The organism is Streptomyces sp. BK340 (genome assembly GCF_007827595.1).
In the GTDB taxonomy this organism is placed as follows: Bacteria; Actinomycetota; Actinomycetes; order Streptomycetales; family Streptomycetaceae; genus Streptomyces.
This window is the reverse complement of record NZ_VISR01000007.1, coordinates 169,799-227,469: the sequence shown is the minus strand read 5'-3', so window position 1 is coordinate 227,469 and position 57,671 is coordinate 169,799. Positions and strand designations below refer to the sequence as shown.

At 71.8% G+C, this 57,671-nt stretch carries 40 protein-coding genes (2 of these 40 running past the window's edge); 25 read left to right on the top strand and 15 right to left on the bottom strand.

The window, feature by feature from the left end:
* The 5 genes from FB157_RS16490 to FB157_RS16470 all read left to right on the top strand — a co-directional run.
* Positions 1–299, top strand: the 3' end of a protein-coding gene (locus tag FB157_RS16490; RefSeq protein ID WP_145880323.1) for a PD40 domain-containing protein. The gene continues 721 nt to the left of window position 1, outside the view; 299 of the gene's 1,020 nt are visible here — the last part of the coding sequence; its start codon lies beyond the left edge, outside the window; the stop codon is at positions 297–299.
* 172 nt (positions 300–471) lie between these two features.
* Entirely contained in the window at positions 472–1,626 is a 1,155-nt protein-coding gene (locus FB157_RS16485) for a serpin family protein (RefSeq protein ID WP_145880321.1), read from the top strand.
* Positions 1,627–1,710: 84 nt separating this feature from the next.
* Positions 1,711–2,394 (top strand): hypothetical protein, encoded by a 684-nt coding sequence (locus FB157_RS48430; protein ID WP_261386338.1) that lies wholly within the window; start codon positions 1,711–1,713, stop codon positions 2,392–2,394.
* Complete coding sequence (locus tag FB157_RS16475) at positions 2,388–3,689, top strand: DUF2207 family protein (protein WP_145880447.1); 1,302 nt, start codon at positions 2,388–2,390, stop codon at positions 3,687–3,689. Before FB157_RS48430 ends, FB157_RS16475 begins: the two co-directional genes overlap by 7 nt.
* A gap of 233 nt (positions 3,690–3,922) precedes the next feature.
* Positions 3,923–6,613 (top strand): LuxR family transcriptional regulator, encoded by a 2,691-nt coding sequence (locus FB157_RS16470; protein WP_186581538.1) that lies wholly within the window; start codon positions 3,923–3,925, stop codon positions 6,611–6,613.
* Positions 6,614–6,672: 59 nt separating this feature from the next.
* Here FB157_RS16470 and FB157_RS16465 read toward each other — a convergent pair whose 3' ends face one another.
* The 4 genes from FB157_RS16465 to FB157_RS16455 form a co-directional block, all read right to left on the bottom strand.
* Positions 6,673–7,524, bottom strand: coding sequence for a hypothetical protein (locus tag FB157_RS16465; RefSeq protein ID WP_145880317.1), 852 nt, complete (start codon positions 7,522–7,524; stop codon positions 6,673–6,675).
* Positions 7,525–7,743: 219 nt separating this feature from the next.
* A complete protein-coding gene (locus FB157_RS48425) occupies positions 7,744–8,097 on the bottom strand; it encodes a hypothetical protein (protein ID WP_261386337.1) in 354 nt (117 codons plus the stop codon).
* Positions 8,098–8,216: 119 nt separating this feature from the next.
* Positions 8,217–9,776: a WD40 repeat domain-containing protein gene (locus FB157_RS16460; protein ID WP_261386336.1), complete on the bottom strand. Its 1,560-nt coding sequence runs from the start codon at positions 9,774–9,776 to the stop codon at positions 8,217–8,219.
* A gap of 67 nt (positions 9,777–9,843) precedes the next feature.
* Positions 9,844–11,253: a hypothetical protein gene (locus FB157_RS16455; RefSeq protein ID WP_145880315.1), complete on the bottom strand. Its 1,410-nt coding sequence runs from the start codon at positions 11,251–11,253 to the stop codon at positions 9,844–9,846.
* A 458-nt stretch (positions 11,254–11,711) separates the two neighbouring features.
* On the opposite strand from FB157_RS16455, the gene FB157_RS16450 reads away from it, so the two are divergent.
* The 4 genes from FB157_RS16450 to FB157_RS16435 all read left to right on the top strand — a co-directional run bounded on the left by FB157_RS16450 (position 11,712) and on the right by FB157_RS16435 (position 20,023).
* On the top strand, positions 11,712–14,588 hold the full coding sequence (locus FB157_RS16450) for a helix-turn-helix transcriptional regulator (protein ID WP_315903818.1): 2,877 nt from the start codon (positions 11,712–11,714) through the stop codon (positions 14,586–14,588).
* A 188-nt stretch (positions 14,589–14,776) separates the two neighbouring features.
* Positions 14,777–15,595, top strand: a complete 819-nt coding sequence (locus tag FB157_RS16445; protein WP_145880314.1) for a hypothetical protein — start codon at positions 14,777–14,779, stop codon at positions 15,593–15,595.
* The gene (locus FB157_RS16440; RefSeq protein ID WP_145880311.1) at positions 15,595–17,835 is read left to right on the top strand and encodes a bifunctional serine/threonine-protein kinase/ABC transporter substrate-binding protein; all 2,241 of its coding nucleotides are present in this window, start codon (positions 15,595–15,597) and stop codon (positions 17,833–17,835) included. The genes FB157_RS16445 and FB157_RS16440 overlap by 1 nt, the downstream gene beginning before the upstream one ends.
* Before the next feature lie 10 nt (positions 17,836–17,845).
* On the top strand, positions 17,846–20,023 hold the full coding sequence (locus tag FB157_RS16435; RefSeq protein ID WP_145880309.1) for a bifunctional serine/threonine-protein kinase/ABC transporter substrate-binding protein: 2,178 nt from the start codon (positions 17,846–17,848) through the stop codon (positions 20,021–20,023).
* 41 nt (positions 20,024–20,064) lie between these two features.
* On the opposite strand, the gene FB157_RS16430 is transcribed toward FB157_RS16435, so the two are convergent.
* Together FB157_RS16430 and FB157_RS16425 are read right to left on the bottom strand one after the other, a co-directional pair.
* A complete protein-coding gene (locus FB157_RS16430; RefSeq protein ID WP_145880307.1) occupies positions 20,065–20,565 on the bottom strand; it encodes a hypothetical protein in 501 nt (166 codons plus the stop codon).
* A 529-nt stretch (positions 20,566–21,094) separates the two neighbouring features.
* Complete coding sequence (locus tag FB157_RS16425) at positions 21,095–22,378, bottom strand: PAS domain-containing protein (RefSeq protein WP_145880305.1); 1,284 nt, start codon at positions 22,376–22,378, stop codon at positions 21,095–21,097.
* A 284-nt stretch (positions 22,379–22,662) separates the two neighbouring features.
* Between FB157_RS16425 and FB157_RS16420 the strand changes: the two genes are divergently transcribed.
* The 3 genes from FB157_RS16420 to FB157_RS16410 are packed head-to-tail and all read left to right on the top strand — an operon-like array spanning position 22,663 to position 27,427.
* Complete coding sequence (locus FB157_RS16420) at positions 22,663–24,036, top strand: acetyl-CoA carboxylase biotin carboxylase subunit family protein (protein ID WP_145880303.1); 1,374 nt, start codon at positions 22,663–22,665, stop codon at positions 24,034–24,036.
* Positions 24,033–26,045, top strand: a complete 2,013-nt coding sequence (locus tag FB157_RS16415) for a PEP/pyruvate-binding domain-containing protein (protein WP_145880301.1) — start codon at positions 24,033–24,035, stop codon at positions 26,043–26,045. Before FB157_RS16420 ends, FB157_RS16415 begins: the two co-directional genes overlap by 4 nt.
* Positions 26,046–26,053: 8 nt before the next feature.
* Complete coding sequence (locus FB157_RS16410; RefSeq protein WP_145880299.1) at positions 26,054–27,427, top strand: MFS transporter; 1,374 nt, start codon at positions 26,054–26,056, stop codon at positions 27,425–27,427.
* A gap of 112 nt (positions 27,428–27,539) precedes the next feature.
* Here the strand turns inward: FB157_RS16410 and FB157_RS16405 are convergent, their stop codons facing one another.
* Positions 27,540–29,183 carry a M4 family metallopeptidase gene (locus FB157_RS16405; protein WP_261386335.1) on the bottom strand — a complete coding sequence of 548 codons (1,644 nt, stop codon included), beginning with the start codon at positions 29,181–29,183 and terminating at the stop codon, positions 27,540–27,542.
* 461 nt (positions 29,184–29,644) lie between these two features.
* Between FB157_RS16405 and FB157_RS16400 the strand changes: the two genes are divergently transcribed.
* The 7 genes from FB157_RS16400 to FB157_RS16370 all read left to right on the top strand — a co-directional run bounded on the left by FB157_RS16400 (position 29,645) and on the right by FB157_RS16370 (position 41,618).
* Positions 29,645–29,899 carry a hypothetical protein gene (locus FB157_RS16400; protein ID WP_145880295.1) on the top strand — a complete coding sequence of 85 codons (255 nt, stop codon included), beginning with the start codon at positions 29,645–29,647 and terminating at the stop codon, positions 29,897–29,899.
* Positions 29,900–30,070: 171 nt separating this feature from the next.
* Positions 30,071–31,315: a hypothetical protein gene (locus FB157_RS16395; protein ID WP_145880293.1), complete on the top strand. Its 1,245-nt coding sequence runs from the start codon at positions 30,071–30,073 to the stop codon at positions 31,313–31,315.
* A complete protein-coding gene (locus tag FB157_RS16390) occupies positions 31,305–35,069 on the top strand; it encodes a CHAT domain-containing protein (protein WP_145880291.1) in 3,765 nt (1,254 codons plus the stop codon). The genes FB157_RS16395 and FB157_RS16390 overlap by 11 nt, the downstream gene beginning before the upstream one ends.
* A 16-nt stretch (positions 35,070–35,085) precedes the next feature.
* Complete coding sequence (locus FB157_RS16385) at positions 35,086–35,376, top strand: CATRA system-associated protein (protein WP_145880289.1); 291 nt, start codon at positions 35,086–35,088, stop codon at positions 35,374–35,376.
* The gene (locus FB157_RS16380; protein WP_145880287.1) at positions 35,363–36,847 is read left to right on the top strand and encodes a CATRA conflict system CASPASE/TPR repeat-associated protein; all 1,485 of its coding nucleotides are present in this window, start codon (positions 35,363–35,365) and stop codon (positions 36,845–36,847) included. The genes FB157_RS16385 and FB157_RS16380 overlap by 14 nt, the downstream gene beginning before the upstream one ends.
* Positions 36,848–36,990: 143 nt before the next feature.
* Positions 36,991–39,993, top strand: coding sequence for a CHAT domain-containing protein (locus FB157_RS16375; protein WP_145880285.1), 3,003 nt, complete (start codon positions 36,991–36,993; stop codon positions 39,991–39,993).
* A gap of 245 nt (positions 39,994–40,238) precedes the next feature.
* Entirely contained in the window at positions 40,239–41,618 is a 1,380-nt protein-coding gene (locus tag FB157_RS16370; protein WP_145880283.1) for an MFS transporter, read from the top strand.
* A 46-nt stretch (positions 41,619–41,664) separates the two neighbouring features.
* Here FB157_RS16370 and FB157_RS16365 read toward each other — a convergent pair whose 3' ends face one another.
* From FB157_RS16365 to lnt, 4 genes are all read right to left on the bottom strand, one after another.
* Complete coding sequence (locus FB157_RS16365; RefSeq protein WP_186581536.1) at positions 41,665–43,617, bottom strand: GAF domain-containing protein; 1,953 nt, start codon at positions 43,615–43,617, stop codon at positions 41,665–41,667.
* Positions 43,618–43,693: 76 nt separating this feature from the next.
* Complete coding sequence (locus FB157_RS16360) at positions 43,694–44,494, bottom strand: 3-hydroxybutyrate dehydrogenase (RefSeq protein WP_145880281.1); 801 nt, start codon at positions 44,492–44,494, stop codon at positions 43,694–43,696.
* A gap of 54 nt (positions 44,495–44,548) precedes the next feature.
* A complete protein-coding gene (locus tag FB157_RS16355; RefSeq protein ID WP_145880279.1) occupies positions 44,549–45,028 on the bottom strand; it encodes an NUDIX domain-containing protein in 480 nt (159 codons plus the stop codon).
* 67 nt (positions 45,029–45,095) lie between these two features.
* On the bottom strand, positions 45,096–46,703 hold the full coding sequence (lnt, locus tag FB157_RS16350) for an apolipoprotein N-acyltransferase (RefSeq protein ID WP_145880277.1): 1,608 nt from the start codon (positions 46,701–46,703) through the stop codon (positions 45,096–45,098).
* Positions 46,704–47,002: 299 nt separating this feature from the next.
* Between lnt and FB157_RS16345 the strand changes: the two genes are divergently transcribed.
* On the top strand, positions 47,003–47,956 hold the full coding sequence (locus FB157_RS16345; protein WP_145880275.1) for an O-antigen polymerase: 954 nt from the start codon (positions 47,003–47,005) through the stop codon (positions 47,954–47,956).
* Between the two features lie 124 nt (positions 47,957–48,080).
* On the opposite strand, the gene FB157_RS16340 is transcribed toward FB157_RS16345, so the two are convergent.
* Positions 48,081–48,623: a hypothetical protein gene (locus FB157_RS16340; protein WP_145880273.1), complete on the bottom strand. Its 543-nt coding sequence runs from the start codon at positions 48,621–48,623 to the stop codon at positions 48,081–48,083.
* Between the two features lie 94 nt (positions 48,624–48,717).
* Positions 48,718–49,512 carry a glutamate racemase gene (locus FB157_RS16335; protein ID WP_145880271.1) on the bottom strand — a complete coding sequence of 265 codons (795 nt, stop codon included), beginning with the start codon at positions 49,510–49,512 and terminating at the stop codon, positions 48,718–48,720.
* A 57-nt stretch (positions 49,513–49,569) separates the two neighbouring features.
* Here FB157_RS16335 and FB157_RS16330 point away from each other — a divergent pair, with 57 nt between their 5' ends.
* A complete protein-coding gene (locus FB157_RS16330) occupies positions 49,570–50,745 on the top strand; it encodes a glycosyltransferase (protein WP_145880269.1) in 1,176 nt (391 codons plus the stop codon).
* 7 nt (positions 50,746–50,752) lie between these two features.
* Here FB157_RS16330 and FB157_RS16325 read toward each other — a convergent pair whose 3' ends face one another.
* The gene (locus FB157_RS16325; protein WP_186581542.1) at positions 50,753–52,045 is read right to left on the bottom strand and encodes a TerD family protein; all 1,293 of its coding nucleotides are present in this window, start codon (positions 52,043–52,045) and stop codon (positions 50,753–50,755) included.
* Between the two features lie 296 nt (positions 52,046–52,341).
* Between FB157_RS16325 and FB157_RS16320 the strand changes: the two genes are divergently transcribed.
* From FB157_RS16320 to FB157_RS16305, 4 genes are all read left to right on the top strand, one after another.
* The gene (locus tag FB157_RS16320) at positions 52,342–52,785 is read left to right on the top strand and encodes a DUF6643 family protein (RefSeq protein ID WP_145880265.1); all 444 of its coding nucleotides are present in this window, start codon (positions 52,342–52,344) and stop codon (positions 52,783–52,785) included.
* Between the two features lie 43 nt (positions 52,786–52,828).
* Positions 52,829–53,653: an MOSC domain-containing protein gene (locus FB157_RS16315; RefSeq protein ID WP_145880264.1), complete on the top strand. Its 825-nt coding sequence runs from the start codon at positions 52,829–52,831 to the stop codon at positions 53,651–53,653.
* 168 nt (positions 53,654–53,821) lie between these two features.
* Complete coding sequence (locus FB157_RS16310) at positions 53,822–54,427, top strand: hypothetical protein (RefSeq protein ID WP_145880262.1); 606 nt, start codon at positions 53,822–53,824, stop codon at positions 54,425–54,427.
* Between the two features lie 111 nt (positions 54,428–54,538).
* A complete protein-coding gene (locus tag FB157_RS16305) occupies positions 54,539–56,977 on the top strand; it encodes a right-handed parallel beta-helix repeat-containing protein (RefSeq protein ID WP_145880260.1) in 2,439 nt (812 codons plus the stop codon).
* 4 nt (positions 56,978–56,981) lie between these two features.
* Here FB157_RS16305 and FB157_RS16300 read toward each other — a convergent pair whose 3' ends face one another.
* On the bottom strand, positions 56,982–57,671 hold the final stretch of the coding sequence (locus FB157_RS16300; protein WP_398946778.1) for a hypothetical protein. 1,644 nt of this gene lie beyond the right edge of the window; only the last 690 of its 2,334 coding nucleotides appear in the window; the start codon falls outside the window, past its right edge; the stop codon is at positions 56,982–56,984.

The following is a 57,671-nucleotide window of genomic DNA, read 5'->3' as shown; positions in this document are numbered from 1 at the left end:
TCTCCCCGGACGGCACCCGCATCGCCTTCAAGTCCGCCGTCGGCGGCGACCCGCACCACGGGTGGCGGCTTTCGGTCCTCGACCTGGCCACCCACCGGGTCACTCCGCTCGCCGAGACCCGCAGCGTGGACGACCAGGCCGCGTGGCTCGACGAGCACTCCGTCGCCTACTCGCTCCCCCGGGGACGGGGCCACGCCGACGTCTGGAGTGTGCCCGCCGACGGCACCGGCACCCCTCGCCGGATCATCCCCGACGCGGAGTCGCCCGCCGCGGTCGACCCCGCTTTGCAGAAGCGCTGATCCCGGCGGAGCCGAGGCGTCCGCGGCCGTGCCCCGGTTAGGTACCGGCCTGCGTGATTGCACCGATGCCGAGGCGGCACGGGGTGCGACAGGCTTACCGGTGCTGCACCGAAACGGCCTGTACTGCTCAGGTCGTTCCGCACCGTGCGGGCGGTGCGCGGTGGGAGGCAGAGTGGCTCAAGTCGTACGTGCTCACCATGTCGGCGCGGTCCGGGCGTTCACGGAGCGCTTGCTGGCGTCGGTGATCGATGACGCGCCGGTGCGGGCGGCGAACGGTGATTTCGCCTGCTCGCCCATCGGTCTGTGGCTGGCGCTGTCGGCCGTTGCCGCTGGGGCCCGGTCGGAGACGGCGCAGGAACTGCATGAACTGCTCGGTGCGGCCGGGCCGGCGGCCGCCTCCGCTGCCACCGAGGTGGCCGCCCGGCTGTCGGAGACGGAAGGGCTGGCGGTCGCGACGGGCGTGTGGTCACGGATCCCGGTCTTCCGGGATTTCCGGGACGGGCTGCCGGACATCAGCTTCGGTCACCTGGACCCCGCCGACCCTTCGGCGATCAATGCCTGGGTGCGGAGGGCGACCGGCGGACTCCTCCGTGAGCTGCCGGACTGCCCGGACGAGGACGATCTGCTTCTGCTCGTCAACGCGCTGACGGTGGAAGGCAAGTGGGCATCCGGGTTCAAGCAGCAGAACACCGCCGACCGGACCTTCACCGACGCCCAGGGCGTCGAACACCTCGTCCCGACCATGGCCAAGACGCTGCCGGGGCCCCAGTGCGCCTGGACGGTGGAGGTCCCCTCCGGCAGCGCCGCGGACGAGGTGGATGTGGTGGCACTGCTCTGCGAGGCGGAGCCCGGTCGGCTGCCGCTGCAGGTGAGTCTCGTGCTGGGAGGGCCGGGCCGGGGCCCCGCGGAAGTCCTGCCCGCCGCCTGGGCGCCGCACGAGCACCGACGGCCGGTCGACGCGGACGAGGTGACCATCGCGCTCCCGCGGCTCCACCTGGGTACGCGTCTGGAGGCGGAGCGGCACCTCGCCCAGCTCGGCGCGCCCCTGTCCGTGTCCGCTCGCGCCGACTTCTCCGGCATGTCTCCCGAACCACTCCGTATCGCCGGGGTCACCCAGGAATCGGTACTCAGGATGGACGAGGAGGGTGTGCGAGCGGCGGCCGTGACGCAGGTCCGGAAGAACACCCGGAGCGTCTCGGGCCGCGTACCGCGGACCAGACACATCGCGTTCGACAGGCCGTTCGGCTTCGTACTCTTCGCCGGTGGCAGCGGACTGCCCCTGTTCACCGCATGGCAGGCATCGAGGCCCCGGTCGCCCCATTCCTGACATGGAGCCACGAGTCGTGAAGGGAGTCCGGTCGGCGCGGTGTTCGCGCCCCTCCGGCTCCGGTGCACAAGGGGGCAGGGGTTGGTGAAGCTGCTGAGCGGCGAGTACTGGAGGCGGGCGGTCCGCGCACGGCCGGGCACCGACATGCGGGGCGTGCTGTGGCCCGCCTCCTTTCCGCACGCGCCCAGGGCCCGGGTCACGGCTCACGCGCTCGCCGCGCTCGTGATCGTGACCGCGGTGTGCGGGGCGTACATCGTCTTCTACTGGGCCGACGACCCACAGGTCACGGGCGGGTACCGCGTCGACGCTCTGTCCCGGGGCGCGTGCACGATGGCGATACCGGTGCTGTCGATGTGCGTGGTGCTGTCCCGCGCGGTGCGGGGCCGGTTCGGCCCGCTGTACCGGCTGCTGTCCGCCCTGGCCTGGGTGACAGCGACGATGGCGGTCCCGTTGCTGGTGGTGGGAACCGCCGTGACGAACGACAACGACTACTGCACGGCGTTGCTGCCCGAGCATCCGCCGGCGGGCCATGTGCTGCCCGCGAGTCTGCTGGCCGCGCTTGCCGCGGGTTCGGCCTCCGCGTGGATCGCGTGGGCGATCTCTCACGGACGGATACGGCCGACGGCTCTCTACACGGCCTGGCTCGTCACGGTGGCCGTCGTCGTGGTCGCGACCCTGGCTCCGCAGTTGCACTCGGCCCAGACCTGTGGTCCCGAGTCGGGGGCCGCGGCGATACCCAGTGGCTCTGCCCGGGAGTACTCATGGTGAGCTCGCTGGTCGTGCTCACGCTCTGTCCAGTGCTGTTCGGGGCCTTGGTGTACGCCGTGCGCAGACGCGAGGCCATGGCCCCCGTGCCGGTTCCTCCGCCGCCTCAGGAGTTGGCTGCGGCACTGGTGAACCTGCTGCTGGGGAAGGGCGAGGTCACCCCGAAGGCCATCGAGACGACCGGTCTCGAACTGGTCCACGCCGGCCGGCTACGGCTTGAGCGGAAGGCCGACGGCACGCGAACCGTCCGGCTCGCCGATGAGGCGGACAGCCGGCGACCGCTGCGCGCCTTCGAGGAGCTCCTGCTCGAACGTGTCCGCCACCGCTGCCGGGTCCACGTCGACCGAGTGCCGATGGAGGCGCTCGGGCCGGGGGACGGCGACGAGTACTGGGTGTGGTGGCGGGGCTTTCAGCGCAGCGTCCAGGAAGAGGCCTTGGCCCTCGGGTTGATTCGGCCGACACGTGAGAAGTACCTGACCTGGACCCTGAGGATCGCCGGGGTACTCGCGTGGGTGGGCGTTCTGTACGCCTGCTCAGGATTCGGTCCGGTCGTGTTCGACGTGGTCTTCAAAGCGACCGTCGTGCCCTCGGTAGTGCCGCTGTTGTGGTTCCAGTGGTTCCCGCGCAGGCCCCGCTCGCGTCTTACGGCCGCCGGCCGGCAGGCGTCGGCCTGGTGGCGAACCGGCCCGCACGCCGCGGCACACCGGCTACCGGACCGGCAGGTGGGGGCGAAGGGCCCGGCGTCGGCGTTGCCCGTGCGCGCGCCCCGCCGGATCTGGTCGTCGTACGAGAAGTCATGGCACGTCGTCGACACGGCGCCGCTGGACCGACCGCGCTGGGGCCATGTGTGGCAACTCGTCCTCCTGGCCATCGCCCTGTGCGCGGCGACGGTCGCGCCGGCTCTGACCCCACGCATTCCTCATGGTGTGACACTCGACGCCGGCCCGGCGCTGGTCGGCGCGGTCGTGGCGGCTCTCTGGCTGCCGGCTCACCGCCGGATCCGGAGGGTCCCGGCGGAGGTGGCCTTCCGCGGTGCGGTGATCTCCCGCTGGGACTACACCACGCGTCACGACGATCCGCCCACCATCACCGTGCACTACTGCTGTTCGATCGAGGACCCCGGGTCGCACAGGGCGTGGTCCTTCAAGGTGGACGAGTGGCGCCACCCGATGTTCTCGAACGATTCGAACCCGGAACTGGAGAACCGCTTCCGGGTGGGCGACGTGGTCGACCTGCACTGCAGTCCGCGCCGGCGAAAGATATACAGCATCACCATGGTCGAGGCCGTACCACGCTGACGGACCCCGCTCTTCCGTGGTCCGGTCCTTCTGAAATGCCAGGAGTGAAGAGCCGCTTGTCAGCGGAGACGGTTATCGTGCGCTGCATGGCTCACGATGTTCAGGATGGCGATTTGTCCGCCGCTCGTTCGACGCTGCCGGCGGACCGGTCGGATGTCGGGATCTCCGACACCGTCGATGCGGAGGGGCCGGCATCCGCTGAGCCAGACGGCACGGCACTCGCATCCCATGGGGTGCCTGCCCTCGCTCGTCGCCTGTTCGGCCGGGCGGCTCAGGTCGAGAAGCTGGTGGCCGCACTTGCCGATGTGCGGTGGGGCCGAGGACGGGCGATCGCGCTCGCCGGGGAGCCTGGCATCGGCAAGAGCGCACTGATGTGGACGGTGGCCGCACATGCCCGGGCGACCGGCATCCAGGTGCTCGCGAAACACGTGCAGGGCTCGGACGCACCCTTCCTTCCGGACAGCCTGGATATGCCGGCCAGGGGCGATTCGAACCGCTCTGCAGCACAGCAGACATCCGCTCCCGCTCTGTTGGCGGCCGTGGACGACCTGCATCAACTCCCCGGCGATCAGATTGCGGACGCGGAGCGGCTGATCGAGGCGGCGGCCGTCAGTCCCCTGTTGTGCCTGATGGCCTATCGGCAGCGCCAGCTCTCGCCCGCGCTCGCTTCCGTACTGTCCCGCGCGGCATCAGCGGGTCTGCTGGAGGTGTGGAACCTCGGACCGCTGTCCCAGGAAGAGGCCGAGGAGCTGCTCCGCGACCATCCCGACGTGAAAGACGTCGACGAGGTCCGGCATGAGGCCATGGGCAACCCCCAGTACCTCAAGGTGCTCGCCACCAACGGTGAGGCGAGCACTGACGCGGGTATGGCGATCCTCGGTGAACTGGCCGGTCTCGACCGCACCACTCTCACCACGGTCCAGGCCGCAGCGGTCATCGGCGAACGGTTCCACCCTGAGCTTCTCGCCGCGGTGGCGGGCCTGGCGATGCCGGAGACCATGCGCGCGCTCGACACACTCACCCGCCTGGACCTGGTCCGGCCTGTCGAGCCCGCCCCGCAGCTGTCGCTGCGTCACCGGGCGGTGGGGGACGTCGTCTACCACCGGCTCGAACCCACCGAGCGCTTCGTCCTGCACCAACGTGCCGAGAGGGCACTGGCCGAGCGGGCGGCTCCGATCACACAGCGCGCGCATCACATCGCACGCGCCGCCGACCCGGGCCAACCGGAGCACGTCACGACCTTGATAGCCGCGGCACGCGACTCGCTCCACACCTCCCCCCGGGTGGCAGCCAGTCATCTGCGGACCGCCTTGTCGCTGATCAACGAGGGTGAACCCCACTGGCACGAGGCGCAGGTCCTGTTCGCCCGCACTCGGCTGCTGACCGGAGACGCATCCGAGAGCCGAGCGCTTCTGGACGCACTGCGTTCGGCCATCCCCGGCCAACCGCCCCGCGACGCGAGCGCGATCGCCGATTCCAGCCGCCTCGAACGACGGCTCGGCCACTACTCCGAAGCCGGCGCCATCGCCCGCTCCGGACTCGAAGCGCTGGCCGACAACGACACCGCGACCGCCGCCGCCCTCCACACCGAACTGGCCGACTACGCCTACGACCGGCAGGACTACCGGACATCCCGGGAGCATGCCGAGACGGCCGCGGAGATTGCGCGCAGGCACCATGACCGCGCCGGTGAGGCAAAGGCCCTGGCGCAGGCCGCTGTCGCCCACCTGTTCACGGCCGACCAGACCACGGCACAGACGACGGCGACCAGGGCGGCCGAAATCATCGACGCCGCCTCCGACGCCGCTCTCCTGGCCAACCTGGAGGCCACACACCAACTGGGCATGACCGAGGGCATGCTCGGACGGCTCGCCGACGCCGAACGCCATCTCGAACGCGGTGCGGCGCTGTCCCGGCGCACCGGACAGACGTACATGCAACGGGAGATACTCTCCACGCTCGCGAACACCCAACTCCGTTCCGGAAACCTGCGCCGTGCGCTGGTGACCCTCGACGAAACCGCTCGCCACGTCGAAGGCCTCGGCGGACCCGCGGCTCAGGCGATCATCGCGATGGTGCGGGCCGAGATCCTGTTCTGGCTGAACAGCCCCAGCGATCTTCAGGAGGTGCTGGCACTGGCCGAGCGCGCCGAAACCCTCGCCAGCACCTCGCCGTTCGCCTGGGCCGTCAGTGTCCGCTGCTTCCACGCGGAGTTCGTGCTGCTCACCGGTGACGCGGCACGCGCCCGGTGGCTCCTCGTCGATGCCGCGGGAGGGCCCGAACTGCCCAGGCTCACCACCTGGCGCAAGCCGCGTTGGTGCGACACCCTCGCACAGGCGGCGCTTGCCGAGGGCGACCACGTGTCGGCCGAACACTGGGCGCGACTGGCAGAGGTCTCCTACGAACAGCTTCCCTCCACAGGCCGACGTGGCTTCCCCCTGCGCGCACGCATGCGCGCCCACGCGTTGAACGGGGACACCGATCGGGCGGTCAAGTGCGCACACGACGCCATCGCGGACTTCTCAGCCGGCGGTCAGCGCATCGAGACCTGCAGGACGCTGCTCGCGGCAGCGGACGTGTCCCGGGCCGCAGGGCGAACCGATGACATGGACGGCCTGCTGGGCCGGGCCGCGGACCTGGCCCAGCAGTGCGACTCGGCCCGTCTGGCCGCTGAAGTCGACGACCGGCGAGGCAGAGCCTCCACGCTCCCCGGTTCACCCGGCGCCGACGACGCGCTTGCCGTTCTCACCGGACGGGAACGGGAGATCGCCGGTCTTGTCAGCACCGGACTGACCAACCAGGAGATCGCCGCCACTCTCTTCCTCAGCGTGCGGACGGTGGAGAGCCACCTGGCCCGGATCTACCGAAAACTCGACGTACCCAACCGTGCGAGCCTCACCCGCACCATGCTGAACGCGGTATAGGGCACCCGGCCAGGGATCCTCCGCAAGCCGCCCTCCTTCCACACGCTGCCGGCCGGGCGCTACCTGACGTCGACGTAGTCGTCGGCCGACGTGGAGGCGGCGGTGGTGGTGCTGGTCGCGAAGGAGAAGCGGTAGTAGCCGTCGGCCGTGGCCCTGGTGGTGGTCCTGAGCGCGCCGCCGGCGCCGCTGGTGACCGTCTTCAGGGTGGTGTAGGTGTGGCTGCCCTTCTTCCGGTACTGCAGCAGCACCTTCTGTCCTGTGGCACCCACGTACGTGCCGGCGTTCCAGTCGGCACGCTTCAGCTTGCCGGTGACGGTGACGGTCCTGCCCTTCCTCACCGGTTCCGGGGTGGCGTCGAGGGTCAGCTGGGAGGCCTTCTTGATCCTGGTGGTGGCGACGTCGTCGTCGTAGCTGGCGTTCGCGTAGAGGTCGTAGCCGCCGAGGAACAGCTTCCAGGTCCCGGCGACACCGTTGTTCTTCAGATCGGAAGCCGCGTTGATGTGGAAGACGGCCTTGCAGCTGTAGACACCGGTCCGGGTCGTCGACTCGGTGCAGACGGGGTCGTCGCCGGTACCCAGAGAACCGGTGATGGTGTCCGTGCTGGAGCTGTCGGTGCCCTGCCAGAGAAAGGCTTCCGTGAGCGCGACGCCGCTCGAACTGGTGGCGGTGTAGGTGACGATGACCGTCTTCTTGGTGGTGACGCCCAGGACGATGTCCTTGCCGCCGTTGATGACGGCCTTCGAGAAGGTGATGTTGCCCAGCGAGGTGTCCGGGTGGGCGGTCTTCGCGGTGAAGTCGCCGAGCCCTGCGGAGGCCCCCGGACGCTCCGCCGCCTGAGCGGCTGCCGGAAGTGCGAGCGCGGACACAACGATGGCACCGGAAACGACGGCGGCCGTGGCATGCGTACGCATGTGAATCCCCCCTGGTCGAAAGTGGCCCGCCGAAGTACCTTCTTCGGCCGGGCCTGTTGGCATGTGCACAGTACGCAGCCCGGGGCACGGTCCCGCATCCGCGCAATCACGCAGTCCACTACGCAAGTCCGCCGCAGAAACCGCTGAACGGGTCGGCATGAGCAACGCCGCCCGAGCATGCGCGGTCCGCCGTCACGCCGACTGAAGCGAGCGGCCGTACTACATGGTGAGCGAGAGGCCGAAGACCCCGCAGTCATGTCCGACGATCACCTCGGAACCAGCGGCAGCCAGGCAGGTGACCGCCACGTCCAGGTCGATGTGCTGCACCGTGCCGGTCTCCGGTTCCCATACCCGCAGGCTGCGTCCCTGCTTGCTCCCGGTGAGGAGGACGGTGCCGCGGCCCGGGAGCGTGGTGACAGCCATGGCCGTCAGTGAGCTGCCGGGACCGTCCGGGGGCAGGCCGTCACCGACCGGGGCACCGGTCGCGGGATCCCACAGCATGACCACGCCGTTGCGATCGCCTGTGGCCAGCAGCGTACGGTCGCGCAGGGGCACAGCTGCCACGGCTGCCACGCGGTGACGGAGCTCCTCGAGTGCCCGTTTGCTCAGCGGTACTGCCGCGCCCGGTTCCCAGGGGTCGTCGACGGCCGGATCCCACATGTGTACGTCACCCTGCCTGTCCGAGGCCGCGATCAACGTGTGGCCGGGAGCGCGATCCGGACCGCGGCGATCGATTCGATCGGACGGCCGTAAGGGTTGAGACGCCCGACCGACTCACCCGTCGACGGATCGCGCAACCGGACCGCGCCTCGGGACGTAGCGGTGACGAGCAGGGTCCGGCCGTCCGGCACGGTCGCGATGCACATCCCGCTCACCGCGCCGAGCCAGTTGCCGGCCGGTTCGCGGACCGGACGCCCCGTGATCGGGTCCCACAGGGCGATCGTCCCGGTGTCGCCCCCGCTCGCCAGCAGGATGTGCCCCTCAGGCAGAGGAAGGGCCGTCATCGACCTGACGGGGTCGGGATGTCCCGGCAGCGGGTCATGACGAAGCCGGCCGTCCGCCATGTCCCACAGCCACACCACGCCCCTGTCTCCGGCTCCCGCCACAAGAGTCGGTCCGCCGGATCGTGACACGACCGCCAGCGAGTTGACGCCCTCGTGAGAGCCGGGCGCGGAATCGGCGAACACGGTCATACGGCCCCGGGACGTGCCGTCGGCCGCGAGCAGAGCGCTCCCGTCGCGCCGAAGCCCGGTCACCGCCGCATCGGCTCGCCCGGCCGCCGCGGACGCCACCGCGGTGGCCGACCAGTCGGCGATCGTCCACGCCTGCCCGGCATGGTCCTGAGGGTGCGCGCCGCCGGGAGCATCCGCCAGACAGTCGGCGATCGTCCACGTCCGCTCGCAGTTCGGGCAGCGAAAGCATCCGGTCAGCAACATCAGTTTCCGGGCCCATTCCCTGCCGGTCCATTCCGGGGTGCCCTTGACCGCGACCATGGCGGCGACCAGGCAGAGGACGGCCTGCCCCGGCGTCTCGGGGGGTACGCCCGCCGCCGCGACCGCGCGTGCCACCCTCAGGAAGGGTTCCCATCCCTCCCCCAGCGCCGCTTCCCGCAACGCCGCGGCGACCTCGCCCCAGGGGTGTTCTCCCTGACGGACGTGAGCGGGATCGGGCAATCCCGGCGCCTGGAAGGGCGGACGCAGGGGGTCGACGAAGAACTCGGGGATCTCGGTGTCGATGTCGCACCCGGGGCACACCAGCTGGAGATGACGTTCCTCGGGCACGAGGAACCACCACAGCGTCCTGCCCATGTGGTGACCGGCGAGAGCCACGCAGGAGAGCGCGAGGTAGGCGCAGTCCGTCGCAGGACTGTCGGCGGCGAGGAAGCTTCGCACAGCCGCCTGCTCGGCCGGACGAAGTGCGGCACGGAACCCTTCCTCGAGATCGGCAGGGACGGGAGCACCGCCCTCCGCGGTCACCATGAGTCCCATGTCCACCCACAGGTCCACGAACAGCGCCGGAGACTGCGCCGCTGCCACCTCGACGAGGTGGGGCAGCACTGCGTAGGCTCCGTCGAAGACGGTTTCCTGCTGCAACAGGCCGTCGGCCACGCACCTCCAGGCGGCTTTCCATTCGTCACCGGTGTCGGTGGCACCCGTGGACGCCATCGCCCCCAGGACCTTCTCCACCTCCTCGACCGCCACACCGTGGAGGTCGAGCCAACGGGGGCTCTGCAAGGGCAGCTTGGGAATCATGGGATGAGAACTCTCCATCAACTCTGACGACCGGGGCGCACGGCATCTGGCAGCCACTCCGCGCACATCAGCTCACCATCTGATCGACGACGGCGGCCGCTGAGCCGGGCGCGATCCGGTCCAGAAGCCGGAAGACAGAGCTCCAGCCGTCGAGGACCACGGCCTGTGCGGCGAATCTGCGGGCCTGGGACGGCTCTGCCGCCGTGGCGAGTACGACCATGGCTTCGGTTCGGGGCGAGCGGTAGGGAATCGAGCGGGCGAGTGCCTCGGCCCGGTCCCAGTCGCCGTGGCGTGCGAGCTCCCGGACGACTTCGACGAGTGCCTCGGCCTGTGCCCAGCGGTAGGCGATCGAGTGAACGACGGCCTCGGCCCGGTCCCAGTCGCCGCGGCGTGCGACCTCCCGGACGATGTGTGCCAGCCGTTGCGCGCGCACCTCGGGAGAGTCGACCGAGTCGGTGAGGGCTGTGGCCCGCTCCACCTGCCCGTGCCGGGCCAACAGGAGTGTCACTGCCCTCAGCAGATCGTCCCGGCCGAAGAGTTCGTCGTCGGTGCCGAGCAGTGTCTCCGCCCGGTCGGCCAGGGCGAGGGCCACGTCCTGGCCTGCGGTGTCGGCGACCGCGTCCAGCACAGCCGCCAGGACCGCGCCATCGAGGGGTGCTCTCGGGGAGCGGCGCAGGAGGGCGTCGATCCGGTCCAGGTCTCCTCTGCGGGCTTCGGAGGCCAGGACAGCCGCGAGCATCCGTTCCTTCTCAGGGTCGAGCCGCCGGTAACGGTTCCTCCAGGCTCGTGCGAAGTCCTCCACGCGGTCGGCGAACTCACCGGCCCGGACCTGGTCGCCGGTGGCGGCGGCCACCTCCACGAGCAGGACCAGTACGTTCACCGACCACAGCTCGTCGGCGGGGACGTGACGGCTCATCTCCTCGGCACGAGCGGCGAACCTGAGCGCGTGACGGGTGTCGCCGTTGCAGGCCGCCACCTTCGCCAGCATGGCCCAGGCCCTGAGCTGCTCGTGCGGATAGCGGAGCCCTTCTGCCAGGGCCGCAGCCCTGTCGTGTGCGCCGGTCCGGGCCCCCGCCAGGAGCAGGGCGACCAGTGCCCGGTCCCGCAGTGGACGCCGGGGAATCGATTCGACCAGCGCCTGGGCGCCCCGAAGATCTCCGGCGCCGGCCGCGGCCTGCACCAGTTCCACCAGCACGTCACCCTGGCGGTTCTGATCGCTGATCGTGTACGCCAGCTCAGCCGCGCGGGCGAGCCGGCCCGAGCGGGCCAGCCCCGTAGTGAACCAGCGGGGATCCCACTTGTCGCCTCTGACCGCGTCGCACCACGCCGACAGACGCAGAACCGCAGCCAGGCACGGCTCGAACCCGCTGCGAAGGATGTCCCGGCCGGCGTCGTTCTCGGGGGCCAGGCCGTCGCCCTCCTCCGCATCCCGCTTCGCCCGGAGCCAGGTGCCCCAGTTGTCCAGCCGGTCCAGCATGCCTGTGGTGCTCCCCTGATACTTCCGTGGGCGCCGGTCTCCCCGGTCGGCCTGGACACCGATTCTGCCGCGCACAGCATGGCCACGGGTCCGTGGAATCACGTAGGTCATCACGGAAGTCCCATGCCGGGGCTCGGAAGTTCAAAAGCCGCGCTTCACCAGCAGCCGCCCGGAAGTCGCCGGGAGGTCAGCCGATCCGGTAACACGGCCTGGAGGTCTCCGAAGGCGTAGGCCCGGTTGTGACACGAGTGCCGACGAGACGATGTCCGGCCGAGCCGGTGCCTCCGTCGTACAGCCGACTCCGGGCGGGAAGCCGGGCGGCGCACCCTTCTTGCTCCGCCCTGCGGCCCATCCGGCCCCGGGCACCTGGTGCCGGCTGTGCGGCCCCATAGGGTGAACTGTGGGGAACGAACATCGACGCGGGTGAGCAGGTCACCGGCTGAGCGGGGGGCGACGGCGTGGCAGGACTGGTGGGCAGGTCGTCGGAACTCGCACGGCTGGACGCCCTCCTTGCGGACCTGGGCGGGTCAGACCTGCCGAAGGTCGTCGACATCGTCGGTGAACCCGGCATCGGCAAGAGCAAGTTGCTCGACGAAGTGTGCGCGCGGGCCCGCACAACCGGGTTCACCGTACTGCGCGGCCGGGCCGCGGAGTACGAACAGCACGTCCCCTACCAGTTGTTCACCGACGCGTTGGCCGACCCAGGCCCACAGGACGCCGACCCCGCCCTCGCCGAAGCGCGCTCGGTGCTGTGCGGCATCCGGAAGGGGCCGCGCGACGGATCCGCCGAAGGCACCGCCGCCCGGTTCGAGCTGCATCGTGCGATCGCCGCGTTCCTGACGCACCTGGGTGAGCGGGGTCTGGTGCTGGCCCTGGACGACCTGCACTGGGCGGATCCCGCCTCCCGCGAGCTCGTGGACCACCTGGTCCGGCACCCTGCGCGTGGACGCGTCCTCCTGGTGGTGGCCCGGCGGATCCGGCAGACACCGATCTCTCTGACCGCGGCGCTGACGCGCGGCGCAGCCGGCGGAGCCGTGCTCCAGCTCGCCCTGGAGCCGCTCTCCGAGCAGGAATCCGTCCGGGCGCTGGCTCCCGGCGTTCCCGAGGACCGGGCCAAGCAGCTGCACGCCGCCAGCGAGGGCAACCCCCTGTATCTGTTCGCCCTGGTGCACGCCTACCGCACGGGGGTGTCACCGCACGGCCACACACCCCACGGACACGGCGACGGCCTGGACCCGATCGGCGTACCCGGTGGGCTCGCCGCGCTGCTGCTCGACGAGTTGGCCACGCTCACCGAGCCGCAGAGCCGGCTCGTCGAGGCGGTCGCGGCGCTCGGCGACCACGCGACGCCCGGCATGCTGACCGTGGCGACCGGACTGTCACCCCAGGACATCGAGAGCGGGACCGGTGCCCTGGTCGTGCGGGATCTGCTGCGCCCAGGGCCGGGCGGCCGGTGGGCGCTGCGCCATCCCCTGCTCCGGGCCCTGGTCTACGAGGGAACCGCGCCGGGGTGGCGGGCCGAGGTCCATCGCCGTGCCGCGCGCGAACTGGCCCGTGGCGGCGCTCCCGCCACCGAGCGGGCCCGCCACGTCGAAAGGTCGCTGACCGGCTGGGACCCGCAGGCCGCACAGGTGCTCGTCGAGGCCGCCGCAGGGTTCGCGGCGACCGCGCCGGCGACGGCCGCCCATCTGCTGGATGTCGTCCTCACTCATATGCCGGACAGCCCCGAGCGTTTCGCAGAACGCGGCGAACTGGTCCTGGCCAGAGCCCGCGCGCTGGGCGTCAGCGGGAGCCTCCAGGAGAGCCGGGACCTGCTGCACATCCTGATCGAGACGGCCGGCAAGGGCCATCCTGAACTGCGTACGCAGGCCGTCGCCCAGTGCGCTGTGATGGAGCGGCACCTCGGCCACTCCCCCGAGGCCACCGCCCTGCTGCGCCGTGAGCTGTCCCGCGATCCCGGCCCGTCACCCACCCAGGCGGTCTCCCTGCGACTGGCTCTCGGGATGTCCGCCCTGCTGACCGCGTCCTATCCGGAGGCACGCGAGGACGTCGCGGAGGCTGTCGCCGTCGCACGTTGCCACGACCATCCGAGCGGCGAGGCGGCGGCGCTGGCCCTGGCAGCCCTGGGTGAGGCGTACGAGGGGGAGACGGAGGCGGCGGCTCGTTTCGCCGATGCCGCCGGTTCACTCGCCGACGCGCTGACCGATCCCGGTCTCGCGGATCTGTGCGAGGCGCTGGTCTGGCTGGCCTGGGCGGAAACCCTGCTGGAGCGCTACGGCGACGCCGAGCGGCACATCACCCGAGGGCTCCGCATCGCCCGCCGCACCGGACAACTCCATGTCCTGCCCCACCTGTTGACGAGCCGGGCCTTCGTCCACCTCACCACCTGCCGGCTGCCGTCCGCGCTGGAGGCCGCCGAGGAGGCGGAGTCCATCGCCCGGGCCGCGGGCAGCGACGAACTCCTGGGCTTCACCCTGGCCATCAAGACACTGGTGCTGTTGCTGGTGCGCCCGCTGGGGGACGGCAGCGCCCTGGCCACCGGCGAGGAGGCCGTCGCCGCGGCAGGCCGGAGCAGGGGCTGGTGGTCCTCCCTGGCCTGGTGCATGCTCGGGCACGCGACGTACGTGAGCGGAGACCCCCACCGCGCACAGGAGGCCATCACGACGGCAGGCGGCGGCGCTGAACTGCCGCTGCTGCAACCGTCGATCCGTCCGGGCCAGCTCGACACCCTCGTGGGCGCGGCCCTCGCCGCCGGTGACGTGGACCAGGCGGTGCGCTGGGCCGCACAGGCGAGGCGCGAGGCCGACCGGCTCGGTCTCGACGGTCAGCGCGCGGCCGCCCTGCGCGCCGAGGCCTCGCTGGTCGAGCGCCACGGCGACACCGGCACGGCCGTACGGCTCCTCGAAGCGGCCGCACAGGAATACGTCCGCTGCGGCCAGACCCTGTGGGAGGCGTACTCCCTGCTACGGGCGGCGCCCCTGGCGCAGCGCACCGGGCAGGGGGCGCGCGCCGCCGTGATGTGGCACCGGGCCCACCGGATCGCCGTCGCCGGCGGCGCGCGCCTGCTGGTGGACCTTGCCGAATTGATCCGCCCCCAGGTGATGACGGAGACGGCGACGGTGCCGGCGCAGCTGGCGGAACTGACGGCCCGTGAGCTGGAGGTGGCCGAGCTCGTGGCGCTGGGGCTGAGCAACCAGGACATCGCCGCTCGGCTCCACCTCAGCCGACGCACCGTCGAGACGCACCTGTCCTCGATCTACCGGAAGGCGTCGGTGCCCTCCCGCGCGGCCCTGGCCGGACTCATGACCCGTGTCGGGCTGGGTGCCGGACCCTGAGCGACGTCAGTGTGCCGGGGCCGCCCGCGCGGACACGTCCGTGAAACCCCGGACCACCGCGCATCCGGCCCGGGCACCTGGGGCGCGGTGAAACACGTGGGGAGTTACGTGTTTTCACCGAGGCCTCTTCCCCCCGCGGCCGTCTACGTTCGGCAGTCGGACGGATCAGTCGGTGCAGAGGGGACTGCGTGAAGAGCAACACCTGGTGTGTACGGGGAACTTGGGTGGCGCTCGCGGTGGCGGGGAGTCTGCTGGCCGGGTGTTCGGCGCAGGGGGCGGACGGCGGCTCCTCGCGTCGGACGGGGTCTCCCGCGCACACCGCGGCGCCCGAAGCCACGGCGCCCCCGTCGGGCGGCTCTTCCCCCACCCCCGCCTTCAGACCCGACGCCGACCTCGTCCCCAGGACCTCGAAGGACGGGCAGGACCTGGTGGACTCCGTGGTGTTCGCTCCGGGCGACTGGGGCCGGGGCTTCGTCGCGCAGGACCCGGCCGAGAGCACCCCGGGCACCTGGGCCGTGCTGGACGGCAACTGCCACTGGGAGCGGCCGAAGCTCCCCCGAGGCGTACTGGCCGGCCTGTCCCGCTACAGCCGGCTGCCCGCAGGCGGAGGGAAAGGTGCCGTCAAGGTGACGGCCTCGGCCACCGTGCACTCCTCCGTCCTCGGCGCCGACGAACAGCTGAGCACCACGCTGGAGGAACCCCTGCGCTGCCCGGAGCAACAGCCACGGGCCGACGAACGGATCACGGGTCTGAACAGCCTCGGCACCCCCTTCGGCGCCCGCGAGCAGGACTACGCCGACGACTCGGTACTGGAGGCCGGTCAGTACGTCGGGAAGGGCGGCAACGCCCAGCCGTACCTGTGGATGGTCGCCCGGCTGGGCACGGTCGTCGTGGCCGTCTCCGTGACGGGCGGAAAAGGGCACACCCAGGAAGAACTCCAGGGACTGGGCAGCACCGCCCTGGGTCAGATGCTGGTGCGCGTCCGGCAGCGATTGAAGGGGAAGTGATGGAGCCGCTGCGTACCTCGGACCCGTCCCGGCTGGCGGGCCATCGGATGCTCGGGCGGCTCGGCGCGGGTGGCATGGGTGTGGTGTACCTGGCCCGCTCGGCCGGCGGTGCACTGGTCGCGCTGAAGGTGATTCAGGCCGAGTACGCCGAGGACGCCGGATTCCGGGAGCGTTTCCGGCGCGAGGCCGAGACGGCCCGCCGGATGACCAGCCCCTGGGTGGCGTCTCTGGTGGACGCGGACCCCGAGGCGGCGGCGCCCTGGCTGGCCACCGTCTTCGTGCCGGGGCCCTCGCTGGGTGAGGCTCTCGCGGCACACGGGCCACTGCCCGTACGGAGCGTGCGGGTGCTGGGCGCCCGGCTCGCCCAGGCGCTGAGCGACCTCCACGCGGTCGGTCTCGTGCACCGGGACGTCAAGCCGGGCAATGTGCTGCTGGCGCTCGACGGCCCCCGGCTGATCGACTTCGGTGTCGCCCGCGATCTTGAGGACACCGCGCTCACGTCGACCGGTGTCGTGGTCGGCACCCCCGGCTTCCTGGCACCGGAACAGGCCCAGGGCGGGCGGGAGGTGGGCCCGGCCGGCGACGTCTTCTCGCTGGGCTGCGTGCTGGCCCACGCGGCCACCGGCCGGCCCCCGTTCGGTACGGGCTCCCCCGACGCGCTGCTGTACCGGACGGTGCACGACACCCCGGATCTGGAGGGTGTTCCGCCGGAGCTCGCCGAATTGGTGCGCGGCTGTCTGGAGAAGGACCCGCGGCAGCGGCCCACTGCGGAGGCGTTGTCGCAGGCCCTCGCGGCCACCGAGCCCGCCGACCCGCGGGAGATCCTCCGGGCGGTACGTCCCGCGCGGCAGGACCAGGAACCCGCTGACGAGGACTGGTTGCCCGAGCCGTTGATCCGGCTGATCGCCGAACGGTCGGCCGCGGGGCTCGGGCTGCCCGCCGTCGATGACACCGAGGTCGCCTCCGAGTCCGCCGACACCACCGCGGCGGACGACGCGGGCGCACAGCCGTCGGGACGTGCCGTCGGCAGACGCCGGCTCCTCGTCCTCACCGGGGGCGCGGTGACCGTCGCGGCCGGAGGCGGTCTGGCCGCCTGGGCCGCTCTCTCCGGTGACGGCAAGGGGAACGGCTCCACCGCCGCCCCGACGGCGAAGGGGCCCGTGCACACGATCGGCCTGCACGCGGATCTGAGCGGTGACCACAGGGCGGTGGGCCGGGCTCAGGAGCGGGGGCTGCGGCTCGCCGTCGACGAGTTCAACTCCCGTGGCGGCAGGCCGTTCACGCTCGCCGTGCGGACGGTGGACGACGGCGGGGTTCCGGCCAGGTCCCCGGCGGCGGCCAAGCGGCTGGTCGCCGACCCTTCCGTGCTGGCCGTGATCGGTCCCACCACGGACGACACCGCCCTGGCCTCGCTGGCGACGTACGACACCGCGTCACTGCCCCTCATCGCCGTGTCACCCGGCGCCACCGTGCTGGGCGTGACGGGCAGCCGGTCCTTCCTCCACGCCCGCGTGACGGACACGATCCTGCCCTTCTATCTCCGCGCCTACCTGCACGGCACCGCCAAGTCGCACACGATCGGAATCGTCGACGACCGGGCGGCGGACGCGTACGGGTGGGAGATCAGCAGCGCGCTGTCCCGCATGCTTCACCAGGACCGGCAGCCGGTCGTTCCCAAGGTGGTCAGCGCGTTGCGCAGGGACTTCGGACCGACGCTCGACGCCCTGCTCGACGGTGGAGCGGACTCCGTGGTGTTCGCCGGCTACCACGACCGCGCAGCGCTGCTGGCCCGGGAATTGACGCACCGTCATTTCGCGGGTGCACGAGCCGCCGCCCAGGGTGTGCTCGACGCCCGGTTCCTGTCCGCCGCCGGGGACGCGGCCGACGGCTGGGTGGTCGTCGCCCCCGTCATGGACGCCTCCGTGGCACCCGAGGCCAAGGCGTTCGCGGCCGCGTACCGCAGGCGTTTCGACGCCGAACCGCAGCGGTATGCCGTCGAGGCGTACGACGTGGCCCGGTTGATCGTGCAGGCTCTGAGTTCGCCGTCCGCCGGGCGCGTGACCCGGCAGAACCTGGCGACGGCGCTGCGCGGGGCCTCGTACAAGGGGATCACCAAGAACTTCGCCTTCGACAAGAAGACGGGGTCACTGGTCATCGACGGCCGTGGCGTCTATCTGTGGAAGGTCGACGGCGGCCGGTTCAGGTACCAGGGCGCGGCGCCGTTCCAGGTGTCCACCTGATGGGGCGCTGATGGAGCCGTTGCGCGGCGCCGACCCGGCCGGGATCGCGGGCTACCGGCTGCTGCGCCGGCTGGGCGCGGGCGGCATGGGCGTGGTGTACCTGGCCCGCTCCGGCTCGGGCTCACTGGCCGCTGTGAAGGTCATACGCCCCGCCCATGCGGACGATCCGGGTTTCCGGGCCCGTTTCCGCCGTGAGGTGGAGACGGCGGGCCGGGTCACCAGCCCCTGGGTCGTACCGCTGCTCGACGCGGACCCGGACGCGGAGTCGCCGTGGCTCGCCACTGCGTTCGTGCCGGGCCCCTCACTGGCGGAGACGGTCGAGGCGGGCGGGCCGCTGCCGTACCGCTCGGTGCGGTTCCTGGGGGCCCGCCTCGCCGAGGCGCTGGAGGCCGTGCACGGGGCAGGTCTGGTGCACCGGGACGTCAAGCCGGGCAATGTGCTGCTGGCGGTCGACGGACCGCGGATGATCGACTTCGGTATCGCCCGGATGCCGGAGGACACCGCGCTCACCGCCAGCGGGATGGTGGTCGGCTCCCCCGGATTCCTCTCCCCCGAACAGGCCCAGGGACGGGGCAGGGAGATCGGGCCGGCCAGCGACGTCTTCTCGCTCGGCTGTCTGCTGGCATTCGCCGCGACGGGCGAACGCCCCTTCGGCCGGGGCTCCGCGGCCGAGGCGCTGGTGCGTACGGTCCACGACGAACCCGAGCTGGACGGCGTACCGGCACCGCTGCTGCCGTTGCTGCGGAACTGTCTGGCCAAGGAGCCGGGCTCCCGGCCCCCCGTGGCCGACATCCGGCGAGCCCTGGACGGGACGGAGCCCGACGACCGGGACGGCTCGGGCGGGGGCTGGTTGCCCGAATCGTCCACCCGGCTGATCGCGCGCCGTTCGACCGCCGCTCTCGCCCTGCCCGCCGTCGAGGCGACCGAGGTGTCCGGCGCTCCGCCCGGCATCGACACCGTGGCCGACTCGGAGGTGCCGCCGAAGGGCGCCACCCGACGCCGCTTCCTGGTGCTGGGCCCGGCCGCCGGGGTTCTGGCGGCGGGCGCGACGACGGCCTGGTGGACGGCGGACCGCCCCGGTCGTGTATCGACGCGCGGCGGCGGCACCCGGCTTCCGCGCACGGTGGTCGCCCTGCACGCCGATCTGACGGGAGGGCACAAGGCGGCAGGACTCGCCCAGGAGAACGGTGTCCGGCTCGCCGTCGACCATCTCAACTCCCGCAGCGACCGCGGCTTCGACCTCGCGCTCCAGGTGCACGACGACGCGGGCAGCCCGACCCGGGCGCGACGGATCGCGCGGCGACTCGCGGCCGACAAACGGGTCCGCGCAGTGATCGGGCCGACCACCGACGCCTGCGCCGAGGCCGTTGTCGCCGAGTACCAGAAGGCACTGCTGCCCTTGGTCTCCGTGTCGGTCGGGCTCGAAGGGGTGACGTACCGGACCTACGCGGCCACCCGGCCCCCCGACCGCAACCTGGCGGCGCCCCTGGTCGCGTACCTCGTCCGCACCGCCCGGGCCCGCAGGACGGTGCTGATCGACGACGCGGCCGAGGGAGACTTCAGCTGGAACATCTGCGCATCGGTCGGTGACGCCATGCGCTCCGGGCACCACGCGACGACCCGGCGTACCCTCGCCGCCGAGGACGACAGCGCCGACGGCTTCCGTGCCCTCGCGGAGTCTGTGGTCGACGCGGAAGCGGACGCGGTGGTGTTCGCCGGTGGACATGCGCGCGCCGCGAAACTGGCGCTCGCGCTGCGCGGCGCCGGCTACTCGGGTGTGCGACTGGCCACCGAGCGCGCTCTCGACCCCCGCTTCCTCGCCTCGGCGGGCAACGCCGCCGAGGGATGGGTCTTCGCCACCGCCTTCCTCGATCCGACGCGTGTGACGGCCGCGAAGTCCTTCGTCACCGCCTACCGCGAACGCTTCGGCACCGCCCCGCCCTGGTACTCCGCCGAGGCCTACGACGCGGCGCTCTTCGTGGGCCGCGCGATGACGACACCGGGCGCGTCCGGCGCGGCACGCGGCACGATCGTGGGACGGCTGCGCGACATCGACTACCGCGGGATCACCAAGAGACTGCGCTACACGTCGTCGAGCACCGGCTACACCGTGAAGGCGCTGTACCTCTTCCGGGCGTCCGGCGGCCGATTCCGCTTTCTCGGCCAGTACGAGGACGCCACGGCCTGAGCCGGTACGGGGACGGGAACCGACCGGACCGCCCGACCGCGTCACGAATCCTCGATGGCTGTCACGTAGGTCCAGCCGTGCCGAACGTTTCCGCGTTCCCGGCAGTCGACGCGTGTGACGTCGGGCCCTCCGTTGCTGCGCGAGAGCATTCCGCTGATCAGCGTGCGGTACGCGAAGAACAGCGTCGCGGCCACGGTCACGACGAAGGCGATTTCAGGCCCGTAACCCGTGCTCGTGGCGGTGCGGGTCACGTGGAAAAGGCCGTAGCCGCTGAGGACCGTCGCCGGCGCGCACACCTTCCACAACAACCCGTGCCTGCGGCGCTCAGCACGCACTTCGGCGAACGACGGGAGCGCCACCAGGAGTCGAGCGCCGCAGTGGTCGCACGTCGCGTGGGCCTCGTTCCTGTGTTGCTCGAAACGCTCCAGACGGCCCGCGTCGTCGTTGGTGAGGGCGAGCGTCCGCGTGTGGTGGTGACCGCCCTCCTTGCTGACGATGTGCGTGATCCTGTACTCGAAGGTCCCCGACACCTCTGCGGCCACGGCTCCCGCCCCTCCCCCTGGTCCGGTTCACCTTCGATTCTCGGGCCGCCGCGGCGGCATGCCGCCGGGATCGCACCACCCGGAACAACCCTAGGCCGGTACCGAATTCACCGTCGTCAACCGGGCTTTGGGACTCTTCGCCGCGCTGCGAGCCCGCACCGGGCGGCCCCGCGCCACCCGGCACTGGACCCCGCTCGTGCGTGCGGCGTCGTGGCTCGTCGGCCGGGCCGGCGACGAGGCGGGCCGCTTCACGGTCACCGTGAGCGGGGAGTGCGGCGGGCTGCCGGTCACCCGCCGACTGGGTATGACGGCCCGCTCCATTCCTGGCTGGCACCGCACGAACTGCGCGCGGCGCTGCGCGAGCGCGGGATCGCCCTGTGGCGGAGCGACGACGAGGACGGCTGGCGCCCTTGGGAGGGGTGACGGGCCGTCAGGCGGCCGCCTCCCGGGACGGAGCGGCCCTGACTCGGGCGCGGGTCCGGATCGGGTCCGTCCGCCTTCGGGCGGTGCCCGGACGGGAGCGGAGCGTTCAGACCGGGCTTGCGGGGTGTGCCGCCGTCGCGGACCGGGGCGGCCAGGTCTGTGGTGAGAGGATGCCGAGCACGTAGGCCCGGGCGACCAGCGCCGGGCGGGTGGCGGCGTCGAGCAGGGCGCGCAAGCGGCTCAGGTGGTAGTCCACCGTCTGCCGGGACAGGCGCAGCTTCGCCGCGATGTCCGCGTTGCTGTGCCCGGCCGCGAGCAGGGCGAGTATGCGGACCTGGGCGGCCGTCAGGTCCGGTCGGGCCTGATGGGGCAGGCCGAGGTGAGTGCCGACGGCCCATACGCCGGACACACCGGGGGTCGTACCGCACACGGTGCTCAGATGGATTCGGGCCCGGCGCCGCCGGCCGTCCCGGTCGACGAGTACGGCACAGGTGCGGGCGCTTCGGCGCCGGCCGCTGATCAGGTCGTCCCAGACCCGGTGCAGGGCGCTGCGTTCGGGTGTCCTGGCGAGCAGGGTGTCGGCCGGCAGACCTATCAGATCGGAGAGCCGGATGCGCAGGACATCGGCGACCACGGTGCCGGCCTCGCTGACCCGGCCGTCCGGGGTCAGACGGACGCAGAGCAGTCCGCTGTGGTCGCGCAGGGCCTGTAAGTCGGCCTCGGCCTGGTGTCGTTGGTCCAGCACCTGGGCGTAGTCGGTGACGTCGACGTAGATGCCCGCGATACAGCGGGCCGCGCCCCAGCGGACGGGGAAGCGGTAGCCCGCCGCACGGCCCGGGCAGCCGTCGACGCGCCGGTAGGTGAGGGTGTGCCGTACCGGCCGGCCGCGCGTCAGGACCTCCTGGTCGAGGGCGAGGAACCGGGTGATGTCACCAGCTTCGTCGACGTCGGCGAGGTGACGGCCGATCACGGCGTCGCGCGTGGTGCCGTACAGGTGGGCATAGGCATGGTTGGCCCACAGGTAACGGCCCGTGGCGTCGCGCACGAATGCCGCGGCCGGGGCGAGGTCGGCGAACGTGGCGTACGGGTCGTCGTCCGGCCGGTCGACCACCTCGATCGCCACTCCCCTGCTGCCGTGCCGTCCCGGCCCGCCGCCGAGTTCCGGCCAGTGGACGTGGAAGGTTCTGCCCTCGAAAGACGCACGGTACGGGACGCAGCCGGACGCGCCGGACGGGCCGCCGTCCGCGTGGAGGGCCTCGAGGAACCGGCGGGTGGCGCGCCGGTCGTCGAACGCGGCGCCCCCGCTGTCGACCACGCCCAGACCGCTGTCGGCCTCCCACCAGGACACCGCAAGAGGCGCGAGCAACGCCTTGAAATCAGCTTCGTCCACGTCAAACTCCTTCAACCCTGCACCACATCACTTTGGGTGACACCTCATGCGTATCCCGTAGGGGAGGGGGCATGCGAGCGGGGCGGACGCTCCGTGCTGTGCGTCGGCGGCGCTAGCGCATCACCACACCTTCACCTGACACGGACCGGCGGCAGCAGTAAGGCATTTGCCTGAGTGCTTCGGGAATCGCGGCGCCTCGGACGCGGGCAGGTGCTGGTTCGCTTGAAGGAGACGGCGTGGGCGGCCCGGTGGCCGCCCGACGACACCGAAGGAGTTGGACTTCCGTGAACAAGGTGCTGTACGTGCATGCCAAGGGCGGCCCGCCGGTGGGCCATGCCCTGACGCGGGTGGCCGCGAGGTCCGTGGTGCACCTACTGGCGCTCAGCGAACTGCCCGCCCCCGTGGCCGCTGACGCTGCGAGGCTGTGCGCGTCGGTCGTCACACCCCTTGACGCCCGCGCCGGCGACCTGGTCGAGCTCATCACCGCCCGAGCCCGCGAGGTGGGGGCGGACGCCGTGCTCACCTTCTCGGAGTACGCGGTGGTCGCGGTCGCCGAGGCGTCCCGGCAGCTCGGGCTGAGGGGTGCCGGTCCCGCCGCCGCCCTCGCACGCGACAAACGCCTGATGCGCGCCGCGTGGGAGCGCCGCGGCATACCGCAGCCGCGGTTCCGCGCCGTCGCCGGCGCGGCCGAACTGGAGCGCGCGACCAATGAATTGTCATGTCCACTTCTTTTGAAGGCGGCCTGGAGCGCCGGCTCGACCGCGCACCAGATCATCGAGCGGCCCTCGGACGCGCCGGCCGCCTGGCAGCGGTCGCGCGCGGTGATGGCCGAGTCCGCACTCCTCGGATTCGCGGAACTGCACGTCCCCGGCGCCTCGGAGGACTTCATCGTCGAGGAGATCGTCAGTGGATGTGCCGAGGAGTGGTTCGACGGCCCCGGCTGGGGTGACTACGTCAGCGTCGAGGGTGTGGTCGTCGACGGGGAATTCCGTCCCGTCTGCCTGAGCGGGCGGATGCCGACGGTGGCGCCCTTCACCGAGCGCGCCGGTATCACCCCGGCCGCCGTCGGAATCGAGGCCCAGCACACCATCGTGGACCTCGCCCGGCACGCCGTGGATGCCCTGGGGCTGGAGAACTGCGGCACCCACACGGAGATCAAGCTGGGCAGGGAAGGCCGTATGTGGGTCATCGAGACGGCCGCGCGGTTCGGCGGGGCGATGACGGTGCCGCAGATCGAGGAGGTCTTCGGCCTGGATCTGGTCGGCATGTTCACCGACCAGTTGCTCGGCGGCTCACCCGTCTGGCCCGCACGGGCGTTGACACCCGAGGATGCCACGGGCGCGGCCGGATCGCTGGTGGTCCTCGCCGTGCAGGGCGACGGCACGCCTTGGCCCCGCCGCCATCGATGGGACGCCTCGGCGGTCGTCCGTTCCGCGCCGGTCAGCGCCGGCAGCACGCTGTCCGTCGTCCGTGAGAGCTCCCTGCCGGACGGGGCCCCCGTGCCGGTCTACGAGCCTGCCGCCGGAGCCAACACCATGGCGGGCCTGTGCCTGTTGTCGGCGGACCGGCCGCAGTCCGTCGTCAGTGACTTCACCGCCCTGGTCGACGCGCTGCCGCGCATCCTGCCCACGGACGCCACCGAAGGGGCCCGGCCATGACCCACGCACCGCACACGGCCGACATCCCCGACACGGCGGGCGATCGTACCGTCGTCGGCGTCAACCTCTCGCTGCCGTTGTTCCGCACGCTGTCCGGCGTGCTCGCCGGACACCCGTACCTGAAGGTCGTGGTGGACAGGTGCGAGGACACCTGGCACCTGCTCGACACCCGGGTGCACCCCTTCCACGTCGACTACATCGCCACGCGCATCCTCGGCATGAGGACGGACGAACTCGACGCGGCCCTGGACGCGTTCAACGAATCCGTGTACATGGCACCTGACCGCCGCTTCCTGCTCGGGGTGCTGTCCCTGCACAGCGACGAGGACGCCGATGGTTCCGAGCGGCCCTTCCTGGTCCTGGAGACGACCGAGGCGGACACCATGCACGCCGCGCTGCTGGAGGAGTTCCACCACTACGTTCGCGCAAGGGTGGACGGACGGCTTCCCCTGCTGCTGAAACCGGCGAACCACGGGCAGGAGCACGAACTCGCCTCGGTCAGTGAGGCACGCGTACCTCGCATCCTCAGCCAGGAGCTGTTCGGCAACCGGACCCGGACCTGCCTCAACCCGGGCGTGGCCGAAGGCCGACTGCGCTGCTTCCGCGATCTGGCGGAGTACCGCAGCGCCGCCCCACAGCTCGGCTGGGCGGACATCGTCGCGATGGCCTGCCTGCCCGATGACGTGCCCCGGGTGGCGGGATTCGTCAACACGGAGCCCACGACGCCGCTTTCGCACACCAACGTCCTGGCGTCGGGCTGGGGCATCCCGAACGCCATCGTCCGCGACCTGGACGCTCTCGTGCGGCGCGACGGACTGGACGGCGCATGGGTCCGCTACCGGGTGTCCGAGGACGCCATCACCCTGGAGCGGCTGTCCGACGCCCCGGCCCTGGAGAGGCCGGTCTGGCACCAGCAGCGCATCCGCATCGACGCACCCCTGCTGGACGAGGCGCCGATCATGGCTCTGCACCGGCTGCGGCGCGCCGACCGCGACAGCTACGGCACCAAGGCCGCCAACCTCGGCGAACTGCACCATGTCCTGGACAGCCGCACGGCCGACCTGACCGCGTTCTACGCACGCCCGCGCCCGCCGCGGCCCGATCTGCTCACCCACCTGGCCCTGCGGCTCGGCGAGCCGGCAGCGCCCGTGGAACGGCTGCAGGCCGCGGCGGCCGAACGCGTGGCGGCCACCGTCCGGGCACCCGAGGGGGTGGCGCTCCCGTTCCGCCTGCACCATCTCTTCCTGACCTCCTCGGCCGCTCTGCAGCAGGGCATCGGCAAGCTGAAGATGGCGCTCGAACTCGAAGCGCTCGACGTGATCGACTCCCTCTGTCTGGACCTGCAGCGCCTGATGCACAGCACGCCGATCCCCGACGAGGTGGCTCGGGCCGTCACCGGCGCGGTGCCGGGTCTGCTGGCCGACGGACGTCGTCTCGTGGTGCGCTCGTCCTCCAACGCCGAGGACCTGCCCGGTTTCTCGGCGGCCGGGATCTACGACTCGGTGACCACCGTGCGCGGTGCGGAGCAGTTGCTGGACGCGGTGCGGCAGGTGTGGGCGTCGTTGCTGTCGCCACGGAGCGTACGTCTGCGGCACGAGGCCGGCATCGTGCTGGACGACACCTACATGGGAGTGATCATCCAGCAGTACGTGCCCGCCGGTCTCGGGGGTGTGCTGGTGACCTGCAATCCGACCCGGCGCGAGGACTTCCGCAACGTGTACGTCAACTGCACGGCCGGTTCGCCGGAGCGGGTGGTCGACGGCAAGGTCCTGCCCCACCAGTACCTGTACAACACGGTCGAGGGCGGCGGGCGCACCGTGGACGTCGGCTCGTCGGGTGCGGACCTCCCGTCGGGCACCCGCACGTCACTGGGCGAACTGGCCCTGGTGGGGCGTCTGCTGCAGTCCCACTTCAGCGCCGGAGACCCCGACGACGCGCTGGACATCGAGTGGCTCATGACTGCCGAGGGGGCGTTCCATCTGGTCCAGGTCCGCCCGTACGCCCGGTGAGGCGCTCCATGACTTCTGTGTGGCGCCGCTCCGCGGATCCGGCCATGACCCCGGCCGCCCGCCGCATCGTCCGCCTCAACAACGGGTTCCAGCTGTTGTTCAACCTGTTGTGGTGGATGCCCGTGTTCTACGCCTACCAGCGTGCCGCGGGTCTGTCGGACGGCCAGATCTTCGGCATCCAGAGCATCTACTACGTCGCCTTCTGCCTGTTCGAGATACCCACGGGAGTCGTCGCCGACCGCGTCGGTGCCCGCAACTGCCTGCGCGCGGGCGCGGTGGTCATGACGGCGGCGAACATGGTGCCCGTGCTGGCGCCCTCGTACACGGGCTTCCTCGTGCACTTCCTGGCGATCGCCGCCGGGCGCTCCCTGACCTCGGGCGCGGCGAGCGCCTGCCTGTACGACGGCTTGCGCGCCGAAGGAGCGGACGCCCACTACCTCAGGGCGGAGGGAACGGCGCGTGCCCTCGGGCTCGCCGCCAAGGTCGTCTGCTGGCCGCTCGTCGGACCGCTGATGTCCGTGGCCCACCAGTCGCCGTACCTGCTCAGCGCGGCGAGCGCGGCGGGCTCGCTCGGCTGCGCCCTCGCCCTGCCCCGGATCGCCGCCGGCGACACGGGGGCGAGCACCCGTGGGCGACGGAGGGGAGCTCTGCTGCGGGACACGGGCGCCGCCCTGCGCACCGTTTCGTCGTCACCGTGGCTGGCCCTGCTCATGGTGCAGGGCGTGGCAGTCTTCACGCTGTCAAGGATCTGTCAGGTCAATCTGTTCCAGCCGGTGTTGCTCGAGCACAGCATCGCAGAGGGCAGCCACGGCAGTGTCCTCGCGGCGATGACGGTCGCCGAGGCGGTGACCTCCGCCCGGCCCCAGTGGCTGAGCCGGCGGCTGTCGCCCGCGGCCTGGGTGTCCCTGCTGAGCGTCGCGCTCGCCGCCGCACTCGCCGGCACCACTGTCGGCGGCCCCTGGGCCGTGGTCGGGCTGCTGTGTGCGTTCGCCGCGATCACCGGGTTCGGCTATCCGGTGCAGCGCAAGCTCATCAACGACGCCATCCCGAAGGGGGCCCCGCGTGCCACGCTGCTGTCGGTGGAGAGCATCGTGGACCGCGGCGTGTGTGCGGTGGCGGCAGTGGCAGCGGGCGCGTATCTGGCGGCGGGCCGGCTCGACGCGCTTCTGTGGCAGTCCGCCGCGGTCACCTGCGTGCTGATACCGGCGCTGCATCTGGCTCTGCGTCGCGTGAGTCCGGCGCCGGCCGCGCGTGGGACGCGTGGAGAACACGGTGCCGACGCGGTCTCCGCCAAGGCATTCGCACAGCCGGTGGAGGAGCCCGTCGCACTGCCCGTCGACGAGGGCGCGGCCCCGCACCCTGATCCGGCGCGAGGCGGCTGACCACGCCTGGGAGCACACACCCCGGGCAGGCCACTCGGTGCGGTACCGGCAATGACGTCGAGGGCCAGGGGCGGCACCCGGGAGCCCGGCTGCCGCCCCTGGCCCTTGGGGATCAGCTCACGTTGACTGCGGACCAGGCGGCCTCGACCGTCTTGTACTCGGTGCTCGAGGCACCGTACAGGTCGGATGCCGCCTTGAGGGTGCCGGCGCGGGCGCCCTTGTAGTCGGTCGTCGAGGTGAAGTACGAGGTCAGCGCCTTGTACCAGATCTGCAGCGCCTTTTCCCGGCCGATGCCGGTGACCTTGGAGCCGTCCTGGGTGGGCGAGTCGTAGCTCACGCCGTTGATCGTCTTCGCGCCGCTGCCCTCGGACAGCAGGTAGAAGAAGTGGTTGGCGACGCCGGACGAGTAGTGCACGTCCAGGCCGCCCACGCTGGAGGACCAGTAGTCGGCGGAGCCGCCGTCCTTGCTGGGCTTGTCCATGTAGCGCAGCGGCTTGCCGTCGCCGTTGATGTTGATCTTCTCGCCGATGAGGTAGTCACCCGGGTCGGACGAGTTGTCGGCGTAGAACTCCACGCCGGTGCCCATGATGTCGCTGGTCGCCTCGTTCAGACCGCCGGACTCACCGGTGTACTCCAGCCCGGCGGTGTTGGACGTGACACCGTGGCTCATCTCGTGCCCGGCCACGTCGAGCGCGGTCAGCGGGTCCTTGTCGCCCTCGCCGTCGCCGTAGGTCATGCAGAAGCAGCTGTCGTCCCAGAACGCGTTCACGTACGACTTGCCGTAGTGCACGCGGGAGTACGCACCCACGCCGTCGTTCTTGATGCCGCTGCGGCCGAAGGCCTTCTTGTAGAAGTCCCAGGTCTCCTGCGCCCCATAGGCGGCGTCCGCGGCGGCGGTCGCCGCGTTCGACGCCGTTCCGTCGCCCCAGGTGTCGCTGGACTGGGAGAACAGCGTGCCGGTGCCAGAGGATCCGTGATCGAGGTTGTAGGTCTTGTGACCGCCGCGCGAGGCGTCGGTGAGGGTGTAGGACGAGCCCGACTGCGTCGTCGACAGGTCCACCTTGCCGCTGTAGTGGGTGTTGCCGACGCCGGTCTCTATGCCCTGGTACTGGAAGAGCTTCTTGCCGGTGGCGGCGTCGGTGACGACGTGCAACCGGTTCGGGGTTCCGTCGTCCTGCAGGCCGCCGACGACCGTCTCGTAGGCGAGGACGGGCCTGCCGCTCACCGCCCAGATGACCTTGCGCAGAGCCTGGTCCGCGGCAGTCTTCGCGGACCCCGCCGCCTTGGCCAGGCCCAGGGCCTGCTTCTCGGCCTTGGCGGGGGCGATCCGCGGTGTGAGCGAGGCAGGCTTCAGCTTCGCCTTCGTGGCGGTGGAGATGCCCTCGGTCCTGCCGGACCTGGCGGTGTGGACGACCAGGTCGCCGCCGAGCACCGGCAGGCCCGCATACGTGCGCTCGTAGCGGGTGTGGACGGTGCCGTCCACATCCTTCACGACGTCCTTGACGACCAGCTTCTCCTTGGCGCCGAGACCTATGTGCTGCGCGGTCCGGTCCGCGTCGGCCTGCGCCTGCCGGATCAGCCCCGTACGGGCGTCCGCCGACAGCGTGACGGGGGCTGCGGCGAGGCGGGCGGGACCGGCGGTGGGCCGGGCGGTGGCCGTGGTGGTGAGCGCGGTGCTCAGAAGTGCCGTGGTGGCGGCGACGGCTGTGGCCGCGGCCAAGGCGGTACGCCGGTGGCGTGTGTCACGGGAGGTCACACAAGCTCCTTTTGTGGGGGGAAACGTCAGGTCGGTATGGGGCCGACCGGGACGGTTGTGGATGTTGTCGTGCTCGTGCGGCGGTTGGAGAGAGGCTGCCATGGATGACATGAACATGCCATCACCATCCAGATGACGGTGACGGCAAAGCGCCAATCCCCGAACGAGGTCCGAGGGGGGCTCAGGGCATGCCGACCGCGGCCCTCGCGGACACTGCATCCGCGGGCCGGCGCGTTCTCCGACTTCGAGCTGTTCGAGTACTCCGGCGGACCATCGGCGCCGGAGGCCAGAGGGCGGTGCGGCAGGCTCAGTCAGGGCCTGCGGCGGCACCTGTTCCGCTCAGGGTCAGGGCAGTGGCAGGCAGGCCGAAATCGGCGGGGTGCATGAAGTCTCCATAGGGCGTGGGGGGTTGGAGATACACACACGAGGCAACCTCAGTCCCGACAGGATCCGCTACGCGCGTGGACCAGATACGACAACTCCCCCACCCCGCCTTCACGGGCAGCGCACAGAGACAGGCCCGGACCGTCCCCCTTGCCATGGACCTGGGCTTCGCCCAGCGCACCACCACGATCCTCACCGGACACGGGCCGAAGTCCGCCGGCAAGCCCGTGACCGGAGGGGAAACCGTCCCGGCCCACACAGCCGGTGCGGGCCACCACGAAGCCCTCCTCGACACACCGCGAATCGGTGATGTGGCAGTCCTGATCACATGAGACGACCCAAGCCGATCTCAGGATGCGTGCAGAGAACGCCTCCTTGTCGGGGCGACGGTATGTCAGTAAAGTTGCGAGAAAGGGGGTTTCTCACTCGACCGGGTGAGAGACGGGGGGCGCACCATTCACGGATTCCTGCCTGACCGAACCACGCTGACGATCGGATCGTCGGTGGTCCACGTACCGGTCGCGGATACGGTCCGCCTGGAGGATTTCCTGTCCGCGGTGCGCCGAGCGCGGGACGAAGGCGGCATCGTCCTCGCACCCGGGTGTCCCGAGCTGCCGGAATGGCCGAGCACCGCGAGAGGCTCCGGCGACCGACTGCTGACCCTCGTGGAATCCGTCGGCGACTGTGGTGCCGTACCCCTTGCCGGCCTCACCGACCACGAGATCCGTCCGTGGACCTGGTTACCCGACAGTGAATTCCCCTGCCTGCTGGGGTGCCCCGACGTACTCGGCCGTCTCCTGACAGAACACTGGTCGGCTGCCGCTGCGGACAGGTCGATGGTCCGCTCTCGGCCGGTGCGCGGGGATTTCCTCGAGTTCGCCGCCCTGTGGACGGAGGAGGGCGACACGGAGGCGGAGCCTCCGCAGGCGGTCCATGCCCGTCTGTCACAGCCTCAGGAGGAAGACGGCAGGCGTGCCTTCCACATCGGCCGGATTCTGGCGCACCTCCACCGCCAAGGCGTACTGCATGGCGCCGTGCGTCCGGACAGCTTCCGCATCGACACACAGCGAGGCGTCGCTGTGTCAGCCGATCACGACATGCGTCGGCTCACTCATACACCCACCGTCGGCCAGTGCTCCTCGGACATCGCCTCACTACTGCCTTCGCTCACGCCTCCGGACTGGCGGGCGTTCCGTCTCGGCTACCGCAGCACGTGGCCCGACGGCGCCCGGGTGACCGACTGCCTGGAGTACGGGGACACCACGGGCTGGATGCACTCGATGAACCGCCGGGACTGGCCCCGCTCACACCCGCTCCTGAAGCGGGCACTCGCCGCGTGCCCGCAGGACAACACCCCCCTGCGCTTGTGCCTGCTCACCAATCTGGGGCAGGCCCTCAGCGAGCTGGGCCACCACGACCAGGCGGTCCCCGAGGCCGAAGCCGCTGTGGCCCTCGGCGAGCAAGTCGCCCCGGAGATGCTGCCCGTGCTCGAAATCCTCCTTGCGTTCGCCCTGCTGCGCGCCGAACGCAAGGAGGACGCCGCGCGGACACTGGCCGGGCTGATCGCCGGACCGCACACCCCCGCCATGCGCAACCTCGCCGTACGCGCCCTCGACGCCGTCTACGCCACCGACCCCGGCTCGACGGCCATCCCGCCCGATCCCCTGCCGTTCCTCGCTCGGCGCGGCACCCGCCTGACTGTCATCCAGCCGTCCGCACCAACCCCGGAGCCGCCCCTTGTTGGATGAAGTGATGCTCCGCCTGGTCCGTAGGTTGTCCGCCTGGAAGGAACACGGCGACCGCGCAACCATCCTCGATCCGGCGACCCTCGACGACATTCGTGCAGCGCACCGGGCCGGCAACGCCCTCCCCGGGGACGACCTGGACCGCGTTCGGGTGGTGCATGTGATCGCCACCGTCCACTGGGAACGGTTCAAGGCGTCGGACCAGGACGAGCGGCTCACCGCGGAAGCCCTGGAAGCCACGCAGCTCTTCCAAGACCTCTACAGGCTGGACCCGCGTTTCGCGCCCCCGGAACTGCACCAGTTGTTCTCCAGGGAGGTCGATCCGGAGGAGTCCGCGCGTATGGAAGCGGAAGCGGCCGCCTCCGCCCTGACCACCATGGTCGACGCGCTGCGACGAGGTGTGGTGACAGTCGAGGACCACGAAGCGTTGCTGGCCAAGCTCGACGGCCTCAGCCGGGACTTCATGCCTCCCGGGCACCCCTGCCACTCACTCGCCCTCGCCTACCTGGCGCGGGAACTCAGAACCGGTTACGAACGGTTCGGCCGCGAAGCGGACCTGGCCCAGGCCCTGGAGGCGGGGCGTGAGGCGCTTCGGCACGCCGGCCCGGAACACTCTCACCGTCCCATCTGCGTATCCGTCCAAGCCAACTCCCTGACCACACAGTCCCTGCGCACGGGTGAACACCAGTGGGCGGACGAGGCGGCCGATCTGCTGCGAGCCACCCTGGACCTTCTCGATCTCGCTCACCCCACCAGGCCGTCACTGCTCAACAGCCTCGGTTCCGCCCTCATGGCGGTCCCTGACCAGCACCTCGACCGTGACCGTCACGATGAAGCCGTCACGGCGTTCCGTGCCGCCCTCGCCCACCATGACGACAACGGTCACGTCAGGACGGCCGCCGCGGCAAACCTGAGCAGGGCGCTGGCACGACGCCATGCCCGGTACGGCACCGTGACCGACCTCGACGAGGCGATCGGTCTCCTCCAGGATGTCTTGCTACGCCCGGTCGAGGCGGAGAACGAGCCGGCTCAACTAACCGACGAGTACATGCGGTTGGTGATGCCCGACCTGGCCGAAGCAGCGCGGGCCCCGCACACCGACCAGGCAGGTTCGAGCGTTCTCCACCTGGCCCTGAGCCGCCACCTCCGTACCCGCTTCGAGCAGAACGGCGGCCGCCAGGACCTGATCGAAGCCGTCGAACACGCACGGAAGGCGGCGTCCGACGACAGCGCGGCGAGCCCCGCTGCCCTTGTCCACCTCACCTCCGTCCTGATCGCGTACCACGACGACCAGGGCGGGGAGGACATCCTCACGGAACTGACCGAAACGGCCCAGCGCGCTTTCGATTCGATCCCCCGAGGCCATGAGGACCACTGCCGCGCCGTCTGTCACCTCGGAATGGTGATGCGCACCCGCTTCCACCGCCTGGGCGGGCGGCCCGACCTGGACGAGGCCGTGCGGCTCGGCCGAGAAGCCGTGGGTCTCGCGACCGGCGACGTCGACCGGACCATGTGTCTGCTCAACCTCAGCACCTCACTACGGAGCAGAGCGATCGAGACGGGCTCGTCGAGCGACATCGACGAGGCTGTACGCACTGCGGAGGTGGCCGAGCGCTGCCTGTCCACCGACCACCCCGACCGCGCGATGCTCCTGCGGACCGAAGGCGACCTCCTGCGCATACGTCACTGGATGACGCAGGACCCCGCTGACCTGGACCATGCGATCACTCTGCTCGGCGAGGCGCTCACCACGACCCCCATGGGCAGTACCACCTGGCCGACCGTTGCCACGGCATTGGCGAAGGTGCTGCGCAAACGGCACGAGCTGACGAGAGACGACGCGGACCTGCGCTTCGCGATCACCTTGTCCGAACGCGTCCTGGAGCACCCTGGAGCAGGCTCGGCCGGCACCGCGGACAGTGCCGTCACCCTGGCCAACGCACTGCTCGTCAGGAGCAGAAGCACAGAGGGGGAGGGCGCGACGGGAGACCTCGACCGATGTGTCGAGCTGCTGCGCTCCGCCGTGGCGCTGACCCCCCGCCAGGACGATCGTGCCGTGCTCCTGATGACCCTGGGACACGCGCTGTCGGATCGGCACACCCGTACACAACGGCCCGAGGACGCAGCCGCGGCGGCCGATGCGTACCGCCAGGTCGCGCAGTCGGACACATCGGCCTCCTATTACCGGCTCTCCGCCGCCGGGAGCTGGGCATCGTGCTGCTGGACCGCACTGGGCGACAGCACGGCAGCTCTGCGCGCCTATGAACTCGCCATCGACCTCCTGCCCGAGGCAGCCTGGCGTGGCGTCGAAGAGGACAGCCGTGAACGGGCCCTGGGCTCACAGAACGGCCTGCTCGGTACGGCCGCGGCCTGCGCCGTCGCCAACGGGGACGCGGAGCTGGCCCTGGAACTGGTCGAGCAGGGCCGGACCGTGATCTGGTCCCAGCGACTGGAGCTGCGATCGGACCTCACCGCCTTGCGTGCCGCTGCCCCCGAGGCAGCCGACCGCCTCACCGCGGCGCGCACCGGGCTGCGCAGCCTGGAAGTCCGTTCCGCGGACGGTGGCGAGGGCTCCGCGGCCCGCGAACAGCGCATGGCGCTGGCCCGGGAGTGGGAGGCCGGCCTCGCTCAGGCCCGCCGCGTACCCGGCTTCGAGTCCTTCCTGCGTACGCCCCCCGCCGGGCACCTTGTGCGTGCCGCCGCCGCGGGCCCGGTCGTCGTGGTGGGCAGCGTCCACCCACGCTGCGACGCCCTCGTCGTCCGCCCGGACGGAGTCACACCCGTCCCCCTCGACGTCACCGTGGAAGAAGTCGCGGCAAACGTCGCGGCATTCCTCATCGCCGCGCACGGCCCGGGGGACGACCAGGACCTCGCCGACATCCTGCGCCGGGAGGAGGAGCTGTCGGGCGTGCTGGGCTGGCTGTGGGACGCCTTCGCCGGCCCGGTCCTCGCCGAACTCGGTTACACCGAAGCCGGATCGGACACGCTGCCCCGCCTGTGGTGGTGCCCCGTCGGCCTGATGTCCCTGCTGCCCCTGCACGCGGCGGGCCACCACGGCGCCCAGAACCGCGAAACCGTACTGGACCGCGCCGTTTCCTCCTACACCCCGACTCTGAGCACCCTCATCCGTTCCCGCGAGCGGCCCATCACGGCGGACGACCGCGACGACCCCTTCCTGATCGTCAGGCCCGACACTCCCGGCATGGCCCACCTGCCCTCCACCACCCTCGAACGGGACCTCGTGTCCCACCTGCTCGGCCCTGGGCGCTGCTCCGTGCTCGACGGCCCCGCGGCCCGGGTGGAGAACGTGCTGGCCGCCCTCCGCTCGCACCGCTGGTTCCATCTCAACGGGCACGGCACCCAGCACCTCGGCCGTCCTTCCGCCGGAGCCGTACACCTCAGCGACGGCGAGCTGCGGATCACCGACCTGTCCCAGGCCGAACGGCACGATGGCGAATTCGCATTCCTGTCCGCCTGCGACACGATGACCGGCGGAGTCGCCGTCCCCGACGAGGTGATGACGCTGGCGTCCGCGGTGCAGTTCGCCGGCTTCCGTCACGTCATCGGCACCCTGTGGCCGACCGCGGACACAGTGGCCGCGCAACTGAGCGCCCTGCTGTACCCGCAGCTGATCGAGGACGGCCGCATCCGCTCCGACGGCTCGGCCCGAGCCCTGCACGCGTCCGTCGTGCAACTGAGGGACGCCGCACCCGATCTGCCCAATACCTGGGCCTCCTTCGTCCATACAGGGCCCTGAAGCAAGGAGAACGCGCATGGACATGCTGGACGCCGTCCGGCACTGGCGACTCACCCCGTCCGGCTGGGCCCGCGTGCAGGAAGCCCTGCAGGAGCTCGAGGCCGCCCTGCAGGCAGAGGACGAGCGCCGGGTGCACCGGGCCACGGCCCTGGTCGGGTTGTGCGGCCCGACGCGAGTGGGCAGCTCACTGAGCCCTGGACTCGACGAACCCGAGGCGCCACCGCCGTCCACTCTTGAGATCATCAACCGGATCGTGCGGCGCATCGCCCCTGACGAGGAGACCGTTCCCGCCGATGACGGCCGTTGACAAACCCGCCCTGCTGGTCCACGCCCTCCTTCCCACGGAAGAGGTGAACGGGCCGGCCAGGGCCGCCTTCGACGCACTCTGGGACGCGGCGGGTGAGCTGGGCATCACAGAGCCGGTCACCGGCCTCCCGCACGAGCCGAGAGCGCCGGTCCGGCTCACCGAGGCATTTCATGTCCTGCGCGCACTGGGAAGCGGCACGCACGACGGCATCGAGCAGGCGATCGCCGTCCAGACACATGACACCGTCCTCTTCACGCTGATGCTCGCGCCGAACCGGTCCGACACCACCTGGACCGGTCTGGAGCAGGCATGGCGAGCGACCGCCGCGGACATCACCGTCCCGGGCGTCATCGGCAGCGCCACTCTTTACCTGGGCCTCACGTCCCGCACCGGCGCGGCCGACGCCCGTAGTGTCCAAGCCCTGCTGCCCGCCCCGGCGGACGGTCCCTGGCATGGAGCCCCCACCGCCTTCTCCGACGGACAGACGGTGTGGGAGTTGCCTGGCAGCCTCACCCACCGACGATTGCTCGTCCTCGCTCCACCAGAGGCCGAAGCGGCCCTCGACCGCTGGTTGTGGACGAGCCACGCCCCGCGTCTGGTCCCCTTCACCCGCTACCTCAGCCACGCCGCACGGCTCCGGCAAGCCGCCGCCACGGTCACCCGCGATCTGCACCGGCTCCGCGACCTCACCGACCGAGCCGACAGGGCCTGCGACGACCTCGGCAGGATGCTCATGGCGCAGAACCTGCCCAGCGCCGAGCTCGTCCGTGCGTCCGCCGTGCTCCACACCCTGCAGGCGGACGGCAGCGGGCTCATCGCTTCACTCACCGCCCTGCGCACGATGCATCGGACGGTCCGCGTCACACAGGAGAACATGACCGGGCTGCTGTCTCCGGTGGGCGACGCACCGCTGCTGGAGACCGACCGGCAACTGGGCCGCTGGCTCGACGGACAGCTCGAGAGCGAGACAACGTATCTCACCGCGGCCGGCGAACGAGCCTCTCAGACCGCAGCGGCCGCGCGCACCGCCGTGGACGACCGCCGGAACCGGCAGCATGAGTACCTGACGCTCCTGCAGACCTCCTTGCTCGGCGCGCTGGTCACCGCCCTCACAGCCGTCCAGAGCCTGCAGTACGAGGTCGCTGTCAGAGGCCCGTTGAAGGCGCCGCTGATCGCCCTGCTGACCGCGCTTTCCCTGTGGTTGCCGACCGCCGTCCTGCACTGGCCGCGCGTTCACCGCGAGGGCCGTCGTCTTCGCCCGGCCGACTACGCTTTCGCCGCAAGCGTGTGGGCCTGCCTCGGCTGGCTGGCGGTATCCGCCGCCGGCACCTCGCAAGGGGCCGCCCCCGTGCTGCCGCTGTGGTCCTGCCTGGCCGCCGTATGCAGTGCGGTCGCAGGCACGGCCGCGCTCGCGGCCTGGTCCCGCTCGCGCACCGTCGCGATTCATGGCCGGCACCACGAAGGCTCGTAGGCGGCACCACGAATCGGCGCACCTGAGGTGCCCGACCACGAGCCAGGTGCACACCGGGCGCCGACGCACCCGAGTGCCTGAGGCCAACCGTTACAGGACCAACGACACTTCCGCACCGATTCAGGGACTGCTCGGGGAGCATCATGAACATCCAGGATCTCGCGTTCTCCATGGAGAGGCGGCTCGACGAGTACTACAGGCACAGCGATCCTGAGGTGCTGCGCGGGGAGCAGGCAGAGGAACTGGCCGACAGGCTCTTCTACTCCTTCGACTGGTTCGCACCCTTCGCCGGGGTGGAGACAGCCCGCGCATTCAACGTGGCCGTGCTGCTTGCGGAGTTCCACTACCGGCGCTGTCGGCACGACGACTCGCAGGACGATATGCAGCGAGCCATGTACCTTTATCCACTGCTGATTCGGACCGCCCCGCACCTGGTGCCCGAGGTCGTGCTCAGCCACTACCGCGACAACGGCCACCCGATCGCCGAAACCCCGTCGGAGCGTGAGCTCCTGGGGCGTGCCGGCGAAGCCGGCAGGTTGCTCAAGAAAGCCGAGGCAACCGGCGATCGACAACCGCTTGACGACGCAGTCGAGTGGTGCCTCTTCGCGGCGCGCGCGAACCCGCGGCAGGACGCGGTGTCGGCGGAGGCACTTGTCACGCTCGGAGCCGTCTTCACCCGCAGGTACGAGTACACGGGCAACGAGGAGGATCTGGAACGGGCCCTCCACGTGATCGCGAAAGCGGTACCGGCGATCCCCGAGGACGATCCGGTCCGGCTGAAGGCGCAACTGAACTTCGGGCACGCCGCGATCCGGAAGTTCCAACGCAACGGCGATCTCCAACTGCTCGGCCAAGCGGTGAAGATCCTCCGCCAGGCGGCGTACGGAGCGCCCGCCGACTCGGCGGACCGCGCTGCCGCCCTGACCAACCTGTGTGCGGCGCTGATCACATGGCACCAGCGCACGGCCCAGACCGACGCGGCACAGGAGGCGGTCGAGGTGCAGGCCGAGGCCGTGCGCATCACTCCGGAAGAGCATCCTGACCTGCCGAGCCGACTGGTGAACCTGGCGGCCGTCATCACCGGCCAAGCCGGTCGAGATGTGTTCGGGGACGACCGCTACGACGCGGCGGTCGCCGTGCTGGACAAGGCCCTGGCCCTCGTCCCCGGCAACCATCCCGACCGCCCGGGATGCCAGAACCTCCTGGCCAGTGTGCTGCTCACACGCTTCGCACAGGGCCAGGACCCGCGTGACCTGACCACCGCCGTCGAGGCAAGCAGCTCAGCCCTCAAAGCCGGCACGGTCCCCGACTACCTGCGACCGGGACTACTGAGAGGTGCCGCCGAAGCGCTGAGCGCCTACGCCAAGCATTTCGAGAAGCCTGCTGCCCTCGTCAAGGCCGTGGCGCTGCTCCGCGAGGCTGACCAACTGCTCCCAGACGGCCATCCCGATCGCACCGGCATCCTGACCAGCCTGGGAATCGCACTGCGAGACCTGTCCGCAGGCAAAGAGGACAGCGCCGGACGCGCCCGGGCCGTTGCGACACTGCGCGCGGCCGCTGCCGTTCCCACCGCGCCAGTCGGCGACCGCGCGCTGGCCGCTTCCCTCGCGGGCGCCACCGCCGCCGACGACCTGGACTTCACCACGGCGACCGACTCCTACGCCGTCGCCTTGGAGCAACTGGAGCTGGCCGTCTGGCGCGGCCTGGAGCGTCCGGACCGAGAGAACCTGATCGCGAAGTTCCCGAGCCTGGTGACCGACGCGGCAGCCTGCGCGGTGCGCGCCGGGCAGAAGGAACGCGCCGTGGAACTGCTCGAGCAGGGCCGCGGCATCCTGCTCTCCCAGGCCATGGAGACCCGCACCGACACCCGGGAACTGCGCGCCCAGGCACCGCACCTCGCCGACCGGCTCGCGCAGGTCCTCGAAGAGCTGGAGCGGCTGTCCGACGGGCCGTCGGACTTCACCGTCCGGGAAACCGACGAGCGGCGGCACGCGCACAGCCGACGCGCGGACCTCGCAGGACAACGGGACGAACTGCTCGCCGAGATCCGTGCCCTGCCAGGGCAGGACCGGTTCCTGCGGGCACCGTCCTTCGCCATGCTCCGGGCGAGCGCCGCGCGCGGACCGGTAGTGCTTCTCGTCGCCAGTGCGTACGCGGCTCTCCTGCTGACCGAGGCCGACGTGAAGGTGGTGTCCCTCGACGTAGAGGTCCGGCACCTTGCCGAGCGGACGGTCGACTTCCTGGACGTCCTCGGCAACGAACCCTCGCCGCTCAAGGTGTACGACACGTTCCTGGACAGCCTGACCTGGCTGTGGAAGACGGTCACCAAGCCGGTGCTCGATGCACTGGGCAGCGGCGAACCGGTCCCTCCAGGCGGCCCATGGCCACGCCTGTGGTGGTGCCCCACCGGCCTCTTCACCCTCCTGCCGATCCACGCCGCAGGAAACTACGACCTTCCCGACGGCCAACCGGACACGGTCCTGGACCGGGTGATCTCCTCCTACACCCCGACCCTGCGCGTCCTGCTCCTCACCCGTGAGCGCCCCGCGCCCCCGGCCCCGCACGGCGGAGGCGGCCTCATCGTCTCCCTGCCCACGACACCGGACCTGCCGGACCTCCCCGCCGCGGTCGACGAGGCCCGTGACTTGCACCGGCGCCACCCGGACGCCCAACTCCTCACCGGCCCCGCCGCGACCGGTCCAGCCGTCACGACGGCACTCACAAACTGCACCTGGGCGCACTTCGCCTGTCACGGTCGGCAGGACATCGGCCGGCCCTCGCTCGGCGCGCTCATGCTGCACGACGGCCCACTGGCACTGTGGGACATCGCGGACCTTCGGCTGCCCCACGCCGGACTGGCATTCCTGTCCGCCTGCGAGACCTCGCGCGGCGGTGTCGTCCTGGCGGACGAAGCGATCAGTTTCGCAGCTGCGGTCCAACTCGCCGGCTTCCAGCACGTCATCGGCACGCTCTGGCCCATCGACGACGCCCAGGCACCGGTCGTCGCCGACCGGGTGTACGAGGGCCTGTCGCGCCAGAACCCCCTCGACCCGGCGGCCGCCCTGCACCGTGCAGTCCGCGCGATGCGGGCGCAACATCCCCTGGCAGTGTTCAACTGGGGGGCCTACGTCCACATCGGCCCGTGACGGAACGAGCGCTCGAGGAGGACGGTCGCGGGGTACCTCACCAGGGTGTGCTCACGCCGTCGTGGCACGGCACTCGTTTCGACCGCCTTGGAGCACCTGAACCGCCCTTCCGTGACCTGGCATGGTGGCCACACGCATAACCAACCCCTGAACTATGTTGCCCCACCACATGTGCCCCTGACCTGCCTCTTCCTACGGTGTGCCGACACGTACCCGTCCCCACCGCACACGAGGAAGTGGCGCACATGGCCTCCGCAGCAGCACCCGCTCCCCCACCCCCCGCCAGCCTCCCCCGTATCGTCGCCGCCAGCCTCATCGGCACCACCATCGAGTGGTACGACTTCTTCCTGTACGGCTCCGCCGCCGCGCTGGTGTTCAACAAGCTGTTCTTCCCGGACTCCGATCCGCTGGTCGGGACGCTGCTGTCGTTCCTGACGTACGCCGTCGGGTTCGCGGCCCGCCCGCTGGGGGCGCTCGTGTTCGGGCACTACGGTGACCGGCTGGGGCGCAAGAAGCTGCTGGTGCTGAGCCTGCTGCTGATGGGAGGGGCGACCTTCGCGATCGGGCTGCTGCCGACGCACGCGTCCGTCGGTTCCGCCGCGCCGGTGCTGCTGACCGTGCTGCGTCTGGTGCAGGGGTTCGCGCTCGGTGGTGAGTGGGGTGGCGCCGTGCTGCTGGTGTCCGAGCACGGGGACGCACGGCGGCGCGGATTCTGGGCCGCGTGGCCGCAGACGGGGGCGCCCGCCGGGCAGTTGCTGGCGACCGGTGTGCTGTCGCTGCTCACCGCCGTGCTCTCGGACGACGCCTTCGGCGCCTGGGGCTGGCGGATCCCGTTCCTGCTCTCCGGTGTCCTGGTGATCGTCGGTTTGTGGATACGTCTCTCCGTCGATGAATCGCCTGTCTTCAAGGAGGCGTTGGAGCGGGCCGAGTCGCGGCGGACCGGTGCGGCGGAGAAACCGCCGATCGTCTCCGTGCTGCGGCACCACTGGCGGGACGTGCTCGTCGCGATGGGCGCCCGCATGGCGGAGAACATCAGCTACTACGTCATCACCGCCTTCATCCTCGTGTACGCCACCACGTCCGCCGGCGTCTCGAAGCAGACCGCGCTCAACGCCGTCCTCATCGGCTCCGCCGTGCACTTCGCGGTGATCCCGGCCTGGGGCGCGCTCTCCGACCGGGTCGGACGGCGGCCCGTGTACCTGCTGGGCGCGGCCGGCGTGGGTCTGTGGATGTTCCCGTTCTTCTCGCTCGTCGACACCGGCACCTTCGGGTACCTGGTGCTCGCCGTGACGGTCGGGCTGGTGCTGCACGGCGCCATGTACGCACCCCAAGCCGCGTTCTTCGCCGAGATGTTCGCCACCCGGATGCGGTATTCCGGTGCCTCCATCGGTGCCCAGTTCGCCTCGGTGGCGGCCGGCGCGCCCGCCCCGCTCATCGCCACCGCGCTGCTCGCCGACTACGACAGCTCCACCCCGATCGCCCTGTACGTGATCGCGGCCGCCGTGCTGACGCTGATCGCGGTGGGTGTGGCCCGGGAGACCCGGCACCGGGATCTCGCCCAGGTGGAGGCCGGGGACGGCGATCAGACCGCCGTGAGCGCGGCGGCCGACGCCCGGACGGTCTGACCGGCGCGACGGCTCGAACCACTGACCGGCCCCCGCGTGGGGCCGGTCAGTGGCGTCCAGGTGACGCCAACCGGTGCAGGCGCAGGGCCAGTTGGATCTCCAGGGCGCGGGCGGGGCTCTGCCAGTCCTCGCCCAGGAGGCGGCCCACCCGCTCCAGCCGCTGGGCGACCGTGTTCACGTGCACGTGGAGGGTGTCCTTGGTGCGGGCCGGGCTCAGTCCGCAGGCGAAGTACGCGTCCAGGGTGCGCAGCAGCTCCGTGCCGCGGCGCTCGTCGTAGGCCACCACCGGGCCGATGGTGCGGTCGACGAAGCCGCCGATGTCCCGTTCGCCCGCGAGGAGCAGCCCGAGGAAGCCGAAGTCCTCGGCCGCCGCGCCGTCTCCGTCACGGCCGAGGAGATGCAGCGCGTCCAGGCAGCGGCGGCCCTCGGCGTAGGCGGCGGCCACGGTGTCGGGGTGGGCGGCGAGGTCGGTGACGGGGGCGGAGGCGCCGACCGTGACGGGCTGGTGGACGGCCGTGCCGAGGTGGCGGGCGGTGCGGCGGGCCACGTCCGTGGCGGTGTCGCCGACGGCGAGCGGGAGCAGCAGGACCGTGCCGCCGTCGCGGGCCGCGGCCAGGCCCTGCCGGGTGGCGGCGAGGTGGGAGGCGGCGGACCACAGACGGCGGCGGGCGGCGGCCTCCTCGTCGGCGTCGGCCGCCGGGCCGTCGAGGCGGGTCGCGAGGACGACATGGGTGGCGTCCAGGTCCGCGTGCAGCCGTGCGGCGCGTTCGCGCAGCAGGCGCGGATCCCGGTCGCGGGCGTCCAGGAGGTCGTCCAGCAGTTCGCCCCGCACACGCTGTTCGGCCTCGGAGGCGGAGCGGCGGGCCAGCAGGAGCAGCGACGTGACCATCGCCGCGCGCTCCAGGGTGCGCTGGTCGACCGGGTCGAGGCCGGGGTGGCCGCGCAGTACCAGCGCGCCGAGGAGTTCACCGCCCGCGGTCACCGCGGCGATCCAGTCGCCGCCGTGCCGCACGGCGTGCCCCTCGGCACGGGACGCCTCCAGGGGCTCGGCCGGTGCCGTACCGGCCTCACTGAACTCGACTGTTCCGTCGAGGACTTGGGAGACGGCCGCGGCCACGTCTTGCACCCCGCCGCCGCGCAGCACGAGTTCGGCGAGCCGGTCGTGCACGTCGGAAGCGCGCTCGATGACGGCGCTGCGGTCCCGGATGATCTCGTTGGCGTGCTCCAGTCCGGCCAGGGCCGCGCGGGTCTCGGTGAGCAGGTTGGCGGTGTCGATGGCGGCCGCGGCGAGCGCGGCGAAGGAGCCGAGCAGGGCGATCTGCTCGCGTTCGAAGACGCGGGCCCGCCGGTCGGCGGCGAAGAGGACGCCGATGACGTGCGGACCGAGCATCAGCGGCACGCCGAGGATGGCGACCAGGCCCTCGTCGCGGACTCCGGCGTCGATGGTGAGGGTGTGCTGGAAGCGGCCGTCCTGGAAGTAGTCGTCGGTGACGTACGGTCGCGCGGTCTGGGCGACGAGTCCGCCGAGCCCCTCGCCCATGCCGAGGCGCAGCTGCTGGAAGCGGGCGGAGACCGAGCCCTCGGTCACGCGCATGTAGGTGTCGCCGCGTCCCGGGTCGTTGAGGCTGAGGTAGGCGATGTCCGTGCCGAGCAGGGAGCGGGCGCGCTGCACGATCGCCTGGAGGACGGCGTCCAGGTCCCTGAGGCCTGCCAGGTCGTGGGCGGTCTCGAAGAGCGCCGACAGTTCCGCCTCGCGCCGCCGTCGCCCTTCCAGTTCCGAACGCACCCGCAGGGCGAGCAGCTTGGCGTGCTCCAGGGCGGCGATCCGGTCGGGCGGCGCTCCCTCCGCACGGGCGAGCAGCGCCGGCTGTTCGTACGCCTCCACCGAGGCGTCGCGGGCCAGCAGCTCCAGGTACGGGGCCTCCGCGCTGCTCTCGGGCACCCCGGAGGCGCCCGCGGTGGTGGGGCGCTCGGCCGGCCGGACGTGATCGCGAGACATGGTCACAGGATTCCGCATCGTGCGCCCGGCCCGTCGGGCCTGTGGAAAACTCTCCGCCCCGACGCCGCCGGCCCGCTCAGTGGGCCGTCCATCCGCCGTCCAGCACCAGCGAGGTACCGGTGACGAAGGACGCGTGCGGACTGCACAGGTAGGCCACGGCCTCGGCGACCTCCTCCGGTTCGATGAGCCGCTGGACGGCGCTGTCCTTGAGCAGGATGTCGGACAGGACGCGCTCCTCGGGGATGCCGTGTGCCTGGGCCTGGTCGGCGATCTGCTTCTCGACCAGTGGGGTGCGCACATAGGCCGGGTTCACACAGTTCGAGGTCACACCGTGGGGGGCGCCCTCCAGGGCGGCCGTCTTGGAGAGGCCTTCGAGTCCGTGTTTGGCGGCCACATAGGCAGCCTTGAAGGCCGAGGCGCGCAGCCCGTGGACGGAGGACACGTTGACGATCCGGCCCCAGCCCTGCGCGTACATGTGCGGGAGGGCGCCACGGATGAGCCGGAACGGCGCCTCCAGCATCACGGTGAGCACCGTGTGGAAGACGTCGGGCGGGAACTGCTCGATGGGGCGCACCAGCTGCAGCCCGGCGTTGTTGACCAGGACGTCGGTGCCGGCGGCCGCGTGTTCGGCGGCATCCAGGTCGGTGAGGTCCAGGACGTGCGGCTCGACGGTGCCCGCCAGGTCCCGGGCCCGGTCGGCGAGTGCGTCCAGGCCGGTCGCGTCCCGGTCGACGGCTCTCACCTTGGCCCCGGCGGCCGCCAGCCGCAGCGCGCAGGCCCCGCCGATGCCACCGGCGGCGCCGGTGACGAGGGCGGTGCGGCCGCCGAGGTCGAGCGAGGGGGCGTGGGGGCCGGGCAGGGCGCTGGGCTGGGTCATGTGCCGACCCTAAGCAGCACCCCACCTCGACCACATGTGGTCACACCCCATACTTCATTCAAAACTCGTAGGGTCAAACCATGTGGGTTCGTCCGACAGGGCCTGCTTGATCCGGACCAGCTGGTGCTCGTCCATCGGCGGCAGCGCATCCACCTCGAACCAGCCGACGTCCAGCGACTCGTCGTCGTTGACCCGAGCCTCGCCGCCGACGGCCCGGCAGCGGAACGTGATGTCCATGAACTGACAGATGTCGCCGTTGTTGTAGGTGATCCGCTCGCCGGACTTCACCATGACGATCCGTTCGGCCACGCACCGTACGGCTGACTCCTCGTACACCTCGCGCACCGCGGCGGCGGCCGGCTGCTCACCGGGCTCGGGGATGCCGGAGAGCAGCGCCCACTTGTGGTTGTCCGCGCGCTGCCCCAGCAGGATCCTGCCCTGGTCGTCGAAGACGACGGCGCTGACTCCGGGGAGCCACAGCAGTTGGTGGCCCGCGGAGGCCCTGATCGTGGAGATGAAGTCAGGAATAGCCATGGAACCGACCCTAACGGGCCGGTTCCGTCCAGCAGGTGGGTTCCCCCGGCGAACGACGGGCGTACGGCTACGCGTCACCCGGGCGCCGGGCACGTATCCCGGACCCGATCGCCCAGCCGAGACCGCCCGCGGCGACCAGCACCAGGGCGATCTCCGGCAGGATGCCCAGCTTGGTCGCGGGCGTCTGCGACATGCGCAGCGGGACCTTCTGGACGAGGTAGGCGGGGACGAACATGCCGGTCTTCTGGGTGATCTTCCCGTCCGGCATGATGATCGCGCTGACGCCGCTGGTGACCGGCACGGTCACGGTCCGGCTGTGCTCGACGGCACGGATCCGGGACATGGCGAGCTGCTGGTAGGTCATCTCGCTGCGGTCGAAGGTGGCGTTGTTGCTGGGCACGGAGATCATCTCCGCGCCGTGCGTGACGGTGTCCCGCACGGCCCAGTCGAATGCGGCCTCGTAGCAGGTGGCGAGGCCGACCTTGGCGCCGTCGATGTCGAACACACCCGGCTTGCTGCCCCGGCTGAAGTCCTGACGGACCATGCTGGTCCAGTTCTGGTTGATCGCACCGACGAGCCCGCGCAGTGGGAGGTACTCGCCGAACGGCTGCACCTGCCGCTTGTCGTAGGTCTGGGTCGGCCCCTTGGCCGGGTCCCACAGGATCTGCTCGTTGAGCAGCCTGCCGCCCCTCTCGACGACCCCGCCGACCGATACGGGCACCCCGACGGCCCTGGCGGCACCGTCGATGACGGCGGCCGCGTCGGAGTTCGTGAAGGGGTCGATGTCGGAGGAGTTCTCCGGCCACAGCACGTAGTCGGGCTTGGCGACCTTGCCCGCCTTGATGTCGGCGGCGAGCTTGAGGGTCTCGCGCGCGTGGTAGTCCAGGACCGCCCGCCGCTGCGCGCTGAACTCCAGCCCGGCCCGGGGCACGTTGCCCTGGATGACCGCGACGGTCGCGGTGCCGGCCTCGGCCTTGTCGCTCACCAGCGGCCGCGCGGCGACCGCTCCCGCCACCGGGACGGCGACGCTCAGCAGCGCGACGGCCGCGGCCCCGCGCCGCAGGGTCCGGGTGCGGCGCCGCTCGGCGATCAGGCGCCCCGCCTCGTGCAGACCGAAGCCGCACAGGACCACCGCGAAGCCGAGCACCGGGGTGCCGCCCACCGCGGCGAGCGGCAGGAAGACGCCGTCGGCCTGGCCGAAGGCGATCTTGCCCCAGGGGAAGCCGCGGAAGGGCACGCGCGCGCGTGCCGCCTCGCCCGCGATCCACACGGCGGCCGCCCACACCGGCCAGGCAGGCAGCTTGGCCAGCGCGGCGACACCGACGCCGACGAGGCCGACGAAGACGGCCTCGATGGCGACCAGCGCGAGCCAGGGGCCGGGGCCGACCTCCACGCCGGTCCACACCAGCAGCGGCAGGAGGAAGCCGAGTCCGAACAGGTAGCCGAGGCCGAACGCCGCCTTCCAGGTGCGGCCGCGCAGTACCCAGGCGAAGCCGGCGAAGGCGGGCAGGGCCAGCCACCACAGCGGGCGCGGCGGGAAGCTGACGTAGAGCAGCACTCCGCAGAGGGCGGAGGCGACGGCCGGGACCAGGCGCAGCAGTCGGCGGCCGCGCGCGCTCGGCGCGGGGGACGGCTGGAGGCCGGAGTGGTCCACGGAAGTTGCGGTGACGGTCACCCGGGGAGTGTACGGCGGTTGGCGTTGCCGCCGACAGCACGGGCTGCTGCGGGCGCTGCCCCCACCTGCACGGTGCCGGAATCACGTCGTTCCTGCGCTGCTCGTGCCCAAAACGGTCATCAGCCGTTACGGTGTGCCCGAGCCTCAGTGGTGCGGCCGGTCCCGGTGCGTGCGGCCGGGGCCTGCCACAGGTCGGGGGACCGGGGTGCGAGGGGCGACGGGTGGGGTCGACGGGGACGAGGTCCGCGACCGGTGCGGACGCTTACAGAGGCAGACGAAACGTTTCTGACGGGGCGGGCATGATCCTTCTGGGAGCGTGCGCCGCCTGGTCGCTGATCACGGCGGCGGCCCACGACGGGCGGCCCGAAGGGGTGCTCCTCGCGGTGCTCGCCGTGATCGCCGGGTACGCCGCGGGCCGGATCTCCGGGGCGCTGCTTCCGGTGGCCGCGCCCGGTGCAGGTGCGTCGGCGGGGCTCGCGCTGGCCGTGGTCCTGCCCGACCTCTCCCCCGGCCCCCGCTACGCCGCCCCGCTCGGGCACGCCGGAGCCACGGCCGCTCTGCTGGCGCTGGCCACCGGCGCCGCGTGCTGTGCCGCCTGGGCCGCGCGCGGACCCGGGCTGCGGCTCGGGCTGCGGCTGCTGGCCGCCGGAATCGCGCTGACCGGGGCCGCCATGGGCTCGGCCGCCGGCTGCGCGGCCAGCGCCGCGGTTCTGCTGTGCTCGCTCGCCGCGGGCTCGATGCCCCGCCGAGGCGTCGGCATCGTAGGTCTCGCACTTGCGGCTGCCCTGGTGGCGGGGACGATCTGGGCGGTCGCCGCCGGCGCGCTGCCCGAGGCGCTGGAGAGCCGGTTCGCGCCGCACCGGGTCCAGCTGTGGCAGGACGCGCTGCGACTGGCCCACCGGTACACGGGCCTGGGCATCGGCCCGGGCCGCTTCGGCGAGCTGAGCGACCCCGCGCCACAGGCTGTCCTGCCCGACGGCAGACCGCACTCGGCCCTGCTCCAGCAGGTGGCCGAACAGGGCCTCGTCGGGGTGCTCCTGCTGGCCGCCGGATTCGGCTGGGCCCTCTATGCCCTGTGGCGCACCCCGCGCTCCACACCGATCGCGCTCACCGCTGGCGCGGCCCTGACCGCCCTGGCCGCGATCGCCTCCGTGGGCAACGCGCTGAGCTTCACCACGGTGACCGCGGGCGCGGGCCTGCTGGCGGGATGGGCCACGGCACGGCCGTGGGCGGGCGACAGCACGGAGCTGTAGCGAGGCGCGGGGCGCGAGCCCGCCGTCCGGCGCAGGCAAGTGCAGCGCCCGGTGTCAGTGGGTGGCGGCGTCCGGCTCGAAGCGGACCGGGTTCGCGAAAGGGGCCGGCGCAGTGGCCGCCGTCTCAGCTCGCTCCCCCGGGCGTCATCGTCCGTAGCCGGTCCCTGATGGCGCGGACCGCCGCCTCCGCGTTGTCCACGGTGATCGTGAAGGTGTGGCCGTCCCAGAGGCGCAGCACGATGCCCTCGCCGCGGCGGACTACGACCGCGGTGCCCTTCTCGGGGCGCCAGCGGTAGCCCCAGCCGCCCCAGTGGCGCGGGGTGACGTAGGAGGTGAAGTCGGCGCCGGCGACCTGGGAGAGCGGGATGCGGCGGCGCGGCACGCCGATGTGGCCGCAGCGCACCTCGACGCACTCCTTGTCGAGCTTGAGGTCGACGTGCACGAAGGCGAGCGTGCCGAACAGCACCAGCAGTCCGGCGGCGATGCAGCCCACGACGGACATCACCAGCGGGGCGGCGCCGGAGGACCAGGCCGAGTCCACGGCCAGCTCGATGCCGAGCGCCATGCAGGCGGCGCCGCTCAGCGCCAGCAGCCACTGCACCCGGTTGGTGGCACGCCCGGTCCAGACGTCGGGGTGCGGGATGTCCTCGGCGCGGTGCTCCCTCATGTCTACGAGGTTACTCAGGTTTCGCCCCGCGGGTACCGGCGTGCGGAGGGTGACTGTTCCGGGCGGCGTGCCCCGTGGAGGCGGCCGCCCCAGGTCACCGCCGGTCGGCGAGCGGTCCGGCGGCGGGCAGCAGACGCCCTTCGGCGTAGTGCAGCGCGGCCGCGGGCAGCACGCCCTCGCGGCCGCTCAGCAGCACCGTCAGCGTGCCCTCGGCCGGGGCGCCGGGGGCGGCCTGTTCGCCCAGGCGCCGCAGGGCCTGGGCGGCCACGGCGCCGGCGGATCCGTGCAGCACCAGCGGAGCGGCACCGGGGCGCTGGACGGCGGCGCGGATACGTTCCGCCACCAGCTCGTAGTGGGTGCATCCCAGGACGACCGTCGTCACGTCCTGCGGGGTCAGCGCGGCCGCGGCGGCGATCGCCACGTCGATGGCCACCTCGTCCGCGTGCTCCACGGCCTCCGCGAGCCCCCAGCAGGGCACCTCGGTGACCCGGACGCCGTCGGCGAAGTCCTCGATGAGACCGCGCTGGTAGGGGCTGCCGGTCGTGGCGGGCGTGGCCCAGATGGCGACGGGGCCGCCGCCGGCGGCGGCCGGCTTGATCGCCGGGACCGTGCCGATCACCGGGACGCCGGGCTCCAGGCGGGCGCGCAGGGCGGGCAGGGCGTGCACGGTGGCGGTGTTGCAGCCGATGATCAGGGCGTCGGGCCGGCGGGCCGCGGCGGCCTCGGCGACGGCCAGGGCACGCCGGGTGAGGTCCTCGGTCGTGCGCGGCCCCCAGGGCATGCCGTCGGGGTCGAGGGAGAGGACCAGATCCGCGTCGGGGCGCAGGCGCCGTACCGCGGCGGTGGCCGCCAGCAGGCCGATTCCGGAGTCCATGAGCGCGATCTTCACCCGGCCACGATAGACGATGCGCCCTTGCGCTCCGGTCCGGTGGGGCAGACTGCGCCCGTGAGCGCGATCGTGTGGACCGCCGTCGTATCCCTCGCCGCCTGGTGCTGGCTGCTGCTGTGCCAGGGCTTCTTCTGGCGCACGGACGTCCGGCTGCCCCCGCGCCGGGAACCTGCCGTGTGGCCGTCGGTCTGTGTGGTCGTACCGGCCCGTGACGAGGCCGCCGTGCTGCCCGCGAGTCTGCCGTCGCTGCTCGCGCAGGACTATCCGGGGCGGGCGGAGGTCTTCCTCGTGGACGACGGGAGCACGGACGGCACCGGGGAGCTGGCCCGCGAGCTGTCGCGGCGGCACGGCGGGCTGCCGCTCACGGTGGACTCCCCCGGTGAGCCGCCCGCGGGCTGGACGGGCAAGCTGTGGGCCGTGCGGCACGGCATCGGCCTCGCACGCGCGCGTGATCCCGAATATCTGCTTCTGACGGACGCGGACATCGCGCACGCGCCGGACAGCCTGCGGGAACTGGTGGCTGCGGCCCGCACCGGGGGGTTCGACGTGGTGTCGCAGATGGCGCGACTGCGGGTCGAGAGCCTGTGGGAACGGCTCGTGGTCCCGGCGTTCGTCTACTTCTTCGCGCAGCTGTATCCCTTCCGGAGGATCGGCCTGCGCGGGGCGCGGACGGCGGCTGCCGCGGGCGGCTGTGTCCTGCTGCGCGCGGACATGGCCGACAAGGCGCGGATCCCGGACTCCATCCGGCACGCCGTCATCGACGACGTCGCCCTCGCGCGCGCGGTGAAGGCTGCCGGCGGTCGCATCTGGCTCGGGCTGGCCGACCTGGTGGACAGCGTGCGTCCCTATCCGCGGCTGCACGACCTGTGGCGGATGGTCTCGCGCAGCGCGTACGCCCAGCTCCGGCACAACCCGCTTCTGCTGCTCGGCACGGTCGCCGGGCTCGCCCTGGTGTACCTGGTGCCGCCCGCGGCCGTGGTGGCCGGTGCGGTCACGGGCAGTGCGGCGACGGCGGTCGTGGGCGCGGCCGCCTGGGCGGTGATGACGGGGACGTACGTGCCGATGCTCCGTTACTACCGGCAGCCGCTGTGGCCGGCGCCGCTGCTGCCTTTCACCGCGTTCCTCTACCTCCTCATGACGGCCGACTCCGCCGTACAGCACTACCGGGGGCGCGGGGCGGCCTGGAAGGGCCGCACGTACGCGCGCCCGGACGCCGTGCCCGACGAGAACTGAAACGTGGCTACTTGCGCCCCGGTGTCCAGTTCATTCCCCACCCGTAGGCGTGGTCTATGGTCCGCTGCGGGCTCACTCCGCGCTCCGGTACCAGGTAGCGCGCCTCGCGCTGGACGACGAGGTCGCCGCCGGTGTTGGTGATCAGCGCGAGTGCGCACACCGTGGAGGGAACCGTGCACTCGTCCAGCGAGAAGTCGATCGCGGCGCCGTGCTGGGGCTGGAGGGTGACCGTGGCGTGCAGGTCGGCGAAGGAGGCCGCGCCTTCATAGATCGTGACGAAGACCAGGATGCGCCGGAAGTCCTGTTTGCGGTCGAGGTTGACGGTGAGGTTCTCGCCGCTCGCCACGGCGCCCGTACGGTCGTCGCCGTCGAGGTGGATGTACGGCGGCCGGCTCAGGGAGCCGAAGGCGTTGCCGAGTGCCTGTACGACGCCCTTGCGGCCGTCGGCGAGTTCGTACAGGGCGCACAGGTCGAGGTCGAGGTTGCCCTGGCTGCCGCCCCACCGGCCGCCCCGGCCCGGGAAATGCTTGCGCACCTGCCAGTTGAGGTTGACCCGCATGGCGCCGGAGGTGCCACCCTGCTTGGCCAGGGAGACGGAGGGGGCCGCTTTGGTGAGGGTGACCTTGGAGAGGCGGACCGGCGCGGCAGGAGGGGTCGCCGGGGGTGGTGGCAGGGGCACGGGAGCGGTGGCCGGCGGTGGCAGGGTCGCCCTGGGCGGGACCGGCGGCGCGGCGGGGGGTGCGGGAGGCGGTTCGGCGGCCGTGCGAGGCGGCGCGGTGTGCTGCGGCTCGTCGACGGTGATACCGAAGTCCGTGGCCAGGCCCTCGAGTCCGCTGCTGTACCCCTGGCCGACGGCGCGGAACTTCCAGCCGCCCTGACGGCGGTAGAACTCGCCGAGCACGAAGGCGGTCTCCACCGTCGCGCCGGGGCTGTCGAAGCGGGCGACCGCGCCACCGGCCGCGTCGGTCACTTCGATGTAGAGGTCCGGGACCTGCCCGAACGTCCCGCCGTCCGCGGAGGCCGCGAGGACGACCCGCTCGATCCCGCTCTCCACGCGCGCGAGGTCCACGAGGAGGGTGTCGGTGACGAGCCCGCCTGCGGCCCGCTTGCCCTCGTGACGGACCGCGCCGGAGGGGTGCGCGGGCTGGTTGTAGAAGACGAAGTCACCGTCGGAGCGGACCTTTCCGGCCGCGAGCAACAGTGCCGAGGCGTCCGCGTCGGGTACGCCGGGTCCGGAGCGCCAGCCCAATTCGACGCGCAGGGCCGTGGTGGGCACCGGCGCATTCGATCCTTTCGGCATTGTCATGTCCGCCCCCATCGCGTGTCGGTGTCCCGGACGTGCCCGGGCTCCCGAGATCATCTCTACCCGCCCAACCTATTCCCAGGGGCGGGGAACTCCCATGAGCTGCGCCGGAAGATCGCCGGTCAACCGCCGGTAACCCGACAGAAGCTCGGCATTTACACGATCCCAACGTTGAACGGCGTCCATTTTTGCCAAGTTCGCTCGGATTGGGGATCCCGCGTCACTGCGGACACGGAAAACAACCCTCTTATCGGTCTCCCCAACCAGCACATCGTGGGCTTAACTTATGTGCCATGACCTCCCCCCGCTCCACCTATGGCGGCGGCTACTACTCCGCCTCCTTCCCGGACACCCCGATCTACGACTCGCTCGTGGCCGAGCGGGGCACCCCGCAGATCGCCCCGATCCGGGTCCCCGCCGCGTACGACACGGGCAGCCACCTTCCCGCGCTCCCGTCGGCGCTGCCCGCCCTCCCGGCGGCTCCCTCCCCGCAGTTCCCCTCCTACGGCTATCCGCAGGTCCAGCCCGCCCCGCTGCAGCAGGCGCCCACGGCGTACATCCCGCAGCAGGCGAGCGCTCCCCGCGGCTATCCCGGCCCGCAGGCCCCGCAGGCCCCGCAGCCGCCGCGCCCGATGGCGGCCGGCACGGGCTACGAGGCCATGCGCCCCGCCGCGCCGCGGCCCGCACCGGCTCCGTACCAGGACCCGTACAACAACCAGCAGTACCGCGGCTACTGACCGGCGCGCCCCGGCTGTCGGTGCCACCTGGCACGATGGCGTCATGGGGAACGCCGAACTGCAGTCGATCCACGTCCATCCGGTCAAGGCGTTCCGGGGTGTCGCACCCCGGGCAGCCTTGGTGGAGCCCTGGGGGCTGGCCGGAGACCGGCGCTGGACTCTGATCGACGACGGGGGAAAGGTCGTCACACAGCGCGAGGAGCCGCGCCTCGCACTGGCCGCCGCCGAGCCGATGCCCGGCGGCGGCGTTCGTCTGTCCGCGCCCGGCCAGGAGCCGCTCACGGTCCCCGTCCCGGAGCCGGGAGCGACGGTGCCGACGCACGTCTTCGGCACGAAGGTGGAGGCGGTCCTCGCCTCCGACACGGCTCACGACTGGTGCTCCGCGTATCTCGGCGCCGATGTCCGTCTGGTCCACATGGACGATCCGGCCACCCGGCGTCCGGTCGACCCCGAGTGCGCGCTGCCGGGCGAGACGGTGAGCTTCGCCGACGGCTACCCCCTCCTGGTCACCACCGTCGCCTCCCTCGACGCCCTGAACTCCCTCATAGCCCAGGGCGATGACGCCGCCGAGGGGCCGCTGCCCATGAACCGGTTCCGGCCCAACGTGGTCGTCGCGGGCACCGAGGCCTGGGCCGAGGACGACTGGGCGGAGATCGCCATCGGCGAGGTGGTCTTCCGGGTCGCCAAGGCCTCCGGGCGCTGCGTCGTGACCACGACCGACCAGGACACCGCCGTACGCGGCCGTGAGCCCCTGCGCACGCTCGCACGGCACCGCAGGGTCGGCACACGGCTGCTCTTCGGCCAGAACCTGGTGGCGCTCACGCCCGGCACGATCCGGGTCGGGGACCCGGTGCGGGTACTCGGCTAGCGAATCGGGCCGGCGGCCGGGGAACCCAGGGGCGGGGCCCGGTCGTTGAGACGACGTGAGAATTGCATGAGCGGCCCCGGGCCGGGAGTGATGTCGCTCGCTCCGGGTCCGGGCCGGGGGTGAGCGGCTCCGTGGGGGGTGTCACGGAGCGGAAGGGGGTGGGGGGACGTGCGAGCAATCCGCGGCCTGTGGCGCTGGAGGCACAATCCGCTGCGCCGCGCGACCGACCTGGCCGAGGCCTGGGTGGCCGTCGTGGCCCTGGTGCTGGTCGCGGTGGCCGCGCCCCTGATCGGCGCCCTGGTCGGCGTGGCGGCGCAGGACTCCCTGCAGCACTCCGTGCGGGAGCAGCAGCACGACCGTCACCTCGTCACGGCCACCGTGGTGCGCGGGCTGGGCAGCGCCCCGATGGAGACCGACCCCGACACCGGAACCGCGCACGACGCCCGCAGCCGTGTCCTCGCCGACTGGACGGCACCGGACGGCACCCGGCAGCACGGACCGGCGCTGGCGAACCTCAAGTCCCCGCACGCGGGTGACCACTTCAGGCTCTGGACGGATCCGCACGGCCGAATAACGACCCGCCCGCTGGACTCCCCCACGGCGACGACGCACGCGGTGCTCGCCGGATTCGGCGCGGCTCTGCTGACCGTGGGCCTGGTCGAGAGCGGCCGTCGGCTGATCGTCTGGCGCATGGTCCGCCGCCGGTATGCGCGTTGGGACCAGGCCTGGGACCGGGCGGGCCCGGACTGGGGCAAGGCGGGCACCGGCAGCTGACGGCCTTTCCGGCTCTGGTCAACCCACCACCCGCGCGCACGCTACGGTGGACCGGCCGACTCGCCTTCGGCATCAAACCCGCGTACTACGAGGTGGGGGCACAGCAACGCCATGGCACAGGGCACGGTCCAGGTGACGCACACCGGTACATCGCGGTGGCGGCGCCGCACGGGTGAGTACGCTTCGCTCGCCGCCGCCCTGGAGGCCGCCGCCGACGGCGACGTCCTCACCATCGCGCCCGGCACCTACCGGGAGAACCTCGTCGTCCAGCGGTCGGTGACCCTGCGCGGGCCGGAGGGTTCGCCGGGTTCGGTGCGGATCGCGCCCGTGGACGGGGTGCCGCTGACCGTGCGGGCCTCCGCGGTGGTGCAGGACCTGCACGTGGAGGGCCAGGACTCGGCAGCGCCCGCCCTGTTGGTGGAGGAGGGCACGCCCGAGCTGATGGACGTGCGGATCGTCACGCGGTCCGCCGCGGGCATCGAGGTGCGGGGCGGGGCACGTCCGACCGTGCGGCGCTGCACCGTCGACAACCCGGCCGGTATCGGCATCGCCGTTCTCGACGGCGGCGGCGGGGTGTTCGAGGAGTGCGAGGTCGTCGCGGCCGGGCAGGCGGGCGTGGCGGTCCGCGGTGGCGCCCGTCCCCGCCTGGAGCGGTGCCGGGTGCACCACGCCTCCGGCACCGGCCTGAGCGCGACCGGGGAGAACTCCGCCCTGGAGGCCGTCGGCTGCGAGGTGTACGAGGTCCGGGGCTCCGGGGTGCAGGTCACCCAGCGGGCCACGGCGCACCTGACCGACTGCGACGTGCACCGCACCACGGGCGACGGTGTCACGCTCGACACGGACGCGGTGCTCACGCTCGCGGACTGCCGGATCCACGACATCCCGGAGAACGCGGTCGATCTGCGCTCCCGTTCGGTGCTCACGCTGACCCGGACAACGGTGCGTCAGTTCGGGCGCAACGGACTGTCCGTGTGGGACCCGGGCACCCGGGTGGACGCCAACCAGTGCGAGATCTTCGACAGCACCGGCGACTATCCGGCGGTGTGGGTGAGCGACGGCGCCACCGCGGTGCTCGAGTCCTGCCGGGTGCACGACGTGCCGGACGCGCTGTTCGTACTGGACCGCGGCTCGCGTGCGGACGTCGTGGACAGCGACCTGTCCCAGGTCCGCAACACGGCCGTGTCGGTGAGCGACGGCGCGACCGCGCAGCTCGACGACTGCCGGATCCGGGAAGCGGCCACCGGCGCCTGGTTCCGCGACCACGGCAGCGGCGGAACGCTCAACAACTGCACCCTGGACGGCACACAGACCGGTGTGATCGTCACGAAGGGCGCCGACCCGACCATCGAGCGGTGCACGGTCGACTCGCCCGCCGAGGCGGGTTTCTACGTGTCCGCCGGTGGCCGGGGCAGCTTCCTGAACTGCCGGGTCAGCGGCAGCGGCGGCTACGGCTTCCATGTGATCGACGGCTGTCGCACGACGCTGCGGAAGTGCCGTACGGAGCGCTGTTCGCGCGGTGGTTACGAGTTCGCCGACGCGGGGCCGGACGCGGGGGCCGGGACGGGCCCGGTAGTGGAGGACTGCACCAGCGACGAGAGCGGCAGCCTCAGGCCGCCGGCGGCCCGCGAGCCGGCCGTACAGACCTCCTCTCCCTCGCCCGGGCTGCTCGGCGCGATCCCCGGGCAGCGCGCCACGGAGCAGGAGCCGCTCGTCGCCGTGGCCGATCCGGAGAAGTCGGCCCGGACCTCGAAGGCCGTGCTCGGTGAACTGGACGCGCTGGTGGGCCTGGAGAGCGTCAAGCGCGAGGTGCGGGCGCTGACCGACATGATCGAGGTGGGCCGGCGCCGGCAGCAGGCGGGTCTGAAGGCGGCCTCGGTCAAGCGGCACCTGGTCTTCACCGGCTCCCCCGGCACCGGCAAGACGACGGTCGCCCGGCTGTACGGTGAGATCCTCGCCTCCCTCGGGGTGCTGGAGAAGGGTCACCTGGTCGAGGTGTCCCGGGTCGACCTGGTCGGCGAGCACATCGGCTCCACCGCGATCCGCACCCAGGAGGCCTTCGAACGGGCGCGCGGCGGTGTGCTGTTCATCGACGAGGCCTACGCCCTGTCCCCGGAGGACGCCGGACGGGACTTCGGCAAGGAGGCCATCGACACGCTGGTGAAGCTGATGGAGGACCACCGGGACGCGGTGGTGGTGATCGTCGCCGGCTACACGGCCGAGATGGAGCGCTTCCTTTCCGTCAACCCCGGTGTCGCCTCCCGCTTCTCCCGGACCATCACCTTCAGTGACTACGGCCCCGACGAGCTGCTCAGGATCGTGGAGCAGCAGGCCGACGAGCACGAGTACCGGCTGGCACCGGGTGCTTCGGAGGCCCTGCTGAAGTACTTCACGGCGATCCCGAAGGGCCCCGCCTTCGGCAACGGCCGGACCGCGCGCAAGACCTTCGAGGCGATGGTGGAACGGCACGCGAGCCGTGTCGCGCAGCTGGAGGACCCCAGCACCGACGACCTGACCCTGCTCTACGGCGAGGACCTGCCGGAGCTGCCCTGAGGGCTCACTCTGGAGCCTCAGGGACCGGGCGCTGCCCCGGCAGGTCCGGGTGCAGCCGGGCCAGCAGCCGGGCCCTCTCCCGCGCGAAGGCCGGGTCCGCCTGGTAGTCGCAGTGGCCGAGGATCGGGGCCGGCAGCGGTTGCCGGGGAGTACGGCCGTAGGCCAGCGGGTCCTTCAGGGGCTGGTGGTCGACCTCCGGGCCGCAGTCGCCGGGGAGGCGGACCGGGCCGCCGATCGGGTCGGTACGGCGGTGGAGATTGCGCCAGCAGGCGACGTCGCCGTGCAGGGCGGCCAGGGCCCGGGGGCCGAAGTGGGCCGGGAACCAGCGGCCGTACAGGCGCTCCAGCGGGGAGCCGTAGGTCAGCAGGGCGACCCGCTTGCGCACGGACGGGGTCAGCTGCCAGGCCGCGGCTGCCGCCAGGACACTGCCCTGGGAGTGGCCGGAGAGGACCAGACGGCCGCCGGTGTGCCGGGTCCAGGTCGCCATCCGCCAGGTCAGGTCCGGCACCGCGCGCTCGGCGTAGCAGGGCGGGGCGAAGGGGTGGGCGGCGCGCGGCCAGAAGGTGCCGACGTCCCACAGGATGCCGATGGTGCGGCGGGCGGAGGCGTCCCGGTAGGCGCGCCGGGCCCAGGTGACGAACAGGACGAAGCCCACTCCGACCAGCCAGGAGCCGAGCGTCTGCGAGGTCTCGGC

What these genes read in the sequence shown, in the direction of transcription:
- FB157_RS16475 (WP_145880447.1), top strand. Translation starts at nt 2,388, where the DNA reads ATGGTGAGCTCGCTGGTCGTGCTCACGCTCTGTCCAGTGCTGTTCGGG.
- FB157_RS16465 (WP_145880317.1), bottom strand. Translation starts at nt 7,524, where the DNA reads ATGCGTACGCATGCCACGGCCGCCGTCGTTTCCGGTGCCATCGTTGTG.
- FB157_RS16460 (WP_261386336.1), bottom strand. Translation starts at nt 9,776, where the DNA reads ATGATTCCCAAGCTGCCCTTGCAGAGCCCCCGTTGGCTCGACCTCCAC.
- FB157_RS16455 (WP_145880315.1), bottom strand. Translation starts at nt 11,253, where the DNA reads ATGCTGGACCGGCTGGACAACTGGGGCACCTGGCTCCGGGCGAAGCGG.
- FB157_RS16440 (WP_145880311.1), top strand. Translation starts at nt 15,595, where the DNA reads ATGGAGCCGCTGCGTACCTCGGACCCGTCCCGGCTGGCGGGCCATCGG.
- FB157_RS16435 (WP_145880309.1), top strand. Translation starts at nt 17,846, where the DNA reads ATGGAGCCGTTGCGCGGCGCCGACCCGGCCGGGATCGCGGGCTACCGG.
- FB157_RS16415 (WP_145880301.1), top strand. Translation starts at nt 24,033, where the DNA reads ATGACCCACGCACCGCACACGGCCGACATCCCCGACACGGCGGGCGAT.
- FB157_RS16410 (WP_145880299.1), top strand. Translation starts at nt 26,054, where the DNA reads ATGACTTCTGTGTGGCGCCGCTCCGCGGATCCGGCCATGACCCCGGCC.
- FB157_RS16385 (WP_145880289.1), top strand. Translation starts at nt 35,086, where the DNA reads ATGGACATGCTGGACGCCGTCCGGCACTGGCGACTCACCCCGTCCGGC.
- FB157_RS16380 (WP_145880287.1), top strand. Translation starts at nt 35,363, where the DNA reads ATGACGGCCGTTGACAAACCCGCCCTGCTGGTCCACGCCCTCCTTCCC.
- FB157_RS16375 (WP_145880285.1), top strand. Translation starts at nt 36,991, where the DNA reads ATGAACATCCAGGATCTCGCGTTCTCCATGGAGAGGCGGCTCGACGAG.
- FB157_RS16370 (WP_145880283.1), top strand. Translation starts at nt 40,239, where the DNA reads ATGGCCTCCGCAGCAGCACCCGCTCCCCCACCCCCCGCCAGCCTCCCC.
- FB157_RS16365 (WP_186581536.1), bottom strand. Translation starts at nt 43,617, where the DNA reads ATGTCTCGCGATCACGTCCGGCCGGCCGAGCGCCCCACCACCGCGGGC.
- FB157_RS16360 (WP_145880281.1), bottom strand. Translation starts at nt 44,494, where the DNA reads ATGACCCAGCCCAGCGCCCTGCCCGGCCCCCACGCCCCCTCGCTCGAC.
- FB157_RS16355 (WP_145880279.1), bottom strand. Translation starts at nt 45,028, where the DNA reads ATGGCTATTCCTGACTTCATCTCCACGATCAGGGCCTCCGCGGGCCAC.
- FB157_RS16345 (WP_145880275.1), top strand. Translation starts at nt 47,003, where the DNA reads ATGATCCTTCTGGGAGCGTGCGCCGCCTGGTCGCTGATCACGGCGGCG.
- FB157_RS16340 (WP_145880273.1), bottom strand. Translation starts at nt 48,623, where the DNA reads ATGAGGGAGCACCGCGCCGAGGACATCCCGCACCCCGACGTCTGGACC.
- FB157_RS16325 (WP_186581542.1), bottom strand. Translation starts at nt 52,045, where the DNA reads ATGCCGAAAGGATCGAATGCGCCGGTGCCCACCACGGCCCTGCGCGTC.
- FB157_RS16320 (WP_145880265.1), top strand. Translation starts at nt 52,342, where the DNA reads ATGACCTCCCCCCGCTCCACCTATGGCGGCGGCTACTACTCCGCCTCC.
- FB157_RS16315 (WP_145880264.1), top strand. Translation starts at nt 52,829, where the DNA reads ATGGGGAACGCCGAACTGCAGTCGATCCACGTCCATCCGGTCAAGGCG.
- FB157_RS16305 (WP_145880260.1), top strand. Translation starts at nt 54,539, where the DNA reads ATGGCACAGGGCACGGTCCAGGTGACGCACACCGGTACATCGCGGTGG.